This is a genomic window from Streptomyces sp. NPDC048182, from assembly GCF_043202555.1.
GTDB lineage: Bacteria > Actinomycetota > Actinomycetes > Streptomycetales > Streptomycetaceae > Streptomyces.
Window position 1 is genome coordinate 1 of record NZ_JBIDAQ010000007.1, and the last position, 53753, is coordinate 53753.

General features: G+C 75.2%; 57 protein-coding genes and 1 riboswitch (1 of these 58 running past the window's edge). Of the genes, 35 read left to right on the forward strand and 22 right to left on the reverse strand.

All coding sequences use genetic code 11. The features are described 5' to 3' along the window. The first annotated feature begins 212 nt into the window (after nt 1-212). From ACGFZL_RS15465 to ACGFZL_RS15475, 3 genes are all read left to right on the forward strand, one after another. Nucleotides 213-1004 carry a GNAT family N-acetyltransferase gene (locus ACGFZL_RS15465; RefSeq protein WP_393691924.1) on the forward strand — a complete coding sequence of 264 codons (792 nt, stop codon included), beginning with the start codon at nt 213-215 and terminating at the stop codon, nt 1002-1004. Further along, on the forward strand, nt 1001-1810 hold the full coding sequence (locus ACGFZL_RS15470; RefSeq protein WP_393691926.1) for a lysophospholipid acyltransferase family protein: 810 nt from the start codon (nt 1001-1003) through the stop codon (nt 1808-1810). The genes ACGFZL_RS15465 and ACGFZL_RS15470 overlap by 4 nt, the downstream gene beginning before the upstream one ends. An 81-nt stretch (nt 1811-1891) precedes the next feature. Next, the gene (locus ACGFZL_RS15475) at nt 1892-2830 is read left to right on the forward strand and encodes a PRC and DUF2382 domain-containing protein (RefSeq protein ID WP_355173223.1); all 939 of its coding nucleotides are present in this window, start codon (nt 1892-1894) and stop codon (nt 2828-2830) included. A gap of 37 nt (nt 2831-2867) precedes the next feature. Here the strand turns inward: ACGFZL_RS15475 and ACGFZL_RS15480 are convergent, their stop codons facing one another. Both ACGFZL_RS15480 and ACGFZL_RS15485 read right to left on the reverse strand, forming a co-directional pair. Next, nucleotides 2868-5213 carry an ATP-binding cassette domain-containing protein gene (locus ACGFZL_RS15480; RefSeq protein WP_393691928.1) on the reverse strand — a complete coding sequence of 782 codons (2346 nt, stop codon included), beginning with the start codon at nt 5211-5213 and terminating at the stop codon, nt 2868-2870. A gap of 86 nt (nt 5214-5299) precedes the next feature. After that, nucleotides 5300-6319, reverse strand: coding sequence for an LLM class flavin-dependent oxidoreductase (locus ACGFZL_RS15485; RefSeq protein ID WP_393691930.1), 1020 nt, complete (start codon nt 6317-6319; stop codon nt 5300-5302). Nucleotides 6320-6370: 51 nt separating this feature from the next. Between ACGFZL_RS15485 and ACGFZL_RS15490 the strand changes: the two genes are divergently transcribed. Further along, nucleotides 6371-6865 (forward strand): hypothetical protein, encoded by a 495-nt coding sequence (locus ACGFZL_RS15490; RefSeq protein ID WP_393691932.1) that lies wholly within the window; start codon nt 6371-6373, stop codon nt 6863-6865. Between the two features lie 21 nt (nt 6866-6886). On the opposite strand, the gene ACGFZL_RS15495 is transcribed toward ACGFZL_RS15490, so the two are convergent. Beyond that, nucleotides 6887-7102: a dodecin gene (locus tag ACGFZL_RS15495; protein WP_355173231.1), complete on the reverse strand. Its 216-nt coding sequence runs from the start codon at nt 7100-7102 to the stop codon at nt 6887-6889. Nucleotides 7103-7317: 215 nt separating this feature from the next. Between ACGFZL_RS15495 and ACGFZL_RS15500 the strand changes: the two genes are divergently transcribed. Further along, a complete protein-coding gene (locus ACGFZL_RS15500) occupies nt 7318-8580 on the forward strand; it encodes an extracellular solute-binding protein (RefSeq protein ID WP_393691934.1) in 1263 nt (420 codons plus the stop codon). 49 nt (nt 8581-8629) lie between these two features. On the opposite strand, the gene egtD is transcribed toward ACGFZL_RS15500, so the two are convergent. The 5 genes from egtD to ACGFZL_RS15525 form a co-directional block, all read right to left on the reverse strand. After that, the gene (gene egtD / locus ACGFZL_RS15505; protein ID WP_393691936.1) at nt 8630-9592 is read right to left on the reverse strand and encodes an L-histidine N(alpha)-methyltransferase; all 963 of its coding nucleotides are present in this window, start codon (nt 9590-9592) and stop codon (nt 8630-8632) included. After that, entirely contained in the window at nt 9589-10401 is an 813-nt protein-coding gene (egtC, locus tag ACGFZL_RS15510) for an ergothioneine biosynthesis protein EgtC (protein WP_393691938.1), read from the reverse strand. The genes egtD and egtC overlap by 4 nt, the downstream gene beginning before the upstream one ends. Beyond that, the gene (gene egtB / locus ACGFZL_RS15515; protein ID WP_393691940.1) at nt 10401-11738 is read right to left on the reverse strand and encodes an ergothioneine biosynthesis protein EgtB; all 1338 of its coding nucleotides are present in this window, start codon (nt 11736-11738) and stop codon (nt 10401-10403) included. The genes egtC and egtB overlap by 1 nt, the downstream gene beginning before the upstream one ends. Further along, a complete protein-coding gene (egtA, locus tag ACGFZL_RS15520; RefSeq protein ID WP_393691942.1) occupies nt 11735-13039 on the reverse strand; it encodes an ergothioneine biosynthesis glutamate--cysteine ligase EgtA in 1305 nt (434 codons plus the stop codon). Before egtA ends, egtB begins: the two co-directional genes overlap by 4 nt. A gap of 332 nt (nt 13040-13371) precedes the next feature. Beyond that, complete coding sequence (locus ACGFZL_RS15525) at nt 13372-13827, reverse strand: type II toxin-antitoxin system PemK/MazF family toxin (protein WP_355173243.1); 456 nt, start codon at nt 13825-13827, stop codon at nt 13372-13374. Between the two features lie 93 nt (nt 13828-13920). Between ACGFZL_RS15525 and ACGFZL_RS15530 the strand changes: the two genes are divergently transcribed. Together ACGFZL_RS15530 and ACGFZL_RS15535 are read left to right on the forward strand one after the other, a co-directional pair. Then, a complete protein-coding gene (locus ACGFZL_RS15530) occupies nt 13921-14817 on the forward strand; it encodes an NAD(P)-dependent oxidoreductase (protein WP_393691944.1) in 897 nt (298 codons plus the stop codon). A gap of 109 nt (nt 14818-14926) precedes the next feature. Next, entirely contained in the window at nt 14927-15352 is a 426-nt protein-coding gene (locus ACGFZL_RS15535; RefSeq protein ID WP_355173247.1) for a PPOX class F420-dependent oxidoreductase, read from the forward strand. A gap of 12 nt (nt 15353-15364) precedes the next feature. On the opposite strand, the gene ACGFZL_RS15540 is transcribed toward ACGFZL_RS15535, so the two are convergent. Together ACGFZL_RS15540 and ACGFZL_RS15545 are read right to left on the reverse strand one after the other, a co-directional pair. Then, nucleotides 15365-16558 (reverse strand): CaiB/BaiF CoA transferase family protein, encoded by a 1194-nt coding sequence (locus tag ACGFZL_RS15540; RefSeq protein WP_393692528.1) that lies wholly within the window; start codon nt 16556-16558, stop codon nt 15365-15367. A 117-nt stretch (nt 16559-16675) separates the two neighbouring features. Continuing rightward, on the reverse strand, nt 16676-17239 hold the full coding sequence (locus ACGFZL_RS15545) for an NADPH-dependent FMN reductase (RefSeq protein ID WP_393691946.1): 564 nt from the start codon (nt 17237-17239) through the stop codon (nt 16676-16678). Between the two features lie 150 nt (nt 17240-17389). On the opposite strand from ACGFZL_RS15545, the gene ACGFZL_RS15550 reads away from it, so the two are divergent. Together ACGFZL_RS15550 and ACGFZL_RS15555 are read left to right on the forward strand one after the other, a co-directional pair. Then, complete coding sequence (locus tag ACGFZL_RS15550) at nt 17390-18067, forward strand: helix-turn-helix domain-containing protein (RefSeq protein ID WP_355173251.1); 678 nt, start codon at nt 17390-17392, stop codon at nt 18065-18067. Nucleotides 18068-18159: 92 nt separating this feature from the next. Continuing rightward, entirely contained in the window at nt 18160-19194 is a 1035-nt protein-coding gene (locus ACGFZL_RS15555; RefSeq protein ID WP_393691948.1) for a LacI family DNA-binding transcriptional regulator, read from the forward strand. A 23-nt stretch (nt 19195-19217) separates the two neighbouring features. Here ACGFZL_RS15555 and trxA read toward each other — a convergent pair whose 3' ends face one another. After that, complete coding sequence (gene trxA, locus ACGFZL_RS15560; protein ID WP_355173255.1) at nt 19218-19598, reverse strand: thioredoxin; 381 nt, start codon at nt 19596-19598, stop codon at nt 19218-19220. A gap of 166 nt (nt 19599-19764) precedes the next feature. Here trxA and ACGFZL_RS15565 point away from each other — a divergent pair, with 166 nt between their 5' ends. After that, nucleotides 19765-21198: a dihydrolipoyl dehydrogenase family protein gene (locus ACGFZL_RS15565; RefSeq protein ID WP_393691950.1), complete on the forward strand. Its 1434-nt coding sequence runs from the start codon at nt 19765-19767 to the stop codon at nt 21196-21198. Between the two features lie 35 nt (nt 21199-21233). Here ACGFZL_RS15565 and ACGFZL_RS15570 read toward each other — a convergent pair whose 3' ends face one another. Further along, entirely contained in the window at nt 21234-21878 is a 645-nt protein-coding gene (locus ACGFZL_RS15570) for a peptide deformylase (protein WP_393691952.1), read from the reverse strand. Nucleotides 21879-21956: 78 nt separating this feature from the next. Here ACGFZL_RS15570 and ACGFZL_RS15575 point away from each other — a divergent pair, with 78 nt between their 5' ends. Then, complete coding sequence (locus tag ACGFZL_RS15575) at nt 21957-22922, forward strand: pirin family protein (RefSeq protein WP_355173261.1); 966 nt, start codon at nt 21957-21959, stop codon at nt 22920-22922. Between the two features lie 3 nt (nt 22923-22925). On the opposite strand, the gene ACGFZL_RS15580 is transcribed toward ACGFZL_RS15575, so the two are convergent. Then, nucleotides 22926-23627, reverse strand: a complete 702-nt coding sequence (locus ACGFZL_RS15580; protein ID WP_393691954.1) for a FadR/GntR family transcriptional regulator — start codon at nt 23625-23627, stop codon at nt 22926-22928. 95 nt (nt 23628-23722) lie between these two features. Here ACGFZL_RS15580 and ACGFZL_RS15585 point away from each other — a divergent pair, with 95 nt between their 5' ends. The 3 genes from ACGFZL_RS15585 to ACGFZL_RS15595 are packed head-to-tail and all read left to right on the forward strand — an operon-like array spanning nt 23723 to nt 27115. Then, the gene (locus tag ACGFZL_RS15585; RefSeq protein ID WP_393691956.1) at nt 23723-24571 is read left to right on the forward strand and encodes a fumarylacetoacetate hydrolase family protein; all 849 of its coding nucleotides are present in this window, start codon (nt 23723-23725) and stop codon (nt 24569-24571) included. Nucleotides 24572-24588: 17 nt separating this feature from the next. Continuing rightward, entirely contained in the window at nt 24589-25515 is a 927-nt protein-coding gene (locus ACGFZL_RS15590) for a VOC family protein (RefSeq protein WP_393691958.1), read from the forward strand. Nucleotides 25516-25522: 7 nt separating this feature from the next. Continuing rightward, the gene (locus ACGFZL_RS15595; RefSeq protein ID WP_393691960.1) at nt 25523-27115 is read left to right on the forward strand and encodes a bifunctional 3-(3-hydroxy-phenyl)propionate/3-hydroxycinnamic acid hydroxylase; all 1593 of its coding nucleotides are present in this window, start codon (nt 25523-25525) and stop codon (nt 27113-27115) included. 8 nt (nt 27116-27123) lie between these two features. Here ACGFZL_RS15595 and ACGFZL_RS15600 read toward each other — a convergent pair whose 3' ends face one another. Next, on the reverse strand, nt 27124-27504 hold the full coding sequence (locus tag ACGFZL_RS15600) for a hypothetical protein (RefSeq protein ID WP_393691962.1): 381 nt from the start codon (nt 27502-27504) through the stop codon (nt 27124-27126). A gap of 294 nt (nt 27505-27798) precedes the next feature. Between ACGFZL_RS15600 and ACGFZL_RS15605 the strand changes: the two genes are divergently transcribed. From ACGFZL_RS15605 to ACGFZL_RS15615, 3 genes are all read left to right on the forward strand, one after another. Continuing rightward, nucleotides 27799-28488, forward strand: coding sequence for a GAF and ANTAR domain-containing protein (locus ACGFZL_RS15605; protein WP_393692530.1), 690 nt, complete (start codon nt 27799-27801; stop codon nt 28486-28488). Nucleotides 28489-28581: 93 nt separating this feature from the next. Continuing rightward, nucleotides 28582-28656: riboswitch (cobalamin riboswitch) on the forward strand. Nucleotides 28657-28719: 63 nt separating this feature from the next. Next, nucleotides 28720-28941, forward strand: coding sequence for a CbtB-domain containing protein (locus ACGFZL_RS15610; RefSeq protein ID WP_355173273.1), 222 nt, complete (start codon nt 28720-28722; stop codon nt 28939-28941). A 21-nt stretch (nt 28942-28962) separates the two neighbouring features. Beyond that, entirely contained in the window at nt 28963-29730 is a 768-nt protein-coding gene (locus ACGFZL_RS15615) for a CbtA family protein (RefSeq protein ID WP_393691964.1), read from the forward strand. A gap of 70 nt (nt 29731-29800) precedes the next feature. On the opposite strand, the gene ACGFZL_RS15620 is transcribed toward ACGFZL_RS15615, so the two are convergent. Next, complete coding sequence (locus ACGFZL_RS15620) at nt 29801-30388, reverse strand: histidine phosphatase family protein (protein WP_393691966.1); 588 nt, start codon at nt 30386-30388, stop codon at nt 29801-29803. A 66-nt stretch (nt 30389-30454) separates the two neighbouring features. Between ACGFZL_RS15620 and ACGFZL_RS15625 the strand changes: the two genes are divergently transcribed. The 6 genes from ACGFZL_RS15625 to ACGFZL_RS15650 all read left to right on the forward strand — a co-directional run bounded on the left by ACGFZL_RS15625 (nt 30455) and on the right by ACGFZL_RS15650 (nt 35037). Beyond that, complete coding sequence (locus ACGFZL_RS15625; protein ID WP_393691968.1) at nt 30455-31036, forward strand: sugar O-acetyltransferase; 582 nt, start codon at nt 30455-30457, stop codon at nt 31034-31036. Between the two features lie 240 nt (nt 31037-31276). Next, nucleotides 31277-32491 (forward strand): phosphatidylserine/phosphatidylglycerophosphate/cardiolipin synthase family protein, encoded by a 1215-nt coding sequence (locus ACGFZL_RS15630; RefSeq protein WP_393691970.1) that lies wholly within the window; start codon nt 31277-31279, stop codon nt 32489-32491. 162 nt (nt 32492-32653) lie between these two features. Next, entirely contained in the window at nt 32654-33901 is a 1248-nt protein-coding gene (locus ACGFZL_RS15635) for an NAD(P)/FAD-dependent oxidoreductase (RefSeq protein WP_393691972.1), read from the forward strand. 85 nt (nt 33902-33986) lie between these two features. Then, a complete protein-coding gene (locus ACGFZL_RS15640) occupies nt 33987-34214 on the forward strand; it encodes a DUF2945 domain-containing protein (protein WP_393691974.1) in 228 nt (75 codons plus the stop codon). Nucleotides 34215-34220: 6 nt separating this feature from the next. Continuing rightward, nucleotides 34221-34553 (forward strand): DUF3140 domain-containing protein, encoded by a 333-nt coding sequence (locus ACGFZL_RS15645; protein WP_355173287.1) that lies wholly within the window; start codon nt 34221-34223, stop codon nt 34551-34553. 31 nt (nt 34554-34584) lie between these two features. Further along, nucleotides 34585-35037 (forward strand): hypothetical protein, encoded by a 453-nt coding sequence (locus ACGFZL_RS15650; protein ID WP_393691976.1) that lies wholly within the window; start codon nt 34585-34587, stop codon nt 35035-35037. Here ACGFZL_RS15650 and ACGFZL_RS15655 read toward each other — a convergent pair. After that, complete coding sequence (locus ACGFZL_RS15655) at nt 35012-36388, reverse strand: cryptochrome/photolyase family protein (RefSeq protein WP_393691978.1); 1377 nt, start codon at nt 36386-36388, stop codon at nt 35012-35014. The genes ACGFZL_RS15650 and ACGFZL_RS15655 overlap by 26 nt on opposite strands. Nucleotides 36389-36469: 81 nt before the next feature. Continuing rightward, nucleotides 36470-37993, reverse strand: a complete 1524-nt coding sequence (locus tag ACGFZL_RS15660; RefSeq protein WP_393691980.1) for an SDR family oxidoreductase — start codon at nt 37991-37993, stop codon at nt 36470-36472. A gap of 107 nt (nt 37994-38100) precedes the next feature. On the opposite strand from ACGFZL_RS15660, the gene ACGFZL_RS15665 reads away from it, so the two are divergent. After that, nucleotides 38101-38601, forward strand: coding sequence for a MarR family winged helix-turn-helix transcriptional regulator (locus tag ACGFZL_RS15665; RefSeq protein WP_393691982.1), 501 nt, complete (start codon nt 38101-38103; stop codon nt 38599-38601). Between the two features lie 90 nt (nt 38602-38691). Continuing rightward, complete coding sequence (locus ACGFZL_RS15670) at nt 38692-40806, forward strand: MMPL family transporter (RefSeq protein WP_393691984.1); 2115 nt, start codon at nt 38692-38694, stop codon at nt 40804-40806. On the opposite strand, the gene ACGFZL_RS15675 is transcribed toward ACGFZL_RS15670, so the two are convergent. Both ACGFZL_RS15675 and ACGFZL_RS15680 read right to left on the reverse strand, forming a co-directional pair. Then, nucleotides 40754-41101, reverse strand: a complete 348-nt coding sequence (locus ACGFZL_RS15675) for a pyridoxamine 5'-phosphate oxidase family protein (RefSeq protein ID WP_393692532.1) — start codon at nt 41099-41101, stop codon at nt 40754-40756. The genes ACGFZL_RS15670 and ACGFZL_RS15675 overlap by 53 nt on opposite strands. A 98-nt stretch (nt 41102-41199) precedes the next feature. Beyond that, nucleotides 41200-42267 (reverse strand): MerR family transcriptional regulator, encoded by a 1068-nt coding sequence (locus tag ACGFZL_RS15680; RefSeq protein ID WP_393691986.1) that lies wholly within the window; start codon nt 42265-42267, stop codon nt 41200-41202. Nucleotides 42268-42447: 180 nt separating this feature from the next. On the opposite strand from ACGFZL_RS15680, the gene ACGFZL_RS15685 reads away from it, so the two are divergent. Both ACGFZL_RS15685 and ACGFZL_RS15690 read left to right on the forward strand, forming a co-directional pair. Continuing rightward, nucleotides 42448-43014 carry a DUF2243 domain-containing protein gene (locus tag ACGFZL_RS15685; protein ID WP_393691988.1) on the forward strand — a complete coding sequence of 189 codons (567 nt, stop codon included), beginning with the start codon at nt 42448-42450 and terminating at the stop codon, nt 43012-43014. Continuing rightward, nucleotides 43014-43898 carry a cytochrome c oxidase assembly protein gene (locus ACGFZL_RS15690; protein ID WP_393691990.1) on the forward strand — a complete coding sequence of 295 codons (885 nt, stop codon included), beginning with the start codon at nt 43014-43016 and terminating at the stop codon, nt 43896-43898. Before ACGFZL_RS15685 ends, ACGFZL_RS15690 begins: the two co-directional genes overlap by 1 nt. On the opposite strand, the gene ACGFZL_RS15695 is transcribed toward ACGFZL_RS15690, so the two are convergent. Next, nucleotides 43875-44102, reverse strand: coding sequence for a hypothetical protein (locus ACGFZL_RS15695; RefSeq protein WP_393691992.1), 228 nt, complete (start codon nt 44100-44102; stop codon nt 43875-43877). The two genes, ACGFZL_RS15690 and ACGFZL_RS15695, sit on opposite strands and share 24 nt — an antisense overlap. A gap of 234 nt (nt 44103-44336) precedes the next feature. On the opposite strand from ACGFZL_RS15695, the gene ACGFZL_RS15700 reads away from it, so the two are divergent. The 7 genes from ACGFZL_RS15700 (at nt 44337) to ACGFZL_RS15730 (ending at nt 50169) form a co-directional block, all read left to right on the forward strand. Beyond that, nucleotides 44337-45362, forward strand: coding sequence for a mechanosensitive ion channel family protein (locus ACGFZL_RS15700; protein WP_393691994.1), 1026 nt, complete (start codon nt 44337-44339; stop codon nt 45360-45362). Nucleotides 45363-45507: 145 nt separating this feature from the next. Then, nucleotides 45508-46143 (forward strand): methyltransferase domain-containing protein, encoded by a 636-nt coding sequence (locus tag ACGFZL_RS15705; protein WP_355173311.1) that lies wholly within the window; start codon nt 45508-45510, stop codon nt 46141-46143. Between the two features lie 126 nt (nt 46144-46269). Then, complete coding sequence (locus ACGFZL_RS15710) at nt 46270-46458, forward strand: hypothetical protein (RefSeq protein WP_393691996.1); 189 nt, start codon at nt 46270-46272, stop codon at nt 46456-46458. Between the two features lie 21 nt (nt 46459-46479). Continuing rightward, a complete protein-coding gene (locus ACGFZL_RS15715) occupies nt 46480-47172 on the forward strand; it encodes a hypothetical protein (protein WP_393691998.1) in 693 nt (230 codons plus the stop codon). After that, on the forward strand, nt 47169-48179 hold the full coding sequence (locus ACGFZL_RS15720; RefSeq protein ID WP_393692000.1) for a DUF6895 family protein: 1011 nt from the start codon (nt 47169-47171) through the stop codon (nt 48177-48179). Before ACGFZL_RS15715 ends, ACGFZL_RS15720 begins: the two co-directional genes overlap by 4 nt. Beyond that, nucleotides 48176-49096, forward strand: coding sequence for a DUF6895 family protein (locus ACGFZL_RS15725; RefSeq protein WP_393692002.1), 921 nt, complete (start codon nt 48176-48178; stop codon nt 49094-49096). The genes ACGFZL_RS15720 and ACGFZL_RS15725 overlap by 4 nt, the downstream gene beginning before the upstream one ends. Beyond that, a complete protein-coding gene (locus tag ACGFZL_RS15730; RefSeq protein WP_393692004.1) occupies nt 49093-50169 on the forward strand; it encodes a serine hydrolase domain-containing protein in 1077 nt (358 codons plus the stop codon). The genes ACGFZL_RS15725 and ACGFZL_RS15730 overlap by 4 nt, the downstream gene beginning before the upstream one ends. Before the next feature lie 7 nt (nt 50170-50176). Here the strand turns inward: ACGFZL_RS15730 and ACGFZL_RS15735 are convergent, their stop codons facing one another. Both ACGFZL_RS15735 and ACGFZL_RS15740 read right to left on the reverse strand, forming a co-directional pair. Next, nucleotides 50177-51556: a trypsin-like serine protease gene (locus tag ACGFZL_RS15735; protein ID WP_393692006.1), complete on the reverse strand. Its 1380-nt coding sequence runs from the start codon at nt 51554-51556 to the stop codon at nt 50177-50179. A 196-nt stretch (nt 51557-51752) separates the two neighbouring features. Beyond that, complete coding sequence (locus ACGFZL_RS15740; protein ID WP_393692008.1) at nt 51753-53417, reverse strand: alkaline phosphatase D family protein; 1665 nt, start codon at nt 53415-53417, stop codon at nt 51753-51755. Between the two features lie 164 nt (nt 53418-53581). Between ACGFZL_RS15740 and ACGFZL_RS15745 the strand changes: the two genes are divergently transcribed. Further along, on the forward strand, nt 53582-53753 hold the 5' portion of the coding sequence (locus ACGFZL_RS15745; protein WP_393692010.1) for a hypothetical protein. The gene runs 131 nt beyond the window's last position; the window shows 172 of its 303 coding nt (coding positions 1-172); the start codon lies at nt 53582-53584; the stop codon falls past the right edge of the window.

Consider the following 53753-nt stretch of genomic DNA (forward strand, 5'->3'; position numbering starts at 1 on the left):
CCGCGGCGACCGACCCGGACGCGGACGCGGTGAACGCCCCCGCCCCCGCCCCCGCCCCGGCCCCCCCCCCCCCCCCCCCCCCCCCCCCCGCCCCCCCCCCCCCCCCCCCCCCCCCCCCCCCCCCCCCCCCCCCGCCCCCCCCCCCGGCGGGGGGGGCCCCCCCCCCCCCCCCCCCCCCCCCCCCGCCTCCGGCCCGTGGACAGGAGACCCGCATGACCGGCGTACTGACCGCTCCCCGCCCCCCGCAGCCCCCGGCGCCCACCCGCTACACCGTCTCCCTCGCCCGCGACGAGGACGACGTGCGCGCCGCCCAGCGACTGCGGCACGACGTCTTCGCGGGGGAGATGGGCGCCCTGCTGACCACCCCGCAGCCCGGGTACGACATCGACCCCTTCGACGCCCACTGCGACCACCTGCTGGTCCGCGAGGAGAGAACCGGAGAGGTCGTCGGCACCTACCGCCTGCTGCCCCCGGAGCGCGCGGCGGTCGCCGGACGCCTGTACGCGCAGGCGGAGTTCGACCTCGCGCCGCTGGACCCGATCCGCCCCGGCCTGGTGGAGGTCGGCCGCTCCTGCGTGCACCCCGCCCACCGCGACGGCGCGGTCATCGGGCTCATCTGGGCCGGCACAGCCCGCTACATGGCCGAACGGGGACACGCCTGGCTGGCCGGCTGCTGCTCGATCCCGCTCGCCGACGGCGGCGCCCTGGCCGCCGCCACCTGGCAGCACGTGCGGGCGCGGCACCTGGCGCCCGAGGAGTACCGGGTGCGGCCCCTGCTGCCCTGGGTCCCGCCCGCCGCCGCGTCCGCCCCCGCCGACGGGCCCGCGGGCCGGGCCGGACTGCCGGCCCTGCTGCGCGGCTACCTGCGGCTGGGCGCCTGGATCTGCGGGGAGCCCGCGCACGACGCCGACTTCGGCGTCGCCGACCTGTACGTGCTGCTGCCGATGGACCGGATCGCCCCGCGCTACCTGCGGCACTTCCGCTCCCTCCTGCCGGCCCGGTGAGCGGCTGGCTGCCCACCGCGCCCTGCACCCCGGCGGGTTGCGTGGGCCCGGCCCGGACGGCCGCGGCGCCGTTCGCCGTGCTGCGGCTCGCGGCCGTCGCCGCGCTGGTCCTCGCCGGGGCGGCGGTCGTGCTGTCGCCGCTGTCCGGCCGGGTGCCCGCCGCCGTGGTGCGGCGCTGGTGCCGGTGGATCGTGCGGGCCGCCGGGGTGCGGGTGCGCATCACCGGGGCGGCGGCGCCGGCCGGCGGGCTGCTCCTCGTCGCCCGGCACGTCTCCTGGCTGGACGTGCCGCTGCTCGCCGCGGTGCGCCCGGCCAGGATGCTCGCCAAGAGCGAGGTGCGGCGCTGGCCGGTCGCCGGGCCGCTGGCCGCCCGCGGGGGCGCGCTGTTCATAGAGCGCGACCGGCCGCGGGCCCTGCCGGACACCGTCGCCCGCGTCGCACGCGCGCTCGGCGGGGGCGCCGCGGTCGCCGTCTTCCCCGAGGGCAGCACCTGGTGCGGACGCGCCCACGGCACCTTCCGCCGGGCCGTCTTCCAGGCCGCCCTGGACGCCGGGGTCCCGGTCCAGCCGGTCCGGCTGCGCTACCGGAGCGCATGGGACGGCCGCGCGGTGAGCACCGTACCGGCGTTCGTCGGGGAGGACACCCTGCTCGCCTCGGTGTGGCGGGTGGCCTCGGCGCGCGGCCTGGTGGCCGAGGTGGAGGTGTGCCCCGCCATCCCGCCCGGCCGGCACTCCGACCGCCGCTCGCTGGCCCGGGCCGCCCAGCCGGACGGTGACGAGGGGAGAGCGCTGCCCAAAAGTTTGTGAACTTTGTCGGCTTTGCTCCGTTTTCAGTCTGTCGATCAGGACATCCGGAAGGCAGGCACTCCGGAAGGAGGGTGATGCCAGATGATCACCCGTGAAGAGATCGCCAACGTCCTGGACCACCCGGTCTACGACGGGGACGGCAACAAGATCGGCGACGCCAAGCACGTCTTCTTCGACGACATGACCGGCCACCCCGAGTGGGTGAGCGTCAAGACGGGTCTGTTCGGCTCCAACGAGTCCTTCGTGCCCATCCGCGACGCCAGCCTGGTGGAGGACCACCTGGAGGTCCCCTACCGCAAGGACGAGGTCAAGGGCGCGCCCAATGTCGACGTCGACGCGGGCGGGCATCTGTCGGAGAGCGAGGAGCACCGGCTCTACGACTACTACGGCATCAACTGGGACAGCGTCCTGTCCGAGGCCGAGCGCACCGACGACGGCCGCTGGGCCGCCGGCCCCGGCACGGCGGCGGGCACGGCCGGGACGGCCGGCATGTCGGGCATGAGCGACGCCGAGGCCGGCACCGGCTACGCGGACACCACCGGCAGCACGGGGTACGCCGACGCCACCGGCACGGCCGGGTACGCGGACACCGCCGGCCGCACCGGCATGCGGGGCGACGACGCCATGACCCGCTCCGAGGAGGAGATGCACGTCGGCGTCGAGCGCCGCGAGACCGGCCGGGCCCGGCTGCGCAAGTACGTGGTGACGGAGGAGGTCCAGCAGACCATCCCGGTCAGCCACGAGGAGGTCCGCGTCGAGCGCGAGCCGATCACCGACGCCAACCGGGGCGACGCGCTCTCCGGCTCGGACATCAGCGAGGACGAGGTCGAGGTCACGCTGCACGAGGAGCGTCCCGTGGTGGAGACCGAGGCGGTGCCGGTCGAACGCGTCCGGCTGACCACCGAGGAGCACGTCGAGGACGAGACCGTGCGGGGCCAGGTCCGCAAGGAGCGGATCGAGACCGAGGGCGTCGAAGAGGGCGTCGAGGACGACACCCGGCGGGGCCGCGACTGGGAATGACCCCCGCACCACGAGGCCGTGCGCCGGTGACACCCGTTCACCGGCGCACCGCACCGTCCAGGGCCCGGGCCAGGTAGGGAGCGGTCGCGCTGTCCGCCGCCCGGGCCACCTCGGCGGGCGGCCCCGCCGCGACGATCCGGCCGCCCGCCTCACCGCCCCCCGGGCCCAGGTCGATCACGTGGTCGGCCTGCGCCACCACGGCCATGTCGTGCTCGACCACGATCACCGTGTGCCCGGCGTCGGCGAGCCCGTGCACCTGCCGCATCAGCACCGCCACGTCGGCCGGGTGCAGCCCGGTCGTCGGCTCGTCCAGGAGGTACACGGTCGCGCCGCGCCGGGCCCGCTGCAACTCGCTCGCCAGCTTGATGCGCTGGGCCTCGCCGCCGGACAACTCGGTGGCGGGCTGCCCGAGGCGCAGATAGCCGAGCCCCACGTCGAGCAGCGCCGCCAGGCTGCGCGCCGCCGCCGGCGTGTCCGCGAAGAACCCGGCTGCCTCCTCCACCGTCAGGTCGAGCACCTCGGCGATGCTCCGCCCCCGGTACGCCACTTCCAGCGTCTCGGGGTTGTAGCGGGCACCGCCGCAGTCCGGGCACGGCGCGTAGGTGGTCGGCAGGAACAGCAGCTCCACGCTGACGAACCCCTCGCCCTGGCAGGTCTCGCAGCGACCGCCGGGCACGTTGAAGGAGAACCGGCCGACCCCGTACCCGCGTTCGCGCGCCGCGCCGGTCGCCGCGAACACCTTGCGCACCACGTCGAACAGGCCGGTGTAGGTGGCCAGGTTGGAGCGCGGGGTGCGACCGATCGGCTTCTGGTCGACGGCGACGAGGCGGCCCACCCCCGGCACCTCCTCGGTGATCGCGCCGATCAGCGTCGACTTCCCCGAACCGGACACGCCCGTCACGGCGGTGAGCACGCCGAGCGGGAACCCGGCCGTCACGCCCCGCAGGTTGTGCCGGGTGACAGGACCGACGGTCAGGGTGCCCCGGGGCGTGCGGGGGGCGCGGGCGGGCGCGGGGGAGCGGTCGAAGAGGTAACGGGCCGTCGCGGAGTCCGGCACCTCGGCCAGGCCGGGCACCGGCCCGCTGTACAGCACCCGTCCGCCGTGCTCGCCGGCCAGCGGGCCGACGTCCACGATCCAGTCGGCGCCGCCCATCACGGCCAGGTCGTGCTCCACCGCGAACACCGAGTTGCCGGCCGCCTTCAGCCGCTCCAGGACGGTCAGCAGCGCCTCGGTGTCCGCCGGGTGCAACCCCGCGGAGGGCTCGTCCAGCACGTACACCACGCCGAACAGGCCCGAGCGCAACTGCGTCGCCAGGCGCAGCCGTTGCAGCTCGCCCGCCGACAGCGACGGCGCCGAGCGGTCCAGGCTCAGATAGCCGAGGCCCAGCTCCACGACCGGGGTGATCCGGGAGGTGAGGTCGCCGGTGAGCACCCGGGCCGGCTCGTCGTCGGTGGGCAGCAGCCCGACGAGGCCGGTCAGCGGCAGCCCGGCCAGCTCGGCGATGGTCCGCCCGCCCACGGTCACCGCGAGTGCCTCCGGGCGCAGCCGGCCGCCACCGCAGGCCGGGCAGGGCGCGCTGGTCAGGAAGTGCTCGGCCTTCGCCCGCAGGGTGGCGCTCTTGGAGTCCGCGAAGGTCTTCATCACGTACCGCCGGGCGCTCATGTACGTGCCCTCGTACGGCCGCTGGATCCGGCCGGCCTCCCGCACCGGGTGCACGGTGACCACCGGCTGCTCGTCGGTGAACAGGATCCACTCCCGGTCGGCGGGGGGCAGTTCGCGCCAGGGCCGGTCGACGTCGTGGCCCAGCGCGTCGAGCACGTCGCGCAGGTTCTTGCCCTGCCAGGCGCCCGGCCAGGCGGCGATCGCGCCCTCGCGGACGGACAGCGAGGGGTCGGGGACCAGCAGCTTCTCGCTCGTGCGGTGCACCCGGCCCAGGCCGTGGCACTCGGGGCAGGCCCCGGCCGCCGTGTTGGGCGAGAAGGCGTCGGAGTCCAGGCGCGCGGCGCCCGGCGGATAGTGGCCCACGCGGGAGAACAGCATCCGCAGCGAGTTGGACAGACCGGTCACCGTGCCGACCGAGGACCGGGCGGTCGGCGCCGCCCGCCGCTGCTGGAGCGAGACCGCCGGCGGCAGCCCGGTGATCTCCCCGACCTTCGGCGCGCCCACCTGGTGGATCAGCCGCCGGGCGTAGGGGGCGACGGACTCCAGGTAGCGCCGCTGGGCCTCCGCGTAGAGGGTGCCGAAGGCCAGCGAGGACTTGCCCGATCCCGACACCCCGGTGAAGACCGCGACCACGTCCCGGGGGATGTCGACGTCCACGCCCCGCAGGTTGTGCTCGCGGGCGCCGCGCACCCGGACGTACGGATCGTGGGGGTTGGTCATCGCGGGGACTCCTGGGCGCCGGGTCGTGCGGGGTCGGGTCGTGTCGTGCGGGCTCGGGTCGGGGGAGTGGGGCAAACCCCCCGATCCTATGCCGGACCGTCCGCCTGCCTCGTGCCCACCACCCGGGCGAGCCGCCGGTAGGAGTCGAGCAGTGCCTCGCGGTCGTGGGTGCTGGTGGTGACCAGCACCTCCTGGGCGCCGGTCTCCTTAAGGAGCGACTCCAGCGCGTCGGCGACCTGCTCCTCCGTCCCGGCGAGCTGCCCGTCCAGGCCGGCCTCGTAGAAGCCGCGCTCCTTGGCGGTCATCGCGCGGGCCTCGATCTCCCCGGCCGGCTCCAGCGGCGGGAAGGAGCCCCGGGTGCGGGCCTGGGCCATCGCCCACGCCTCCGGGACCAGCAGGCGCCGGGCCGCCTCGGGGGTGCCGGCCACGGCGACGGTCCCGGAGACCACGACGTACGGCTCCGGGCTCCACACCGAGGGCCGGAAGCCGGCGCGGTAGCGGTCGATGCCGCGCAGCATCCGCTCGCGGTCGCGCAGGTCGCCGATCACCATCGGCAGCCCCGCGCGGGCGGCGACGTCCGCGCCCTCGCCCATGGCCAGGACGAACGGCGGCACGGTCAGCCCCTCGGCCGGCCGGGCGTGCACCCCGGTGGCGGAGGTGCCCCGGAAGAAGCCGAGCAGCTCGGCGAGCTGGTCCGCGAACTCCTCGGCGTCGTCCTTGTCCCGGCCGAGCGCCCGGCGCACCCCGTCGGTGAAGCCCACCGAGCGGCCGAGTCCCATGTCGACGCGGCCGGGGAAGAGCGACTCGAGGACGCCGAACTGCTCGGCGACCACCAGCGGCCGGTGGTTGGGCAGCATCACGCCCCCGGTACCGACCCGGATGCCGGAGGTCGCGGCCGCCACGGCGGCGGCCAGCACGGTCGGCGCCGAGCCGGCCACGCCGGGCACGCCGTGGTGCTCGGCGACCCAGAACCGGTGGAACCCCAGCCGCTCCGCCTCCCGCGCCAGCCGCACGGTGTCGCGCAGCGCCTGCGCGCCGGTGCCGCCCGCCCGGATGCGGGAGCGGTCGAGGACGGAGAAGCGGGCCGACGCGATCGAAGAACTCACACCAGGTGCAACGCCTCGGCGGCGCGGGGATTCCCGGCCTACCCTGACGTGGTGAGTGCCGACCGCAAGCCCGAGCTGGCCGTGTTCGACCTGGACAACACCCTCGCCGACACCGCGCACCGCCAGCGCTTCCTGGAGCGGCGCCCGCGCGACTGGGACGCCTTCTTCGCCGCCGCGCCGCACGACGCGCCGCTCGCCGAGGGCGTCGCGCTGGCGCACGAGCGGGCCGCCGACTGCGAGGTGGTCTATCTGACGGGTCGCCCGGAGCGCTGCCGGCGCGACACGCTCGACTGGCTGGCGGCGCACGGGCTGCCCGAGGGGCGGGTGTACCTGCGCGGCGACCACGACCGCAGGCCCGCCCGGCGCACGAAGCTGGAGATCCTGCGCCGGCTGGCCCGGACCAGGACGGTCCGCGTCCTGGTGGACGACGACGAGCTGGTCTGCGGCGACGCCGAGCGCGCCGGGTTCACGGTGGTCCGGGCGCGCTGGGCGACGGCCCGCACGGCGGAGCTGCGGGACGCCCAGGAGCGTGAGGGACGCACCTGACGCCGTCGAGGCATGCGGCTGTCAGTCGGCGTCCTCCAGGCGGAAGCCCAGCTTGAGGCCGACCTGCCAGTGCGCGACGCCGCCCTCCTCGATCTGGCCGCGTACCTGGGTCACCTCGAACCAGTCCAGGTTGCGCAGCGTCTGCGAGGCGCGCTCGATGCCGTTGCGCACCGCCTGCTCGACGCCGTCGGGCGAGGTGCCGACGATCTCGGTGACCCGGTAGGTGTGGTTGGACATGCGGGTGCTCCCTTCGGTCCCTGCGGGGCAGGCGTACGTCACTCCCCGGTGCCCCGGCGGCTCCTTGACCAAACGACCCCTTGACCCGCTCATTGGTACATACCAAAATGCAGGGCACCCGTACGAGCCCCCGGTTCGTTCCCCCCATGTCGGGTCTCCCCACGCGCGCAGGACACCCCTGTCCGCCGCCTGTCCGTCAGACAGAAGGACCCCTCGTGAGACGTCGCCTCCTCGCCCTGGCCTGCGTGTCCGCCTCCCTGCTCAGCGGCTGCGGCCTCGTGCCGGGGGAGGGCGGCTCCGAGCGGAGCACGGTGACCGTGTGGCTGATGAAGGACAGCGCCTCGCAGGACTTCCTCAAGCGCTTCACCGCCGACTTCGAGCGGGACCACCCCAAGTACGACCTCGACATCCGGATCCAGGAGTGGACCGGCATCGGCGAGAAGGTGCAGGCCGCGCTCAAGGGCGACGGCGACGACGGGCCGGACGCGATCGAGGTCGGCAACACGCAGGTCGCCACCTACGCGCAGGACGGCCGGCTGCAGGACCTCACCCTGGAGTCGATGCGCGACTGGGGCATCGAGGACTGGCTGCCCGGCCTCTCCCAGCCCGGGCAGTACCTCTCCCAGCAGTTCGGCGTCCCCTGGTACGCCGCCAACCGCGTCGTCATCTACCGCAAGGACCTCTTCGAGCAGGCCGGCGTCACCAAGCCGCCGCGCACCCGCGCGGAGTGGCTGGACGTCACCCGGCGGCTGGACGAGGGCGACGACCAGGGCATCTACCTCGCGGGACAGGACTGGTACACCCTCTCCGGCTTCATCTGGGACGAGGGCGGCGACCTGGCCCGGGAGAGCGGCGGCAGCTGGCGCGGCACCCTGGACAGCGCGGCCGCCCTGCGCGGCATGGCCTTCTACCGCGAACTGCACGCCCTCGGCGAGGGGCCCGCGAACGCCGACGAGGAACACCCGCCCCAGGCCGGCGTGTTCGCCGAGGGGCGGGTCGCCCAGATCGTCGCCGTCCCCGGGCTCGCCCAGGCCATCGTGCGGCAGAACCCGGAACTCAAGGGCAAGATCGGCTTCTTCCCGGTGCCCGGCAAGACCGCCGCCAAGCCCGGCGCGGTGTTCACCGGCGGCTCCGACCTCGTCGTCCCGAAGAACACCGACGAGAAGGACGGCGCCCTCGCCGTCGTCTCGGCCCTCGCGGGCGCGGAATGGAACACCCAGCTCGCCCGCACCATGAACTACGTGCCGAACAAGGAGAGCCTCGCCTCCGCCGTGGCCGGCGAGGAGGGCGTCGCGGCCATGGCGGCCGGCGCCGCCGAGGGCCGGGCGACGCCCGCCACGCCCCAGTGGAGCGCGGTCGAGGCGGACAACCCGATCAAGGCGTACATGACCAAGGTGCTGACCGGCGGCGACGCGAAGACCGAGGCCCACAAGGCCGCCGGCCGCCTCACCGAGCTGCTCGACCCCGAGGGGCGCTGAACCCCGGCGGGAGCCGGCCGCCCAGCGCCCCGGGCTCAGCGCGCCATGCTCAGCGCGCCTTGCTCAGGGACAGGGCGAAGCGGTCCTCCGCGTCCGTCCACCAGTGGGTCAGCTCCAGTTCCGCCGCGGCGAGTTCGTCCCGCACGCCCTCGCGGCGGAACTTCGCCGACACCTCGGTGCGCAGCTCCTCGCCCGCGGCGAAGTCCACCGCCAGGTCGAGCGCCTGGATCTTGACCGTCTGCGCGGTGCGCGAGCGCAGCCGCATCTCGATCCACTCCCGCTCGGCGTCCCACACCGCGAGATGGTCGAAGGCGTCGAGCGCGAAGTCGGCGCCCAGTTCGCGGTTGACCACGGCCAGCACGTTCTTGTCGAACGCGGCCGTGACGCCCGCCGCGTCGTCGTAGGCGCGCACCAGCACCCCCTCGTCCTTGACGAGGTCCGTGCCGAGCAGCAGCGCGTCGCCGGGGGAGAGCAGCGCCCGTACCGAGGAGAGGAACGCGGCGCGCTCGGCGGGCAGCAGGTTGCCGAGCGTGCCGCCGAGGAACGCCACCAGGCGCGCACCCGGCGTCTCGGGCAGCGCCATCCGCGCGGTGAAGTCGGCGATCAGCGCGTGCACCTCGAGTTCCGGCCGCTCGGCGGTGATCGCCCGCCCGGCCTGGTCGAGGGCGCTCCCGCTGACGTCGACGGGGACGTACGCCTCCAGCTCCGTCAGCGCGTCCAGCAGGTGGCGGGTCTTCTCCGAGGAGCCCGAGCCCAGTTCGACCAGGGTGCGGGCGCCGGTGGCCGCCGCGATCTCGCCGGCCCGCTCGATGAGGATCTCCCGCTCGGCGCGGGTGGGGTAGTACTCGGGCAGCGCGGTGATCTCCTCGAACAGCTCGCTGCCGCGGGCGTCGTAGAACCACTTGGGCGGAAGCCACTTGGGGGTGCTGGTCAGACCGGCCAGGACGTCGGCGCGCAGGGCGGCGCCGGTGGTGTCCTCGGGAAGGGTGCGGGTGAGACGGTACGGGCTCACGTGCGGGGCTCCTCGGTGGATGCGGTCGCGGGTGCGAGGGCGTCGTCGGCCGGGTCGTCGTCGAGCGGGGTGAGCGCGGTGAGCCGCACCTCGGTGCGGCTCGCGCGGAGCAGGGTGCGGTCGGGCACCTCGTGCCAGCGCGGGTCGTCGTCGTAGGGCTCGGAGGCCACGACCGTGCCGCCGCCGGACAGGGAGCGGTACCACAGGGTGTCGCCCCAGGTGGTGGCGGTGATGGTGTCGCCGCCGGTCAGCAGCAGGTTGAGCCGGGAGCCGGGCGCCGCCGCGGCCACCTCCCGCACCGTCTCGCCAAGCGCCCGGCCCTCCTCCTGCCCGGTGCGCAGCCGGCGCAGCACCAGCGCCCACACCAGCGCCGAGTCGTTGCGCGCCTCCAGGGACAGCAGGTCCTCGGGGTGCAGGGCGCGGGCCGGCTCCGCCAGGGTGCCGGGCCAGCCAGTGACGGCGCCGTTGTGGCTGAACAGCCAGGCGCCGGCGGCGAACGGCGCCGCCGCGGCCTCGGCGTCGGCGCCGGCCAGCGTCGCGTCCCGCACGGCGGCGAGCAGCGCGCCGGCGCGCACCACCCGGGCCAGGTCGGCGAAGGACTGGTCGGCCCAGATCGGCCCGGCCCTGCGGTACCTGGCCGGCACCGGGTCGCCCTCGGCGTACCAGCCGACGCCGAAGCCGTCGGCGTTGACCGTGCCGTACCGCTGGTGCCGGGGCGCCCAGGACTGGCGGTACAGGCCGTGCTCGGGCGCCACCAGGAGCCGCCCGAGCGCCTCTGGCGGCCCCACGTAGGCGAGGTGACGGCACATCAGGCGCCGCCCTCCGAGCGGGCGGTGCGGAACCCGGAGAAGATCTGCCGCCGGATCGGGTAGTCCCAGTTGCGGAAGGTGCCCCGGCAGGCGACGGTCCCGACGGCGAACGAACCGCCGCGCAGCACCTTGTACTCGGGGCCGAAGAAGACCTCCGAGTACTCCTTGTACGGGAAGGCCCGGAAGCCGGGGTACGGCGTGAAGTCGCTGGACGTCCACTCCCACACGTCGCCTATCAGCTGCCGCACCCCGAGCGGCGACTCGCCGGCCGGGTAGCTGCCCGCCGGTGCCGGGCGCAGGTGCCGCTGGCCGAGGTTGGCGTGCTCGGGGCCCGGGTCGGCGTCGCCCCACGGGTAGCGCATGGTGCGCTCACCGGCCGGGTCCCAGCGGGCGGCCTTCTCCCACTCGGTCTCGGTGGGCAGCCGCCGCCCGGCCCAGCGGGCGTAGGCGTCGGCCTCGTACCAGCACACGTGCAGCACCGGCTCCTCGCGCGGCACCGCCTCCGTGACGCCGAAGCGGCGGCGCAGCCACTGGCCGCCGTCGCGGCGCCAGAACAGCGGGGCGCGCAAGCCCTGCCGGCGGACGTGCTCCCAGCCCTCCGGGGTCCACCAGCGCGGGTCGTCGTAGCCGCCGTCGTCGATGAACGCCAGGTAGGCGCCGTTGGTGACCGGCGTGGTGTCGAGCCAGAACGGCGCCACCTCCCGCCGGTGCGCCGGTCGTTCGTTGTCCAGCGCCCACGGTTCGTCGGAGGTGCCCATGGTGAACGGGCCGCCGGGCACCAGGACCTCGGCGGGGCCGGTGAACAGCTCCACCGGCTCCGGATCCGGCGCGGTGAGGGCCTGCGGGCCCTTGCGCAGCTGGTGCGTGATCAGCATGGTCTCGTCATGCTGCTGCTCGTGCTGGGCGATCATGCCGAAGGCGAAGCCGGCCTCGGTGAGCCGGGTGCCCTGGAAGGCGGCGGCCTCCAGCACGCCGAGGGCCCGGCCGCGCACGTCGGCCGCGTACCGCCGGGCCTCCTCGGGTGACAGCAGCGGCAGGGTGGGCCGGGCGCTGCGCGGGTGCTCGAAGGCGTCGTACAGGCTGTCTATCTCCGGGCGTATCGCCTCCTGGCCGCCGACGGCGCGCAGCAGCCACTGCTCCTCCTGGTTGCCGATGTGCGCCAGGTCCCACACCAGCGGGGACATCAGCGGCGAGACCTGCCCGGTCAGGTCGGGGCCCTCCACGCAGCTGGTGAGCAGCGTGGTGCGGTCGCGGGCGGTGACCAGGTGGGTCAGGGCCCGCTCGCGCAGGCTCTCGGGGTCCAGGGTCCCGTGATCGGTCGGGGCGGTGTCGGTCATGAGCGGGTGTCCCTCCCGTGCGGGCCGCGGCGCGCGCCGCCCGGCCCCTTGTCGAGCAGGTCGTCGGCCGGGCAGCGGCCCCGGGCGACATAGCGGTCCCGGAAGGCGGCGACGGCGTCCGTCACCGCGGCTCCGGCCCCCAGCCGGGGCAGCGCGGCGAGCGCCGCGTCGAAGCAGGTGCCGGCCGCCTCCCGCAGCTCCGGGTCGGTCAGGGCGTCGCGGGCCGCGGCCCGGTACAGCGGGTTGTGCGGCGCGGGCTGTCCCAGCGTGCGCTCGGCGAGCGGCTTGACCGCCCGGTAGGCCGTCTCGGTGGCCTCCGGGTCGTCGAAGAGCGCCGCCGCCACGGCCAGCGGCACGATCCAGCCGTCGTCGCCTGGCTGCGCGTCGATCATGCGCAGCTCCAGGTGGCCGCGGGGCCTGACCGGCGGGAACAGGGTGGTGAGGTGGTAGTCCAGGTCCTCACGGGTGGCCGGCCGCGGTCCCCCGGTCCTGAGCCATTCGCGGAAGGTGAGGCCCTCGGGGACCTGCCAGGGCCCCTCGTCGCCGCGGACGCACATCACCGGGGCGTCCAGGACGTGCCGGGTCCAGGTGGCGCGCGGGTCGGTGTCCAGCGGCGGGCCGCCGGCCCGGCCGGTGCCGATCTGGGTCCAGCGCAGCTGCCGGGTGGAGCGCCAGCCGGTGGGCCGGCCGCCGGCCAGCGGCGAGTTGGCGAACGCGGCCACCAGGACCGCGCCCAGCTGGTGGGCCAGCCACCAGCGGCGGACGAAGCCGAGCGGACCCGGCTCCTCGTGCCCGGCGTCCAGGCACACCTGCACCGAGGCGGAGGCCCGCATCATGGCCCGGCCGGCCGGGCCGCACCGGTCGAGGCAGGTCTCCATGGCGTCGTAGCGGGGCTGACGCAGATAGCGGCCGGGGTCGCGCCAGGGGTCCTGGCCGAAGCCGGCCAGTGCGAGTCCGTGCTCGCGGAGCACCGCGCGGACGGCGGCGAGATCGGCGGAGACGGCCCCGACGCACTCCGTCAGGGAGTCGGCGGGGAGCGAACTCAGCTCCAGCTGGCCGCCGGGCTCGACGGTCAGCGGTGAGGTCAGGGATACGGGGCGCAGCGCGTCGTAGACGGCATCGAGCCGCTCGGGCGCCAGCGGGAGCCACGGCGCGCGCGGCTCATGGACCAGCCATTCCACCTCGACGCCCAGGCGCCGGGGCGGCCCGGTCTTGAAGCAGATGCCGTGGACCAGCGCCTCGACCTCGGCCTCCGTGAGAGCGGTGCGTGGCCGGATACAGCCACTTACCGAATCTGACATGTCGGGATCCTCCTGAGATTCCACCATGCCCTCGACCCGGACCCGGCCGGGCCCGAGCGGCACACTCGTCCCACCCAAGACCCTCGTGCCGCCCGGCACAAGGGTGCATATCAGGACTTACCGGCTCGATCCTCTCGGTGCCCCGTCGTCGGGGCGGGCATTCCTGAGAGTTCCCGGACCGGGATATTCCATTGCACCGCTTCCCCAGCATCGCCGAGGATCTCCTCACGGGCACGACGGGGGAGACCGCGCGACGTCCGGCCGATGGCGCGCACGGGGGTGGCGCCATCGGCCGGACGGCCGCGCGGTGCCGTCCGGCGCGGGCGAGGCCGTCAGGTCCAGCCATAGCGCTCCGCCAGCCGCCGCCGCACCAGGCCGAACCGCATCCGGTCCAGCGCGCACGCCTCCCGGCGCATGCCTTCGTCGTGCAGGCGCAGCACCCGGTCCAGGTCCACCCAGGACTCCCGCCCCGACCGGTCCCACGGCCCGCTGCCGATGGCCACCCACTCCCGGTCGCCGTCGTGCCGCTTGCTGGACAGCCGCACGGCCAGCAGCGTGCCGGCCGCCTCGCGGGCGACGACGAGCACCGGGCGGTCCTTGCCCCGCCCGTCGTTCTCCTCGTAGGGCACCCAGGTCCAGACGATCTCGCCCGGGTCGGGATCGCCGTCGTGCGCGGGGGAGTACTCGGTGCGCACCCGGCCCACCTCCCGCGGGTCGGCCTCGGTGGTCGCGTGGGGCCCGTAACGGCCGGGGACCTGGTCGTCGTTGCTCTCGGTGAAGGCGCTCACGCTTCGTACCGTACGGAGCCCGCAGGGCGGTCCCCGAGCCGGGGTGGCAGTCTGGATCACCGGCCGAACTTCACGAGAAGGGGAACGCGCACCATGACCGACCAGCCGAGCGTGACCGTCCTGGGCACCGGCATCATGGGGGCCGCGATGGCCCGCAACCTCGCCCGCGCCGGGCTCACCGTGCGGGCCTGGAACCGCAGCCGCGACAAGGCCGAGCCGCTCGCCGCCGACGGCGTGCGGATCGCCGACGGCCCCGAGGAGGCGGTCCGGGACGCCGACGTCGTCCTCACCATGCTCTACGACGGCCCGGCCGCCCTCGACGTCATGCGCCGGGCCGCCCCCGGCCTGCGCCCCGGCACGGTCTGGGTGCAGTCCAGCACGGCAGGCGCCGCCGCGGCCGGCGAGCTGGGCGCCTTCGCCGACGAGCACGGCCTCGCCTTCTTCGACGCCCCGGTGCTCGGCACCCGCGGGCCCGCGGAGGCGGGCGAACTGGTGGTCCTGGCCGCCGGGCCGGCCGCCGCGCGGGAGACGGTCACGCCCGTCTTCGACGCCGTCGGCTCCCGCACCGTGTGGACCGGCGACGACGGTGCGGCCGGCAGCGCCAGCCGGCTCAAACTGGTCGTCAACAGCTGGATCATCGCCGCCACCAACGCGGTCGGCGAGGCCCTCGCGCTCGCCGAGGCGCTGGACGTCGACGCGGACGGCTTCCTGGACGCCGTGTCCGGCGGCCCGCTCGACATGGGCTACCTGCACGCCAAGGCCGGGCTGATCCGCGACGGCGCCCTGACGCCGCCCCAGTTCGCCGTCGCCACCGCCGCCAAGGACGCCCGGCTGGTGGTGGAGGCCGCCGAGGCGAACGGGGTGCGCCTGGACGTGGCCGCCGCCGGCGCCGGGCGGCTGGCCCGCGCCGAGGCGCTCGGGCACGGCGGTGAGGACATGGCGGCGGCCTACTTCGCCAGCTTCGCGGACGGGTCCGGGCAGCCGGGCTGAGGGCTGTCGTCCGGGGTACTGGAATCCGCGGCAGGAAGCCGCGCGTCCGCGAAGCATCCGTGCGGCGTCCGTCGAGCGAAGTGAAGCAGAGCCGAGCGAAGGAGCCCCCGTGTCCAAGCCCCCGCTGCCGCCCGAGGCCGTCGAACTGCTGCGCCGCCCCAACCCCTGCGTCATGGCCACCGTGCGGGCCGACGGCGCGCCCGTCTCGACGCCCACCTGGTACCTGTGGGAGGACGACGGCCGGGTGCTGATCAACTTCGACGAGGGGCGGGTGCGCCTGAACCACGTGCGCAAGGACCCCCGGGTCACGCTCACGGTGCTCGACGCCGACAACTGGTACACCCACGTCACGCTGATCGGCCGCGTCACCGACATCCGCGACGACGGCGACCTCACCGACATCGACCGCCTCTCCACGCACTACGGCGGACAGCCCTACCCCAACCGGGAGCGCGGCCGGGTCAGCGCCCGGATCGAGGTCGAGCGCTGGCACGGCTGGGGCGACCTGAAGGACAACGACCAGGCGGCCGGCTGACGCCTCCCGGCGTCACACCACCGCGTCCGCGCGCAGCGCGGCGATGTCGGCGGGGGAGTGGCCCAGCTCGGTGAGGATCGCCTCGGTGTGCTCGCCCACCGCGGGCACCGGGTCCATCCGGACGGGCACCCCGGCGAGGTCGGCCGGCGGGCGCAGCGCCCGTACCCGCGTGCCGCCGGGCAGGGACACCTCGCCCCAGCGGTCCCGGGCGGCCAGCACCGGGTGGCCGAGGAACGCGTCGACGTCGTTGACGCCGGCGCAGGCCACGCCGGTCTCCCGCAGCAGCGCCAGCACGTCGGCGCTGTCGGAGCGGGCGACCCGCCCGGCCACGACCGCGTCCAGCTCGGCCCGGTGGGCGACCCGGTCGGCGCCGGTGGCGAAGCGCGGGTCGGCGGTCAGGTCGGGCCGGCCGAGGAAGTCCGCGCACAGGGCGGCCCACTCGCGCTCGTTCTGCACGGAGAGCAGCACCTCGCGGCCGTCGGCGGCCCGGTAGGCGCCGTAGGGCGCGATGGTGGCGTGCCGGGTGCCCAGGCGCGGGGGCTGGGTGCCGCCGTACTCGGTGTAGTAGGCGGGCTGGCCCATCCACTCGGCCAGCGCCTCGAAGAGGGACACCTCCACCGGGTGCACCTCACCGGTGACGGCCCGGGTGTACAGGGCGGTCAGGACACCGCTGTACGCGTACATCCCGGCGGCGATGTCGGCGACGGAGACGCCGGTCCGGGCGGTCTCCTCGGGGGTGCCGGTGAGCGAGACCAGACCGGTCTGGCACTGCACCAGCAGGTCGTACGCCTTGCGGTCGGCCCAGGGCCCGCTGGTGCCGTAGCCCGAGATGGTGCAGGGGACCAGCCGCGGGAAGCGGCCGGCGAGGGCGGCGGGGTCCAGGCCGAGGCGGCCGGCGGCGCCGGGCGCGAGGTTCTGCACCAGCACGTCGGCGCCGTCGAGAAGCCGGTCCAGGACGGCCCGGCCCCGGGGCTCCTTCAGATCGAGGGTGAGGGACTCCTTGGAGCGGTTGAGCCAGACGAAGTAGCTCGAAAGGCCGTGCACCGCCGTGTCGTAGCGGCGGGCGAAGTCGCCCTCGCCCGGGCGCTCGACCTTGATCACCCTGGCCCCGAGGTCGGCGAGCTGCCGGGTGGCGTAGGGCGCGGCGACGGCCTGCTCCAGGCTGACCACGGTGACGCCGGACAGGGGAAGCCGCTGCACGCCGATGTCTCCCGCCGCCGGACTGGCGCCCGTCGGCGGGGCGTCCGCGCGGCAGGCCGTGTGCGCCGATTTCTACGGCGCCCGGCCCGCCGCTGTCAACGCGGCTCCCGGTGTCGCGGCCGGTCAGGCGGCCAGCGTCTCGCCGGCGTGCTCCCGGAGGCGGGCCAGGACCTCGGTCAGCTGGGCGGCCACCTCGGTGTCGTCCGAGGGGTGCAGCTCGGCGAAGCGGGTCACCGAACCGGGGATGGACAGCTTGAGGTCCTCGATCACCTTGCCGCCGGCCAGGCCGATGGACTTGCGGGCGTCGTCGTGCGCCCACACGCCGCCGTACTGGCCGAACGCGGTGCCGACCACGGCGACCGGCTTGCCGGCGAAGGCGCCGGCGCCGTACGGGCGGGACAGCCAGTCGATGGAGTTCTTCAGCACGGCCGGCATGGTGCCGTTGTACTCCGGGGTGAAGAAGAGGAAGGCATCGGAGGACTGGGCGGCCTCACGCAGCGCGACGGCGGGGGCCGGGGCGCCGTCCGCCACGTCGATGTCCTCGTTGTAGAACGGGATCTCCGCGAGACCCTCGAAGAGCTGCACCTCGACGCCCTCCGGGGCGAGCTTGACGGCCGCCTCGGCGAGCTGGCGGTTGTGCGAGCCGGCGCGGAGGCTGCCGACGAGGGCGAGGATGCGGACAGACATGAGAACTCCCAAAGGCTACGGAAACGGCGGTACGGGCGCGGCAGTCGCACCCGGTATCGCGTGGGGCGATCCGGACCGAGGTCCGGTTACTGTCTAGCATCCCAAACGGACCACGGTCCAGTTCTGTTCCCGATGCTTTACGCTGGCGACATGTCCGCCGCCCCGCCCCCCTTCACCACGCCCCCGGAGCGCCAGGAGAGCCACGGCCGCCACGAGCTGATCAGCCTCGGCACCGGGTCCGAGGAGGACCCCTGCCTGCGGGCCGACGCCGCCCGCAACCGGGCCCGGCTCCTGGAGGCCGCCGCCCGGCTGATCGCCGAACAGGGCGTGGCCGCCCTGACGATGGAGGCGGTGGCCGCCGCCGCCTCGGTGGGCAAGGGCACCGTCTTCCGGCGCTTCGGCGACCGCACCGGCCTGCTCATGGCCCTGCTCGACCACTCCGAGCGGCGGTTCCAGGCGGCGCTGCTGAGCGGCCCGCCGCCGCTCGGCCCCGGGGCGCCCCCGGCGGAGCGGCTGCGCGCCTTCGGCACCGCGCTGCTGCACCGCACCATCGCGGAGCTGGACCTCCAACTCGCCGCCGAGCCGGGCCCCGAGCGCCGCTACACCTCCCCGCCGCGTCGCTTCCTGCGGGGCCATGTCGCCCTGCTGCTGCGCCAGGCCGCGCCGGACGCCGACAGCGAGGTCCTCTCGCACACACTGCTCGGCTATCTGGACCCGGCCCTGGTCCACCACCTGACCCAGCAGTGCGGGGTGCCGCCCGCCCGGCTGGAGCGGGGCTGGCTGGACCTGGTGGCCCGGATGACCGGAGAGCGCGCCCCGGCGAGCTGAGCCGCGCCACCCCGCGCTCGCAGGCGTACCCACGTCCGCCGGCGTCCCCGCCCGCCGAGCGCCCGGGCGCTTCTGCCAGGATGCGGTACGTGATGGCGCAGATACCGAACACACCCGCGCCGGCGTCCCCGGCGCCGCGCCCCGTCCCCACGAGCGCCGACGTGGCCCGCCTCGCGGGCGTCTCGCGCGCCACCGTCTCCTACGTCCTCAACGAGAACGGCACCGTCCGGATCAGCGAGCCCACCCGCCGCCGGGTCCGCGAGGCCGCGCGGGAACTCGGCTACGTCCCGCACGCCGCCGCCCGCGCCCTGCGCGCCGGACACAGCCGGATGGTGCTGATGCCGGCGCCGTCCTTCCCCGTCGGCCCCCTGTACAGCCGCTTCCTCGGCGATCTCCAGGCGGCGCTCGGGCGGCTCGACTACACCGTGGTGCAGCACGGCACCGTCCCCCAGCACGGCGACGAGGCCGCCCGCGCCTGGGCCGAACTGCGGCCCGTGGCCGTCCTGGTGCCGGGCTCCGGCCTCGGGCCGCGAGGCGTGGACGTCCTCAAGCGCTCCGGCGCCCGCGCGGTCATCACCTTCGGACCCGACCTCGTCGAGGGCGCCCACGCCCTCCTCACCGACCAGGAGGCCGTGGGCCGCTGCGCGGGCCGCCACCTCCTGGACCGGGGCCGCGACCGGATCGGCGTGCTCGTGCCCGAGGAACCGGGACTCGAGGCCTTCTCGGCACCGCGCCTGGCCGGCGTGCGCCGCGCCGCGCGGGGCACCGCCGCCACCGTCGTCCCGCTGCCCCTCGCCTACACGGAACAGGCCGCCGCACGCCTCGCCGCCCGCTGGCGCGAGCTGCGCCTGGACGGCGTGTTCGCCTACAACGACGAGTACGCGATGCTGCTGATGCGCGCCCTGGCCGACGAGGGCGTCGCCGTGCCGGACGAGACGGCCCTGATCGGCGCCGACGACCTCATGCTCGGCCGGCTGCTGCGCCCCCGGCTCAGCACCGTCCACCTGGAACTGCCCTCGGGCCGCGACCTGGCCGCGCTGGTCGACCGCCTGGTCCACGACCCCGGCGCCGCGACCGAGCGGCACAAGGTGCTGGGCACCGCGGTGGTGCACCGCGAGTCGAGCTGACCCGCGGCGCACCTCCGCGCGCCTCAGGCGCCGCCCTCCTGGGCCTGCTGCGCGGCGACCTCCTTGCGGACCTGGTCCATGTCCAGCTCGCGGGCCTGCCCGATGACGTCGGTCAGGGCGGACTCCGGCAGCGCGCCGGGCTGCGCGAACACCGCGACCTGGTCCCGGACGATCATCAGCGTCGGGATCGACTGGATGTCGAAGGCCGCCGCCAGCTCCGGCTGCGCCTCCGTGTCCACCTTGCCGAACACCAGGTCCGGGTTCTCCTCGGCCGCCTTCTCGTAGACCGGGGCGAACTGGCGGCACGGACCGCACCAGGACGCCCAGAAGTCGATCAGCACGAATCCGTTCTCCGTGACCGTCTGGTCGAAGTTCTCCTTGGTCAGCTCCACGGTGCTGCTCATGGCGCGGTCCCTCTTCCTGCGATCGGGGGTGTGGCGCTTTCCTCAACACGGCCGACCTGGCCGTTGTTCCGCGGCGCCTGCCGCGTGCGTACCCCGGTGGCCACGCCGCACACCCTCCCCGCAGACCGGTGTGGCCACGCGGCACACCACCCACCAGACTGACCCCATGACGCAAACGGAACCCATCGCGTACGACGTCGTGGTGATCGGCGCGGGCCCCGTCGGGGAGAACGTCGCCGACCGCACCCGCGCGGCCGGACTGTCCACCGCGATCGTCGAGAGCGAGCTCGTCGGCGGCGAGTGCTCCTACTGGGCGTGCATGCCCAGCAAGGCGCTGCTGCGCCCGGTCATCGCCCGGGCCGACGCCCGCCGGCTGCCGGGCCTGGCCGAGACGGTGCGCGGCCCCCTGGAGACCGAGCGGGTCCTCGCCCGCCGGGACGAGTTCACCTCGCACTGGAAGGACGACGGCCAGGTCGAGTGGATCGACGGCACCGGCACCGACCTGTACCGCGGACAGGGCCGGCTCGCCGGACCCCGCACCGTGGAGGTCACCGGACCCGACGGCGAGCGCCGCACCCTGACCGCCCGGCACGCCGTGGCCGTCTGCACCGGCACCGGGGCCGCCCTGCCCGACCTGCCCGGGATCGACGACGTCCGCCCCTGGACCAGCCGGGAGGCCACCAGCGCCAAGAGCGCCCCGGGCCGGCTGATCGTGGTCGGCGGCGGAGTCGTCGCCGTCGAGATGGCCACCGCCTGGCAGGCCCTCGGCTCCCAGGTGACCCTGCTGGTGCGCGGCACCGGCGGGCTGCTCGCCCGGATGGAGCCGTTCGCCGGGGAACTGGTCGCCGAGGCGCTCGCCGAGGCCGGCGTCGACATCCGCACCGGCGTCTCCGTCACCTCGGTCACCCGGGAGGACGGCACCGTCGTCGCCGAGACCGACGGCGGTGACCGGCTGGAGGCCGACGAGATCCTCTTCGCGACCGGCCGGGTGCCCCGCACCGGCGACATCGGCCTGGAGACCGTCGGACTGGAGCCGGGCTCCTGGCTCCCGGTGGACGACAGCCTGCGCGTGGCGGGCCACGACTGGCTGTACGCCGTCGGGGACGTCAACCACCGGGCCCTCCTCACCCACCAGGGCAAGTACCAGGCCCGGATCGCGGGCGCCGCCATCGCCGCGCGGGCCGGCGGCGGGCCGGTGGACGCCGGGCCGTGGGGCGCGCACGCCGCGACCGCCGACCACGACGCCGTGCCGCAGGTGGTGTTCACGGACCCGGAGGCCGCCTCCGCGGGCCTGACCCTGGCCGAGGCGGAGCAGGCGGGGCACCGCGTCCGCGCCGTCGACGTCGACCTCGCGACGGTGGCCGGGGCGAGCCTGTACGGCGACGGGTACAAGGGCCGCGCCCGGATGGTGGTCGACCTGGAGGAGGAGATCGTCCGCGGGGTCACCTTCGTCGGGCCCGGGGTCGGGGAGCTGATCCACTCCGCGACGATCGCCGTGGCCGGGCAGGTGCCGGTCAGCCGCCTGTGGCACGCGGTGCCGTCCTACCCGACGATCAGCGAGGTGTGGCTGCGGCTCCTGGAGGCCTACCGGGACCAGTGAGCGCGTACGGCGCGGGGGCACCCGCCTCCGCGCCGTCAGGGCAGCTCGAAGCCCAGCTCCGCCGCGGCCCGTTCCGGCGTCGGCTGCGCCCAGCGCTCCGCCATCGCCTGGTTCGACGCGAGCGAGCGCGGCTCCGCCCGGTCCAGGTACAGGGTGCCGTCGAGGTGGTCCGTCTCGTGCTGCACGATCCGGGCCGGCCAGCCCGCGAAGACCTCTTCCACGGCCCGCCCCGCCTCGTCCCACGCGGTCAGGCGCACCTCGGCGTGCCGGGCCACCACGGCCTGCCAGCCGGGCACGCTCAGACAGCCCTCGTAGAAGGCGGCCCGGGCCGGCCCGGCACCCTCGTACGACGGATTGACCAGCACCCGGAACGGCTGCGGCACCCGGCCGCGCGCCAGGCGCACCTCCTCCGGCACCGGCGCCGGGTCCTCGATCACCGCGATCCGCAGCCCCACCCCGACCTGCGGCGCGGCGAGCCCCACCCCGGGCGCGGCGTGCATCGTGCGGCGCAGCGCCGCCACGAAGCGGGTGAGCAGGGCGGGCTCCAGCTGCCCGTCGAACGGCTCGGCCGCCCGCCGCAGCACCGGTTCCCCGGCGGCGACGATAGGCAACGGAACGTCGTCGGCCAGCAGTTCCTCGACCCGTTCGGCAAGCCGCCGGTCCTCGCGCGCAGTTCCCATCCCGCCAGCATCGCACGCCGGGGTGACGGGCCACCGGACCCGTCACACGGCGCCCCCGCCGGGGTTAGGTTGGGCACCATGAGCAATCTCGATCGGCAGGCGGCGCCCGCCGTGTGCGGTGGCCGCGGCTTCGTCGTGGCGGAGCCCGTGCGCGAACTCCTCAGCCCGCGCACCGTCCGGCTGGGGGAGTCCACCGAGGTGCGCAGGCTGCTGCCGAACCTCGGCCGCCGGATGGTCGGGGCGTGGTGCTTCGTCGACCACTACGGCCCCGACGACATCGCCGACGAACCCGGCATGCAGGTGCCGCCGCATCCGCACATGGGCCTGCAGACCGTCAGCTGGCTGCACCAGGGCGAGGTGCTGCACCGCGACTCCACCGGCAGCGTGCAGACCATCGGCCCCCGCCAGCTGGGCCTGATGACCTCAGGGCACGCGATCAGCCACTCCGAGGAGAGCCCCCGCGCGCACGCCCGCCTCCTGCACGGCGCCCAGCTCTGGGTCGCCCTCCCGGACGCCCACCGCCACACCGCCCCGCACTTCGAGTTCCACGCCGAGCTGCCCCGCGTCACGGCCCCCGGCCTGACGGCGACGCTGCTGCTCGGCGCCCTCGACGGCACCCGCTCGCCGGGCACGGCCTACACCCCGCTGGTCGGCGCCGACCTCGCCCTGGCCCGGGGCGCGGAGGTGCGCCTGCCGCTGGAGCGGGACTTCGAGTACGCGGTGCTGTCGATGTCCGGGGAGGCCCACGTGGACGGCGTGCCGCTGCTGCCGGGCTCGATGCTCTACCTCGGCTGCGGCCGTACGGAACTGCCGCTGCGCGCCGAGTCGGAGGCGGGCCTGATGCTCCTGGGCGGCGAGCCGTTCGAGGAGGAGCTGGTCATGTTCTGGAACTGGATCGGACGTTCCCAGGAGGAGATCGAGCAGGCCCGCCGGGACTGGACGGAGGGCTCGCGCTTCGGGCGGGTCGAGGGATACGACGGCGCCCCGCTGCCCGCCCCCGAACTGCCGCCGGTGGCGCTGAAGCCGCGCGGGCGCACGCGCTGACCGTCAGCTCCGGGCGGCGGTCTCCCCGGCGCCCTGGAGGCTGGTGTTGTGCTCGTGGATCAGCCGCAGCGCCTCCTCGCGGTCCCGCCGGTCCAGGGCGTCGACCAGGTCGCGGTGGAGCGCGTGCCGGTGCGCGACGTACTCGCCCAGCGGCTGCTCGCCGGCGGGCAGCACGGTCAGCGTGTGGCTCTCGATCAGGTCGAGCAGGTGGGTGTAGAGCGAGCCGAGCAGCGCGTTCGGGCTGATCGCGGCGATGGCCGCGTGCAGGCGCCAGTTGGCGTGCACGAAGGCGACCGGGTCCGCCGCGGCCACCGCCCCCGCCATGGCGGTGATGTGGTCGCGCAGCCCCGCGATGTCGGCCGGTGAGGCGTGCCACAGCGCGTCCTCGATGAGCAGGGGGTCGAGGGCGTCGCGGATGCGCACGGCCTCGGCGACGTCGTTCGCCCCCGCGTCCAGCGCGAGGACGGAGTTGCCGAGCCGGACCATGGGGGACTGCTCGGCGCTGAAGAGCCCGCCGCCGGGACCGGGCTTCACGGTGACCAGACCCCGCGCCTGGAGCAGGCGCAGCGCCTCGTTGAAGGTGCCCACGGACACCCCGCACAGGGTCCGCAGCTCCTCCTTGGTGCCCAGCCGGGAGCCGGGCGGCACCTCCGCGACCAGCTCCGCGACCTGCTCCGCCGCGCGCTCGGCGCGCCCCGACGTCATATTCATCATTCTCATTTCGCTGGAACGTCTTGACGCCTCAGTCACCGGGGCGCAACATCAGGGTAATCATCATGCTCAATTAGTGGGAGTCCGTCGTGCGCATCGCCAACCTCTCCGGCCGGCTGGCCCTCATTGTCGACGGTCGTGCCGTCGACGTCGAACAGGCCAGCGCCGGCCGCTTCGCCGCCGCACCGCAGGCCGTCTACGAACGGTGGGAGGAGTTCCGCGCCTGGGCCGCGGACGCCGAGCTGCTCGAGGGCCTGGGGTTCGACCCGGCCGAGCTGGGCTCGCCGGCCCCCGCCCCGCGGCAGGTCCTGGCCATCGGCCTGAACTACCGGGACCACGCCGCCGAGTCCGGCTTCGCCGCCCCCGAGGGGCTGCCCCCCGTCTTCACCAAGTTCGCCACCAGCATCAGCGGACCGGTCACCGACGTGACGCTGCCGCCGGACGGCCACACCGACTGGGAGGTCGAGCTGGTGGCCGTGATCGGCCGCCGCGCCGAGCGGGTCGCCGAGGCCGATGCCTGGAGCCACGTCGCCGGTCTGGCGGCGGGACAGGACATCTCCGAGCGGGTGTCGCAACTGGCCGGGCCCGCACCGCAGTTCAGCCTCGGCAAGTCCTTCCCCGGCTTCGCGCCCATCGGGCCCTGGCTGGTCACGCCGGACGAGTTCGCCAACCCCGACGACCTGGAGCTGCGCTGCACGGTCAACGGCGAGGAGGTCCAGAAGGGCCGCACCCGCGACCTGATCCGCTCCGTGCCCGCCCTGATCGCCGCCCTGTCCGCCGTCCTGCCCCTGCTGCCCGGCGACGTCCTGTTCACCGGCACCCCGGCCGGCGTCGGTCTCGGCCGCGACCCGCAGCGCTTCCTCGCGCCCGGCGACGTGCTCGTCAGCACCGTCGAGGGCATCGGCGAGCTGCGCCAGACCTTCGTAGCCCGCGCCTGAGGGCCGAGGAGCACTCCATGGCACTGCACCGTCTGACCTCCCTCACCATCGGGGTCCCCGACGTCGCCGGGACCGCCGCCTACTACACCGAGTTCGGCCTCGCCCCGGACGGCGACGGCTGGTTCACCACCCAGGACGCCGGACGCCAGCTCCGGGTCGTGCACGCGCCCACCCGCCGCCTCGTCGAACTGCGCGTCGGCGCCGACACGCCCGACGACCTGGCGTCGGCCGCCGCCCGGCTGAAGCGGCTCGGCGTGGCGAGCACCGCGGGGGAGGGCACGCTGACCGCGTACGACAAGGCCACCGCCGTGCGCGCCGTCCTCGAGGTCGCCCCCCGCCTCACCCAGGCCCCGGTCCCGGCCCCCGTCCCCAACGGGCCCGGCCGGGCCGACCGCACCGGCCGCCGGGCGCCCGGCATCCTGCGCACCGACCGGGTGCGCCCGCGCAAGCTGGGCCACGCCGTGGTCGGCACCACCGACTTCGAGGCCACCACCGCCTTCTTCCGCGACGGCCTCGGCTTCAAGTCCTCCGACCACATCAAGGGCCACGGCGCGTTCCTGCGCTGCTCCACCGACCACCACAACGTCCTGGTGCTGGCCGCGCCGGTCGCCTTCCTGCACCACTCCTCCTGGCAGGTCGACGACGTCGACGAGGTCGGCCGCGGCGCCGCCGCCATGCTGGCGGACCACCCCGAGCGGCATGTCTGGGGGCTGGGCCGCCACCACGCCGGCTCCAACTTCTTCTGGTACCTCAAGGACCCGGCCGGCAACTTCAGCGAGTACTACTCCGACATGGACTGCATCGTGGACGACCAGCTGTGGACGCCCGAGGTCCTCGAGGGCGCCAAGGGCCTCTTCAGCTGGGGCCCGCCACCCCCGCCCTCCTTCCTCGCCCCCGACGACCTCGCCGCCCTGATGACCGGCGCCCACAGTGAGCCGAGGTAGCGCCCCCGTGAACAGGACCTCCCCGCACGTCCACGACGTCGCGATCGTCGGCTTCGGCGCTGTCGGACAGCTGCTCGCCCTCCTCCTCGGCCGGGCCGGCCACGACGTCGTCGCCCTGGAACGCTGGCCCGAGCCCTACCCGCTGCCCCGGGCCGTCCACTTCGACCACGAGATCGGCCGCGTCCTCCAGGCCGCCGGGGTCGGGGAGGAGGTGCGCGCGGTCACCGACCCGGTGCCCGACCACTACGAGTGGCGCAACGCCGCGGGCCAGGCGCTGGTGCGCATCGACTGGTCGGGCGACGGCCCCTCCGGCTGGCCCACCGCCAGCTTCTTCAGCCAGCCCCGGCTCGAGGCCGTGCTCGCCGCCGCCGCCGAGAGGTCGGCCACGGTCACCGTGCGCCGCGGACAGGAGGTCACCGGCCTGCACCTCGCGGAGGACGTTGTCCGGCTGGTCACACGGGGCGCGGACGGCGGCGGCGAGGTCCGCGCCCGTTACGTCGTCGGCGCCGACGGTGCGGGCAGCTTCGTCCGCTCCGCCATGGCCACCACCGTGACCGACCTCGGCTTCTTCTACGACTGGCTGATCGTGGACACCCTGCCGCACGAGGAGACCGAGTGGTCCCCGATGAACTGGCAGCTGTGCGACCCGGAGCGGCCCACCACCATCGTCTCCGGCGGCCCCGGCCGACGCCGCTGGGAGTTCATGCGCCTGCCCCACGAGAGCGCCGCGGAGCTCAACACACCCGAGACGGCCTGGCGCCTGCTCGCCCCGTGGGGGCGCACGCCGGATAACACCGCGATCGAACGGCACACGGTCTACACCTTCCAGGCCCGCTGGGTGGACCGCTGGCACGAGGGCCGGCTGCTCCTCGCGGGCGACGCCGCCCACCAGATGCCGCCGTTCGCCGGCCAGGGCATGTGCTCCGGCATGCGCGACGCGATCAACCTGGCCTGGAAGCTGGACCTCGTCCTCGACGGCCGGGCCGGACCCGGCCTGCTCGACACGTACACCTCCGAGCGCAGCGAGCACGTCCAGCACGCCATCGGGATGTCCATGGCCCTCGGCCAGGTCATCTGCGTCCTCGACCCCGAGGCCGCCGCCGCCCGCGACGCCCGGATGATCGCCGCCGGCGCCGACCCGCTCCACGCCCTGCCGGCCACCCCGCCGCCCGTGCTCGGCGACGGCGTCCTCCAGCGCGCCCCCGACGGCGGCCGGGCCCCGGACGTCGGCCTGCTGACCCCGCAGTACGAGGTCACCCACCGGGGACGCACCGCCCTCCTCGACGACCTCACCGGCGGCGGCTTCACCCTGCTGACCGACGGCCCCGCCCCGCTCGACGCCCTGGACGCCGCCGACCGCGGCTTCCTCGCCGAACTCGGCGCGGTCCTGGTGCCGCTGTACGCCGACGCCTGCCCGCCCGAGGGCTACCTCGACGCACCCGGCGGCTACCTGGCCCACCTGCGCGGGCACGGGCACGCCGCCGCCCTGGTCCGGCCCGACTTCTACCTGTTCGGCGCCGCCGCCGACGGCGCGGGACTGCGCGAACTGGTCGGCCAACTGCGCGCGCAGCTGCGCCGGCCCGCCGCCGTCGTGCGGTGACGCCCGGCTCAGCGCCGGGCCAGGGCCAGCAGGCTCAGGCCGAACATCAGGACACCGAGGGGAAGGTGGACCGAGGGGACGTGCGCGATGCCGAGCACGACCTGGACCGAGGCGAGCACGAGAAAGCCGGACGCCTGCCAGATCGGCCGCGCCGGGCCGCCGCCCGGCTTCCACGCCACCACCGCCGCGATCACGTACAGCATCGCGGCCCCGTACATCACACGGGCCCCGGCGCTGTGCAGCGTCTCCCCGTAGGGCGCGGTCAGCAGCAGCCCGGCCGAGACGGCCTGGAGAAAGATGGTCAGGGTCTGCAGCGCGATCGCGATCCGCAGGAAGGCCGCCCCGCGCCGCGAGTGCACCGTCGCCCGGACAGCCGTGTCCGTGGTCATGTCACAATCCCCGTTCCCGCCCTCGGGCGTTGATCGACGAGTTCTCACCGGTCCAACGACGCGGACCGGCGAAGGTGAGGAGCGGCCGGCGAGTCACCCGTATCCGGGCATCGGCAGACCGGCGAAGCCATGCCTCCCGGGCGTCCGGCAACCGGGCGAGGCGCTCGGCCGGACCCGTCGCCCTCGCCGGCCGGCCGACGCTTCGGTGGCAGGGTGGGGGAGGGGCAGCAAGCCTCCCGAGCCGGTGGAGGAGGACCGATGGACCGCGTGGACCAGGCGCACGGAGCGGACGGGATGGACTGGGAGGAGTTCGCCCGGCAGATGGCGGACATGGCCCGCGTGCTGCTGGCGCAGGACTCGGTGGACGCCACGCTGGAGCGGATCACCTCCTTCGCCACCCGGTTGGTCGAGGGCTGCGACGCCGCGGGGGTGCTGATCCTGCGCGGCAAGGAGGTGGAGAGCCTCGCCCCTACCGACCAGCTGGTGATCGACAGCGACCGGCTCCAGGGCCGCCTCCAGGAGGGGCCGTGCTTCGACGCCGCCCGGCCCCAGCGCCCGGAGCGGGTGTTCCGCATCGCTGACTTCACCGACGAGCAGCAGCGCTGGCCCGCCTACGCGCCCCCCGCCAGGGAGCTGGGCCTCGGCAGCATGATGGGTTTCCTGCTCTACACCGAGGACGAGGAACTCGGCGCGCTGAACCTCTACTCCCGCCGGCCCGGCGCCTTCACGGACAACAGCGAGACGGCCGGCTGGCTCCTCGCCTCGCACGCGGCGGTCGCCTTCGCCGGCGCCCGCTCGCACGCCCAGATGCTCCAGGCCGTCGACACCCGGCACGTCATCGGCGAGGCCATGGGCATCCTCATGGGCGGCCACCACCTCACCGAGCAGCAGGCGTTCGACGTGCTGCGCCGCTACTCGCAGGACCGCAACATCAAGCTGCGCGACGTCGCCCGCCAGGTCTGTGAGAAGGGCGCCCTCTCCTGACCAGCCGGGCCATGACAAAGATCACCACCGATCACGCGGCCTTGGCCCACGGAGTGCCGCACGGTACCGTCACTCCGATATCGACGACGGAACGGAAGCCGGTGCAACTCCGGCACGGTCGCGCCACTGTGAACGGCACGCCCCCGCGGGGCGGTCCGCGAGTCAGACCCGCACCCGTCGTCCTCTGTGCACCACCGAGACGGGACGCGAACTCCCAGAGGAGGCCATGCCATGGCGCAGCACACCGTGCAGCCCTCAGCCACCACCCCCGCCCTGCCCGCCAAGCTGCCGATCGGCGCGATCGTGCCCTGGGCGGTCTTCTTCGGCATCCTGATGCTCATCGTGCTCTACTTCGTCGGCGCCGAGCAGGGCGCCACCGCCGTCGTCTCGGGCGAGGACGTCCACGAGTGGGTGCACGACGCCCGCCACCTCCTCGGCTTCCCCTGCCACTGAGCGACGGGCCCCGGCACTTCCATGAACTCCGCAACGGTAAGAAACCTGCTCGTCCGAGGCATGCTCGCCGGCCTGGGGGCCGGCGTACTCGCCCTGGTCGTCGCCTACTTCCTCGGTGAACCGCTCGTCGACAAGGCGATCGGCTTCGAAGAGGTCCAGGCGCACGCGCACGGCGGGCACGAGCACGAGGTCGAACTCGTCTCCCGCAGCCTCCAGTCCACCGCCGGCCTCGCCACCGGCGTGCTGCTCTACGGCGTGGCCTTCGGCGGCATCGCCGCCCTCGCCTACTGCTTCGCGCTCGGCCGCGTCGGCCGCTTCACCCCGCGCGCCACCGCGCTGCTGCTGTCCGGCTGCGCCCTGCTCGCCGTCTACGTCGTGCCGTTCCTCAAGTACCCGGCCAACCCGCCGGCCGTGGGCAACGGCGACACCATCGGCAAGCGCACCACGCTGTACGTGCTGATGATGGCGCTCAGCGTCCTCCTCGCGGTGGCCGCCACCCTGCTGGGCAAGCGGCTCGCCCCGGCGCTCGGCACCTGGTACGCCACCGTCGTCGCCGTTGCCGCCTTCGCCCTGGTCATCGGCGTGGCCTTCGCCTTCCTGCCGGTCGTCAACGAGGTGCCCGCGGACTTCCCGGCCACCGTGCTGTGGCGGTTCCGGCTCTCCGCGCTGGCCATGCAGGTCACGCTCTGGGCGGGCTTCGGCCTGCTCTTCGGCGAGCTGGCCGAACGCCTGCTGAACCCAAGGCCCGCCACCGCGGCCGAGAACCGCTCCGCCGCCGTCCCCGGCTGAACCGGGCCGGCACGCCACCGCCCGAGGGCCCCGCGGAACCGACGCGGGGCCCTCGGGCGCATGCCGCCCCCTAACCGGCAGCCGGCCCCCGCAGCGGGATCCCGCTCCGCAGATTCCAGCGACCCGACCGGCCGCTCAGCTCCGTCGCCGTCAGCGGGGGCGCGTCCACGCGCCAGAAGGCCGCCGCCGGCGCCCCCAGGGCGTGCGCCACCGCGGCCCGTACGACGTCCGGTTCCACGACCGCGACCACCCGGCCGTCCTCCCGCGCCAACGCGTCCAGCCACCGCCCCACCCGCAGGCACAGCTCCCGCACCGGTTCGCCGCCGTGCGGCGCGGCGTCGGGGTCCGCCAGCCACTCGGCCACGGCCGCCGGCTCCGCCGCGCCGACCTGATCGAGCGTCAGACCCCGCCAGCGGCCCACCCGCAGCCCGGACAGCGCCGCCTCCTCCCGCGCCTCCGCGAGACCGAGAGCCGTGGCCGTCTCCCGGCAGCGGACACCCGGAGACACGACGGCCCGGGCCGCCGCCGGCAGCGACCCGGCGGCCGCCCGCGCCGCGGTGGCGCCGCCGGCGTCCAGCGGGTTCGTCCCGTCGTCGAACCGGGCCCGGCGCAGTGCGTCGTTCATCGCGGGCGTGACGAGGGTGACGCGGCAGGTCACGAGGGAGCTCCTGGAGTCGTCCCCCGTACCGGGCGCGAGGGTCCCCCGGAGTGTACGGTCGTCCGCATGCCGACCGACCCCCTCCCCGAGGACTCCCGCACCCCACTGGAGCGCATGCTCGCCGGCGACCTCTACGTCGCCGACGACCCCGAGATCGCCCGGCGCCAGAAGGCGGCGATGCGCCTGGCCGCCCGCTACGAGGCCGCCTACCTGGAGGACCCCGCCACCGCCCGGCCCCTCCTCGCCGACCTGCTCGCCGCGGTGGGCGAGGACGTCGACGTACGCCCGCCGCTCCACGTCGACTTCGGCAGCAACCTGAGCATCGGCGCCCGCACCTTCGTCAACTACCGCCTCGTCGCCCTGGACGTCGCCCGCATCACCATCGGCGAGGACTGCCAGATCGGCCCCGGCGTCCAGCTCCTCACGCCGACCCACCCCGTCGAGCCCGGCCCGCGCCGCGACAAGCTGGAGGCCGCTCTGCCGATCACCGTCGGGGACAACGTCTGGCTGGGCGGCGGCGTCATCGTCTGCCCCGGCGTGAGCATCGGCGACAACTCGGTGATCGGCGCCGGCGCCGTCGTCACCCGGGACATCCCGCCGAACGTCGTCGCCGTCGGCAACCCGGCACGTCCCGTCCGCGACCTCTGAACCGGGCGGTCGCGGCCAGGTCGTCGGGGGAGGAGTCCCAGCAGAACAGGTAGTGCCGGCCGCCGGGGCGGTGGCCCCGCGCCCGGCGAAGTCCGGTACGACCGCGCGATCAGGGGCATCGGCTCCCCGGGGAGAGGCGGCTACAGTCTCTCTCCGTCGGGGCGAACGGCTGTACGGGTCGGTGCAGCGCGGTGCCGCCCCGCACGCGCTCGGCTCACAGGAATCGGAACAGGGGCAGGAATGACCAGCACACAGGACGCGCCCGGGGCCGCCGTACGCCCGGCGGAGCAGCGGACACCCGAGGAGCGCGCCCTGCGGATCCGGCGGCGCCTGGAGCGGCTGATCGGCATCGCCGCGACCGAGGGCAACTCGCTGGTCGCCCTGCGCAACGGGGACGAGATCTTCCCCGCCATGCTCGACGCCATCCGCGGTGCCGAGCACACGGTGGACATGATGACCTTCGTCTACTGGAAGGGCGAGATAGCCCGCCGGTTCGCGCACGCGCTGGCGGACCGGGCCAGGGCCGGGGTGCGGGTCCGGCTGCTCCTCGACGGCTTCGGCAGCCGGCTCATCGAGAAGGACCTCCTGGCGGAGATGGACCGGGCGGGTGTGCAGGTCGCCTGGTTCCGCAGACCGATGTACCTGTCGCCGCTGAAGCAGAACCACCGCTGCCACCGCAAGGTGCTCGTCGTGGACGAGCAGACCGCGTTCACCGGCGGGGTGGGCATAGCCGAGGAGTGGTGCGGCGACGCGCGCAACCCGCGCGAGTGGCGCGACACGCACGTCAAGGTCCGCGGCCCGGCGGTGGACGGCGTCGCCGCGGCGTTCGCGCAGAACTGGGCGGAGTGCCACGACCGGCTCTTCGACGCGCACGACCGGTTCGCCGGCCACAAGCCCGAGGGCGATGCGATCGTGCAGGTGGTGCGGGGGTCGGCCAGCTTCGGCTGGCAGGACATGCAGACCCTGATCCGCGTCATGATCGAGTCCGCCGAGGAGCGGTTCCGGCTCGCCACCGCCTACTTCTCCCCGGACGCCGGCTTCATCGAGCTGCTGTGCGCCGCCGCCCGGCGCGGGGTCCAGGTGGAGATCCTGCTGCCGGGCCCGCACACCGACAAGCGGGTGTGCCAGCTGGCCGGGCAGCACTACTACGAGGACCTGCTGGCCTGCGGGGTCCGCATCCACCAGTACCAGCCGACGATGATGCACGCGAAGATCATCACCGTGGACCGCATCGCCGCGCTGGTCGGCTCGACCAACTTCAACCGGCGCTCCCTCGACCACGACGAGGAGGTCATGCTCGCCGTCCTGGACGAGGAGTTCACCGCCGGCCTCGACGCGGACTTCGACGCCGACCTCGCCGCCAGCGAGCTGATCCGGGCGGGCCGCTGGCGGCGCCGCTCCCTGGCGCAGCGGGCCCGCGAGGCGTCCGTGCTGCCGATCCGCCGGTTCCTGTGAGCCGCCGGCCCATGTGAGGCCTCGGTCCGGCGTAGGCCGGGCCGCCGCGGGCACCCGCCCCGGCGGACGCCGCAGGGGGCGCCGGTACCGCCGATGACCCCCGGCGAGTGGTGGTCCGCCACGGGGCGGGCCAGGCTGGGGAAAAGGCCGTGAGGAGCGCGCATGGTGGACAGCCGGTACGGGCGGGAACCGCGCGTCGTCGTGATCGGAGCCGGACTCGCGGGCCTGGCCTGCGCCACCGACCTCGCCCTGGCCGGGCTCCCGGTCGAGCTGCACGAGGCGTCCGACGGGCCCGGCGGGCGGATGCGCACCGACCGGCGCGACGGATTCCTGCTGGACCGCGGCTTCCAGGTCTTCAACACCGCCTATCCGCAGGTCCGCCGGCGCCTCCCGCTGCGCGAGCTGCTGCTGCGGCCCTTCACCCCGGGCGTGCTGGCCCACACGCCCGCGGGCCCGGTGCGGCTGACCGACCCCACCCGGCGCCCGTCCGAGGCCGCCGCGCTGCTGCCGGGCCGCAACCTCGGCCCGCGGGACCTCGCGGCGCTGGCCGCCCTCACCGCCCGGGACGCCCTGGCACCCGCCGCGCTCCTCAGGCGGGGCCGGGACCGGACCACCGCCGAGGCGCTGCGCCGCGCCGGGCTGTCCGAGCGGGCCGTGGACGACCTGCTGCGCCCCTTCCTCGCCGGCGTGTTCCTGGAGCCGGACCTGGAGACCTCCGCCCGCTTCTTCCACCTCGTGTGGCGCAGCATGGCCCGCGGCACGCTCTGCCTGCCCGCCGACGGCATCGGCAGCGTGCCGCGGCTCCTCGCCGAGCGGCTCCCGCAGGGCGTGCTGCACCTCGACTCGCCCGTCCGGGCCGTCACCGACGCCGGGGTGGTGCTGGCCGACGGCACCGAGCGGCCCGCCGACGCGGTGGTCGTCGCCACCGACGCCCACACCGCCGCCGGGCTGCTGCCCGGGCTCGAGGCACCGGAGGGGCGGACTGTCACGACGTACTACCACGCCACCGGAACCACGCCGCTGCCCGAGCCGATCCTCCTGGTCGACAGCACGCTCACGGTGCTCAACACCTGCGTGCTCACCGAGGTCAGCCCGGCCTACGCGCCGCCCGGTACGGCGCTGGTCTCCACCTCCGTGCTCGGCGGCGACGCCCCGGGGCGCGAGGCCGCCGTCCGCAGCCGGGCGGGGGAGCTGTACGGCGCGGACACCTCCGGCTGGCGGCCGGTCGCGACGTACACCATCGAGAACGCGCTGCCGGCGATGCGCCCCCCGTGGCCGCTGAGCCGCGGCACCCGCCACGCGCCCGGCCGCCACGTGTGCGGCGACCACCGGGCCACCGGCTCCGTACAGGGCGCGCTGGCCTCGGGCGCGCGGGCGGCCCGCGAGGTCCTCGCGGACCTGCATCCCTGACCGCACGTATCCCCGAACCCCCTCACTGGACGGACCATCCCGTAACCCCACAACCCCCACCACCCCCACAACGAGGAGCAGCGCGATGGCGAAGGGCAGCGGCAAGGACAAGCACCTGAAGAAGGGCGACAAGGTCGCCTGGAGCAGCCACGGCAGCGAGACCGAGGGCAAGGTCGAGAAGAAGATCACCGACCGGACCGAGGAGGCCGGCCGCACCGTGGACGCGTCGTCCGACGACCCGCAGTACAAGGTCCGCAGCGAGAAGTCCGGCGGCTCCGCCGTGCACAAGCCGTCGTCGCTGAAGAAGAAGTGAGGCGGCGTGGACGGCGGGGAGCGCGAGGAGACCTGGGACGGGTTCCGCGAGCTGGTGAACATGAAGCCGGCCGACCTGGAGAAGTGGCTGGAGTCCGACGAGTCGAAGGACGCCGGCCAGCACCAGGGCGGGGGCGAGTCCACCGGGCACGCCTCCGGGCGCCGGATCGTGACGATCCTGCGCGCCAAGAAGGGCGACCTCTCCGACGACGACTACCGGCACATGCGCAAGGTCGTCGGCTACGTCCGGCGGCACCTCGCGCAGCGGCCCTCCGGTGACGTGCGGGAGAGCACATGGCGGTACTCGCTCATGAACTGGGGACACGATCCCCTGGCGTGACCGGAGCACCGCGAGCGGAAGGCAGGGCCTCATGGCAGAACTGGACCGGCGTCCCGAGGGGATGAGCGACGAGACGGTGGAGGCGCTCGGCTCCCTATCCAAGGCCCTGGAGACCACCGAGCGGGCCCGCGGGCACCTGTTCTCCTTCCACCAGCTCACCGGCACGGCCGACCTCGAACTCGACCGCGCGGTGCGGCTGCTGCGCGAGGCCGGCCACCCGGAGTGGGCCGAGCGCGTCGAGCGGGAGGTCCTCGGCCGGAACGTCATCCCCGGGCACTGGACCTTCCAGATCGTCGAGTCCTACGACGGGACGTACTACCAGCCCTTCAAGGACCTGGAGCGCGCCGCGGTGGAGCGGCTGGCCGGGGGCCGGGACCATGTGTTCGAGGCGGAGCTGAAGCAGGCCCGCCGCACCCACGGGCACCCCGACCACACCGAGGGCCCAGGGGACGGCGACGTCAGTCGCGACCCCGGGCGTGCTTGAAGCGGGCCAGCCCCTCGCCCAGGTCGACGATCGGGTCGGGGTAGGCGTCGTACTTCGCCCGCTCCGCCCCGCGCAGCTTCCACGGCTGGTGCACGGCGGAGCCCTCCAGGCCGGCCAGCTCGGGCACCCAGCGGCGCACGTAGTCGCCGCTCGGGTCGTACCGCTTGGCCTGGATCAGGGGGTTGAGGACCCGGTGCGGGCGGGTGTCCGTCCCCGTCCCGGCCGTCCACTGCCAGTTCATCTGGTTGTTCGCGACGTCGCCGTCCACCAGCCAGTCGAGGAAGTGCCGGGCGCCCGTCCGCCAGTCGACGTACAGCGTCTTGGTGAGGAAGCTGGCGACCAGCAGCCGGCCCCGGTTGTGCATCCAGCCCTCCTCGCGCAGCTGGCGCATCGCCGCGTCCACGATCGGGTAGCCGGTGCGGCCCTCGCGCCACGCCTGCGTGTCGCGCTCCGCCTCCGCGCCGGTGCGCCAGTGGTCGTCCCGGGTGCGGTAGTCGCGCCCGCCTGCCTGCGGCCGGGCGGCCAGCACCTGGCGGTGGAAGTCCCGCCAGGCCAGCTGTCTGACGAACGCCTCGGCCCCCGGGCCGCCGGCGCGGCGCGCCCGGTGCACCAACTCGACCGGTGACACGGCGCCGAAGTGCAGGTACGGGGAGAGCCGCGAGGTCGCGTCCCCGGCCAGGTCGTCGTGGCGGTCGGCGTAGTCGGCGATCCCGGAGCGGAGCCAGGCCGTCACCCGCTTGCGCCCCTCCTTCTCGCCGCCCGCCACCAGGGCGGGGGAGAGATCCGAGAGCTTCCGCCGGTCGGGCGGCTCCTCGGAGCCGACGCCCTCGGGGACCTGGACGCGGCGCGGCGCGGTCAGGACGGTCCGGACGTGCTCCTCCGCCCACCGCCGGTAGTACGGGGTGAAGACCGCGAAGTGGTCGGAGGAGGCCGGGGTGACCGCGCCCGGCGTCAGCACCGTGTTGACGGCGTCGTGCACGTGCAGCCGGCAGCCTCGCCCCTCCAGCGCCTCCCGCAGCCGCTCCTCGCGCCGGTGCGCGTGGGCGCTGACGTCGCCCGCCATGTGCACCTCGTCGGCGTCCGCCTCGCCGACCACCGCGCACACCTCCTCGACCAGGTCGCCCGAGCGGACGACCAGCCGCCCGCCCCGCTCGCGCAGCCCGGCGTCCAGGTCCGCCAGGCAGTCGGCGAGGAAGGCGAGCCGGTTGGGCGCGGCGAACCCGGCGGCGTCCACGGCCCGGTCGCGCACGAACAGCGGCACCACGGCCCGCGAGCCGTCGAGGGCGGCCCGGAGCGGCGGGTGGTCGTGCAGGCGCAGGTCGGAGGTGAACAGGACGACCGATACGGTCATGGCGCTCCTCGGGGGTGCGGAGGCGGGCCGGCGCGCGGCTCAGGAGGGGGCGGGGCGGTCGCGAGACGGGGGTGAAGGGGCTCAGGCGGAACGGGCCTGGCGCGGCGGCGCCTCGGGCTCGGAGGGCTGCCGGGCGGCGGCCTTGGCGATGTTGCGGGCCATGCCGCCGAACACCACGGCGTGGAAGGGGGAGACGGACCACCAGTAGGCGTGGCCCGCGAGTCCGTGCGGGTGGAACAGGGCGCGCTGGCGGTAGCGGGTGCGCCCGGCCTCGTCGGTCTCCGCGTACATCTCCAGCCAGGCCAGGCCCGGCAGCCGCATCTCGGCGCGCAGCCGCAGCAGTCGGCCCGGGACGATCTCCTCCACCCGCCAGAAGTCCAGCACGTCCCCGGACCGCAGCCGGGCCGCGTCACGCCGGCCGCGACGCAGGCCGACACCGCCCACCAGCCGGTCCAGCCAGCCGCGCACCGCCCAGGCCAGCGGGAAGGAGTACCAGCCGTTGTCGCCGCCGATGCCCTCGATGACCCGCCACAGTGCCTCGGGCGGGGCGTCCACGGTCAGCGAGCGGTGGTCGGTGTAGAGGCTGCCGCCCGCCCAGTCCGGGTCGGTGGGCAGCGGGTCGCTGGGCGCGCCGGGCACCGAGGCGGAGGACCAGCGGGTGGCGACCTGCGCGTCGCGGACGCGCTGGAGGGCGAGGCGCACCGCCGCGTCGAAGCCGAGCGGGAAGCCGGGCGGCGGGGGCACGTACCGCTCGATGTCGTTCTCCCGGCACACCACCTCGTGGCGCAGCGACTCGGTCAGCGGGCGCGCGATGGAGGCGGGCACCGGGGTGACCACCCCCACCCAGTGGCTGGACAGGCCCGGTGTGAGCATCGGCACCGGCAGGATCAGCCTCCGGCGCAGCCCGGCCACCGCCGCGTAGCGGACCATCATGTCCTGGTAGGTGAGGATGTCCGGGCCGCCGAGGTCGAAGGCCCGGTCCACGTCGGGCGGCATCCCCGCGCTGCCGACCAGGGCGCGCAGCACGTCCCGCACGGCGGCCGGCTGGATGCGGGTGTGCACCCAGCTCGGCGTGACCATCACCGGCAGCCGCTCGGTGAGGTAGCGCAGCATCTCGAACGAGGCCGAGCCGGAGCCGATGATCACCGCGGCCCGCAGCACCGTCGCCGGCACGGGGGAGTCCAGGAAGATCCGGCCGACCTCGGCGCGGGAGCGCAGGTGCGGCGACAGCTCGCGCTCCGGGACGCCGGCCGGGGTGAGTCCGCCCAGGTAGACGATGCGCCGCACCCCGGCCGCCGCGGCCCGCTCGGCGAAGTTCCGCGCCGCCCGCCGGTCGGTCTCCTCGAAGTCGTCGCCGGTGCCGAGGGCGTGCACCAGGTAGTAGGCGACGTCGACGCCCTCCATGGCCGCCGCGACGGAGTCCGCGTCGGTGACGTCGCCCTTCACCACCTCGGTGTCCCCGGTCCAGGGGTAGTCGCGCAGCTTCTGCGGGGAGCGGGCCAGGCAGCGCACCCGGTGGCCGGCCTCAAGGAGTTCCGGCACCAGCCGGCCGCCGATGTAGCCCGTCGCCCCGGTGACCAGGCAGTGCAGGGGTCCGTCGCTCATGGGATTCCGTCTCTCGCGTGGGACGAGTCGTCGCGGTGATCACTTCCCGGGTACGTGCCGCCATGGATGCGCGGAGCCGGAAGTTGACCCTTCTATACGCTGAGGACGTGGCGACAGCGAACCGGCGCGGACAGGGCGCGCACCTGGGAGAGAGCGGACCGGCGGCGGGCGACCTGCTGCTCCTCGCCACCCAGATGCGGCGGATGAACGGCGAGATCAACCGGCTGGTGCAGGAGTTCGCCGGCACCCACTCCCTGCACGCCACCGACGTCCACGCGCTGGCCGCGATCCTCGACGCGGAGGAGCCCATGACGCCCGGACGGCTACGCGAGCACCTCGGGCTCACCTCCGGCGCGGTGACCGCCTGCGTGGACCGGCTGGAGCGCGCCGGACACGTGCGCCGGGTGCGGGAGAGCACCGACCGCCGGGTGGTCCACCTGCACTACCCGCCCGAGGCGCGGGCGGCGGCCCGCGCCTGGTTCCGGCCGCTGGCCGAGGCGGCGGCGACCGCCCGGGAACGGTTCGACGAGGCGGAGGTGGCGGTCGTGCTGCGCTTCCTGACGGCGATGAACGACGAGCTGCACCTGACCCGCCCGGCGGACGGCTGACCGCGGGTGCATCCGCGTGGCGCGCCCGGGCAGTAGTTCAATCATTGAGATTGTTTGATCACTGCCCGCGCGACCACCCTTGGGAGACCGATGCCCACCCCCACCCGACGAACCCGCTGGCTCGTCCCCGTCGTCCTGCTCCTGGTCTGGCTGGGCATCGGCGCGACGCTCGGCCCGTACGCCGGGAAGCTGGGCGAGGTCGCCACCAACGACCAGGCCGCCTTCCTGCCGCGCAGCGCCGAGTCCACCGCCGTCATCGACGCGCAGAAGGACTTCAAGGAGCAGGAGACGCTGCCGGTGATCGTCCTGTGGACCGCCGCCGACGGCGACGGGCCGGTCGCCGATCGGCGGGCCGCCGCCACCCGGGCGATCGCGGGCGCCGCCTCCGGACCCGGGATCGTCGGACGCCCCTCGCCCGCCGTGCCCTCCCGGGACGGCGAGGCCCTCCAGGCGGTGGTCCAGCTGCGGCCCGACCTCGGCGAGCAGCTGCCCGACGCCCTGGAGCCGATCCGCGCCGCCGCCGAGAAGGTCCCCGGCACCCGGGTCGCCCTCGCCGGGCCCGCCGCCTCCCAGGCCGACCTCTCCGACGCCTTCTCCGGCATCGACGGCCTGCTGCTCGGGGTCGCGCTGATCACCGTGCTGGTGATCCTGCTCCTCGTCTACCGCAGCGTCCTGCTGCCGCTGGTCATCATCCTCGGCGCCGTCTTCGCGCTCGGCCTGGCCTGCGCGGTCGTCTACGCGCTGGCCGACCACGGCGTCGTGCGCGTCGACGGGCAGGTCCAGGGCATCCTCTCCATCCTGGTCATCGGCGCCGCCACCGACTACGCGCTGCTGCTCACCGCCCGCTTCCGCGAGGAGCTGGCCCGGCACGGCCACCGCTTCCCGGCCGCCAGCGCGGCCCTGCGCGCCTCCTGGAGCGCCATCACCGCGAGCGCCGCGACCGTGGCCCTGGGCCTCCTCGCCCTGCTGCTCAGCGACCTGACCAACAACCGGGCCCTCGGACCGGTCGGCGCCATCGGCATCGTCTGCGCGGTGCTCAGCGCCCTCACCTTCCTGCCCGCCGTCCTCGTCCTGCTCGGCCGGGCCGCCTACTGGCCCGCGAAGCCCGCCAGGTCCGGCGACCCCGAGGCCGGGCACCCGGTGTGGCACCGCGTCGCCGCCCTGGTCGACCGGGCTCCGCGCCGCATCTGGGCGATCTGCCTGGCCGCCCTGCTCGCCTGCGCCGCCTTCGCGCCAGGGCTCAGCTCCAAGGGCGTGCCGCTGGACGAGATCTTCGTGAACGACGCCCCCTCGGTCGCCGCCCAGCAGACCCTGGCCCGCCACTACCCCGGCGGCTCCGGCAACCCCACGGTGGTCATCGCCGGCGCCGACGAGCTGGACGGTGTCCTGAAGGCCGCCCGCGACACCGACGGCGTGGCCTCCGCCGACCCGGTGGGCGAAGGCGGGCGCCCCGGCGGGAAGCCCCAGGTGGTCGACGGGCGGGTGCGGATCGACGCGACCCTGGAGGACGCGGCGGACAGCGACGCCGCCAAGGACACCGTCGCCCGGCTGCGCACCGCCGTCCACGCGGTGCCCGGCGCGGACGCCCTGGTCGGCGGCTACACCGCCCAGCAGTACGACACCCAGCGCACCGCCGCGCACGACCGCACCGTCATCGTGCCGGTCGTCCTCGGCATCATCCTGGTCATCCTGATCGCCCTGCTGCGCTCGCTGGCGATGCCGGTGCTCCTGGTGGCGACGGTGGCCCTCAACTATCTGGCCACGCTCGGCGTCGCGGCCCTGGTCTTCCCGCACCTGTTCGGCTTCGGCGGCACCGACGCCTCGGTGCCGCTGTACGGCTTCGTCTTCCTGGTCGCCCTCGGCGTGGACTACAACATCTTCCTGATGTCCCGGGTCCGCCAGGAGTCGCTGCGCCACGGGGTGCGGCAGGGCATGCTGCGCGGCCTGACCGCCACCGGTGGCGTGATCACCTCGGCCGGCGTGGTGCTGGCGGCCACCTTCGCCGCGCTGAGCGTGATCCCGCTGGCCTTCCTGGTGCAGATCGCCTTCATCGTCGCCTTCGGCGTGCTGCTCGACACCCTCGTGGTGCGCTCGCTGCTCGTGCCCGCCCTGACGCGGGACATCGGCGCCCGCGCCTGGTGGCCGGGGCGCCTCAGCCGGCCGGACGCACCGTCCCGAGGTAGCGGCGCACCGCGATCTCGATGACGACGCGGGCCGGGTTCTCCCGGGGCTGCCGGTAGCGCTCGGCGTAGCGGACCTCCGCGTCCCGCACCGCATCCGGCTCGTGCCGCACCGTGGCGACGCCCTCCAGGGTGGACCAGCGCCGGCCGTCGACCTGGCTCACGGCGGCGACCGGCCGCTCGGCGCGCTCGACGTGGCGCGCCTTGGCGGTGTGCCCGCCGGTGATCACGCGGGCGGTGCGGGTGGCGTGGTCGTACGTCACCCCGACCGGCACCAGGTGCGGGGTGCCGTCGGCGCGGGTCGTGGCCAGCAGGCACACGCGGCGCTCCCGCCAGAACCGTAGGAACTCCTCGTCCGCGTCGGCGGCCGGGCCGGTCTCCTCGGGGCTCTCGTCCTCGGGGCTCTCGTCCTTGGTGCTCAACCCGTCTCCTCCGGTCTCCTCGCGGGCGGGGCGGTCGTCCCCGCCCCGGACAGCATCGCCAGCGCGTCGCCCAGACCGTGCGGGCGCAGCAGCCCGGGCAGGCCACGGCGCCCCCAGCCGGGTCCGGCGACGAGCACGGCCGGGCCGTGCCGGGCGCCCTGCACCCCCCACTGGGTCCGGCCCAGCTCCCGGGCGAGCGGGACGCTGGCCGTCGAGCGGGTCTGCGACCACAGCACGACGGCGCTGGGCCCGCTGCGCCGCACCGCCGCCGTCAGCGCCTCCGCCGGGACGGCGCCGCCGAGCATCCGCGTCGCCGCGCCGCGCTCGCGCAGCGCCGCGTCGAGGGCCTCGAGGGGCAGGGTGTGCTGCTCGTCGGGCAGGCAGGCAAGGAGCACCGGCGCCGTCTCGGGCGGCGGCACCGGGCAGGGCCGCAGCAGCGGGGCGCTGCGCAGCGCGGTGGACACGTGCCAGGACAGCAGGTGCTCGACCTCCACGTAGCGGTCGCCGCTGGACTGCCACTTGCGGCCCACCGCGTGCAGCGTCGGCATCATCACGTCCTCCCACGCGGCGAGCACGCCGTGCTCCCGGACGAAGGAGTTCAGCAGGTCCTGCACGGCCGCCGAGTCCAGCCGCACCGAGGCCCGGGCCAGACCGCGCGCCTCGTGCCGCACGTCGCCGAGCGGCAGCCCGCTGCCGACGACGCGGCCGTGGGGGGCCGGGACGGTGTCCGGCGGGTACGCGGGGGTCGGCGGGGGAGCGGCGGCCGGGTCGCCGGCGCCGGGGGCGGTGGGCGTCCCCGGGCGGGTCGGCGCCATCGCGGCGCGCGCGGCCTCGGCCGGCGGGACGCCGGTGGCGGTCAGCCGGCACATCTCCTCGAGGACGGCGATGTCCGCCGCCCGCCAGCGCCGGTGCCGGCCGCCCTCCCGGTGCGCCGGGCCGAGGCCGTAACGACGGTCCCAGGACCGGATCGTGGTCGGTGACACGCCGAGCCGGCGGGCGAGGACGCCGGTGGTCACGCCCGCCTCGGCCGCGTGCGTCCCACCGTCGGTGATCACCCTGTCCACGGCACCACCCTACGACGGCCGGGCGTCGCGGGCGGCTCGCTGCGGGAGGGGCGCCGACCGGCCACGGTGACGGGAGAACGGCGGAAGTTTCCGGCCGGAGGTGACACCGGGCCGCCCGACGGGGAAGGCGTCCGGCGGAAGGTCGGACCACGCACCGCCGACGGACGGAGACGACAGGCGATGGCCACCACGACAGGCGGGGCCCCGGCGACCGGAGTGGACCCGCGCAGCATCCGGCTGCCGGGCATCGTCCTCGGTGTCGGACTCGGCGGTTTCGTCGACGGCATCCTGCTCCACCAGCTCCTCCAGTGGCACCACATGCTCACCAGCACCAACCACGACCGCATCGGCGTGAAGTACTACGACCCCGACACGGTCTCAGGGCTGGAGATGAACACGGTGTGGGACGGCGTCTTCCACACTGTGTGCTGGCTCTCCGTCCTGCTGGGGCTCGCGGTGCTCTACAGCAGGGTCACCGAGAACCGCCGGGCGGTGTGGGGCTCCCGGGTGCTGTGGGGCTGGATCCTGGCAGGCTGGGGCCTGTTCAACCTGGTCGAAGGGGTTCTGGACCACCAGATCCTCGGCATCCACCATGTGCACGGCGGCCCCCACCAGGCATGGTGGGACGCGGCCTTCCTGGTCCTCGGCGCGCTCTTCCTCGTCGCCGGGTACCTCGTCCAGCGCGGCGGCCGTCCCCTCCGCCCCGGCACGCCGGAAGGCGCCGCACCGGCCGGGGGCGTCGCCTGATGCACGGCACGCACCCGGCGCACGACCACCCCCACGGCGACGCGGCCCTCACCGTCCTGCCGTCCGCACTGACCCTGACGGCCCTGCTCGCCGTCGGCGCGGCCTACCTGCTCGCCGCCCGCCGGGCCCGCCGCCGCAACCCCGCCCTGGGCTGGAGCGGCCTGCGCACCGCCGCCTTCCTCACCGGGCTCGCCCTCCTCGGCCTGGCGCTGCTGCCCCCGCTGGGCCCCGCCGCGCACGGCGACGTCCGAGGCCACATGGCCCAGCACATGCTCATCGGCATGTACGCGCCCCTAGCCCTGGTCCTCGCCGCCCCGGTCACCCTGCTGCTGCGCACTCTCCCACCGGCCCGCGCGCGGCGGCTGACCGCGCTGCTGCACCGGGCCCCCGCGCGCCTCCTCGGCCACCCGGCCACGGCGCTGGCGCTGAGCACCGGCACCCTGGGGGCGCTGTACTTCACCCCGCTGTACGACGCCGCCATGGGCACGCCCGCGGGCCACGGGCTGATGAACGCGCACTTCCTGCTCTCCGGCTGCCTCTTCGTCCACGCCGTCGCCGGCCCCGATCCGGCACCCGCCCGGCCCGGCGTCCCGGCCCGCCTCGGCTGCCTGGGCGCCGCGATCGCCGGGCACGCCCTGATCGCCCAGGCGATGTACGGCGGCTTCTTCGTCCGCGTCCACGCGCCCGTCGACCAGGTCCGGCAGGCCGCGGAGATCATGTACTACGCCGGGGACCTCGCCGAGCTGCTGCTCGCCGCGGCCCTGGTCGCCACCTGGCGGCCCGAACGCCGGGACCGACGGCGCCTGCCACCGGCCGGCCCGTCAAGCCTCGCAGATGCGGCAGGCCCCGCCGGCGCGGCGTCAGGCGGCGTCGCGCTCGGCTGACCTGCGCGCGGGACGCTCGCGGTCCGCCGCGCCCGGCGCCGCCGCCTCGTCGCCTCTGCCGCCGGGCAGCAGCCGCAGGTGCCGCTTGCGGGCGTGCCGGGCCGGGCCCGGCCCGGGGGCGGCGAACATCCGGTCCTCCAGGCTGGTCATGGCGTACAGCAGCAGCCCCAGGCCGGGCAGAAGTACGACGGCAACGATGATCACGCCGCTGGTCCCCTCTGGTGTGGACGACTCGTTCCGCTTTCCCGGACGGCTGCCGGTGATGGGCCGGGCGGTCGTGAAGATGCGGCGACCATCGCGTGAAACCCCCGGACGGCAGGCACCCGCGTGGCACTCGACACGGTGTTCCGGCGCAGGCCGGGGGCCATGTTCGGGCCGGCTTCGGGTAGGCGGCCCCGACGGCGGACACGTACCCGAGAGAACGGAGCACCCGAGCAGATGCCGACGCCCATGACCACGCCGACGACGTACACGACCGCAGCCACCGGCGGACCGCCCCCGGACGTGCCGCTGGCGGCCGGGTGGTCGGACTGGGTCGGCGACCACACCGCGTCGCTGATCCAGGTCCCGCTGCGCATCGCGCTGATCGTCGTCGTCCTTCTGATCGTGCGCGCGGTCGCCAAGCGGGCCATCACCCGGGTCGTGCAGCGGGTCCTGGAGCCCTCGGCCGGTGAGCCCGAGCGCAGCCGCCCGCGGCGCTCGGGCCGGGGCGCGGCCGTGCTGCACCGCGACCGCTCCCGGGCCAGGCAGCGCCGCGAGCAGCGCGCCCGCACCATCGGGTCGGTGCTGAGCAGCGCCGTGACCATCGTGCTCTTCATGGTCGGCGTGGCCATGGTGCTCGACCAGGTGGGCATCGCCCTCGGCCCGCTGCTGGCCAGCGCCGGCGTGGTCGGTCTGGCCATCGGCTTCGGCGCCCAGAGCCTGGTCGCCGACTACCTGTCAGGGCTGCTCATCATGATCGAGGACCAGTACGGCGTCGGCGACTCCGTCGACCTCGGCGAGGCCGTCGGCGAGGTCGAGCACGTCGGCCTGCGCCTCACCCACGTGCGCGACCTCAACGGCGGCCTGTGGCACATCCGCAACGGCGAGATCCTGCGCGTGCGCAACGACAGCCAGGAGTGGGCCCGCGCCGTCCTGGACGTCGCCGTGGCCTACGACGCCGACCTGAACGCCGTCTACCGGGTCCTGGAGGAGACCGGCGCCGCCCTGCACCAGGACCCGGACTTCGCGGACCTGCTCCTGGAGGAGCCCGCGGTGTGGGGCGTGCAGTCCCTGGACGCCGACGGCGTCCTGGTGCGCATCGCGGTCAAGACGGTGCCGCTGCAGCAGTGGGGCGTCACCCGCGAGCTGCGCCGCCGGGTCAAGGAGGCCCTGGACACGGCGGGCATCGACATCCCGTTCACCCAACGGACCGTGTGGGTGCGCACCGACTCCGACGCCGACTCGGACGCCCTCGTGCGCTGACCCGCGCCCCGAGGCACCGGCACGTTTTGCCGTTCCCGCAAGTTCCGTTGGCGGGGCGGCACCGGCCGGTGCAGGCTGCCTGCGGGGCGTGCGGCGGCGGACGTCCCGCCGAGACAGCCGACGCCGCCCGCCCCGAGGAGGCACCGTGACCGACACGCCCGCGACCCCCACCGCCGCGGAGTTCTGGGAGACCCGCTACCGCGACCGCGAGCGCGTCTGGAGCGGCCGGCCCAACGAACTGCTGGTCCGCGAGGTGGCAGACCTCGCCCCCGGCACCGCCCTCGACCTGGGCTGCGGCGAGGGCGCCGACGCCGTCTGGCTGGCCGGCCGCGGCTGGCGGGTCACCGGCGCGGACATCTCCGGCACCGCGATCGAGCGCGCCGCCGCACACGCCGCCGAGGCCGGCGTCGCGGACCGCACCGCCTTCGAGCGCCACGAGCTGGGCCGGACCTTCCCGGCCGGCTCCTTCGACCTGGTCAACGCGCAGTACCTGCAGTCCCCGGTCGCCTTCGACCAGCGGGCGGTGCTGCGGGCGGCGGCGGACGCCGTCGCCCCCGGCGGCACCCTGCTCCTCGTCATGCACGCGGGCTGGCCCTCCTGGCAGGACGAGCCGCCCTTCGACGCCGTCTTCCCCACCCTCGACTCGCTGCCGGCCGAACTCGCCCTGCCGGCCGACCGGTGGCACGCGGAGACCCGGGAGACCGTCCGCCGGCCGAGCCGCTCCCCAGAAGGCGCCGAGGGCTTCCGCGACGACAACGTCTGGCGCTTCCGCCGCGCCTGACCGGCGTCCCGTGTTCGGAAATGTTGAAGAAGTTACGGATGGGAATTATGGGATTTGAGGGTTGATGTGTGATGTATCGGACACCTGAGGGGTGAAGGCTTTTGGCTACCAGAGGGAGATGGTGAAATGCCTTCCACCGACAGGATGCTTCAGGACGTGACCCACGCCCAGGACATCGACATCGAAGCAGCCCTGGACCCCGCCGAGCCCGACGGAGTCTTCCGCGACAGCCGCGAGTGCGCCGCGCTCGCCCTCCAGTCCGGAGGCGGCAACCTGCTGCTCTCCCCGCCGACCCCGCGCCCCAAGAAGGGCTGACGGACCGACGGGAGCAGTGAGATGGAGCAGTCGAGCACATCAGCCCTCCTCGAGAGCGCGGTGCTGGACATCGCTTCCGACGTGGTCTCCGCTCTGAGGAGCGGAGACCACGCGCGAGCGGACGGCACCCCGGCCGACGTCGGCGGCGACGGCATCGCACGCGCCGCGGTGCGCGTCCTGGGCGCCGACGCCCTGCTGCCGGCCACCCTCCTCGGCACCCCTCCGACCCCGGCGCGGCTGGCCGTCTTCGCGGACGCCGTGGCGTCCCACCCGCCGCGCCCCGACGCGGCCCCCACCGTCCGCTGGAGCCACTGGGCCATGGCCCGCACGCTGCGGCGCGTCACGGACGACCCGGTCACCGACGACGGCCCGGAGCCCGGCGCCGGCTGGCTGGACGACGCCGGCTGGCAGCAACTGACCCACCAGCTCGCCGTGCTGGCGCCGCTCGCGCTGCCCGGCGAGGAATGCGCGCTCACCCGCGCGGCCCAGCGCCGCCCGGTCGACGTCGCCCGCGGTTTCGTGCGCGCGGTGCGCCGCCGGGACTGGCAGCAGGCAGCCGGCGCCGGCCGCTGGCTCACCCTGCTCGACGGGGTCCCCGACACCCTCGGCCTCGACGCCGGTCTCGACTTCGTCCGCCTGATGGGCGGCGACGACCCCCGGGTGACCCTCCAGTTGGAGGCGGCGCGGCTGATGCCGGCCCGCGTACCGCTGTGAACCACGCCGCCCCGGCCCCCACCCCGTACGCCGAGCCGCCCGAGGCCCGGCGCGTCGCGACGGCGGCCCTGGACTGGGTGGCCGCCCACCGGGACCGGTTCGCGCTCGACGGCGCCGCGCTCGCGGCGGACGGCCAGGTCAACCGCACCTGGAAGCCGCTGGGCGAACTGGCCCAGGTCTGCGCCACCGCGACCGCCGTCCTCCCGCCCGGCGACCCGCTGCACCGCGCCGCCTCCGGGCTCCTGGACTTCGCCTGGCGGCAGACCGGCGAGGGCGAGCTGTTCCCGCGTATGCAGGCCCTGGAGCCCTTCGCCACCTACCCGTTGGAGGTCTACGCGGCCTTCGCCTCGGCCGGCCTCAGACACCCCGGCTACGAGGCCGCCGCCGCCGTGGTGGCCCGCACCCGGGGCTGGCGGCTGACCGAGCAGTACCCCACCCGTCGCCTCGGCGTCCTCGCCGCCGAACGGCGCAGCGGCATCCCCCCGCACGGCGAGGCGGCGGGCACCCTGGGCCGCACCTGGCTGGGCGGGCTGCCCGAGCCGTGGACCTTCGAGCGGGCCTCGGGGTACGCGCTCACCCACGTCGTCTTCCACCTCACCGACTGGGGCCGCGCCGCCACCGGCATGCCGCCCGACCTCGCGGAGTACCTGCTGCACTGGCTGCCGCCCTGGCTCGACACCTGCCTGGAGGCCCGGATGTGGGACCTCGGCTGCGAACTCCTCGCCGTGGCCGCCGGCCTGCCCCGGCCACCCGCACCCGAGGTCCTCGACGACGCCTGGCGCCGCGTCGCGTCCGCGCAGCACGCCCGCGGCGCCGTCCCGGAGGAGGGCGCGATCCAGGACGCCGCCGCCCCGGACGGCGGCGATCCCTACCCCTTCACCGACTGCTACCACTCCACGCTGATGGCGGCGTTCGCCGGGGTGCTCACCACCGCCCGCCGGGACGCCACCGCCGACGGCGGCCCGCCGCACGCGCCGCGGGCCCGGGGACAAGGAGTGCCGGGATGACGGACACCCGCCTGATCCACCGCGTCGGCGCCGAGGCCCTGGAATGGCTGTGGGCCCACCGGGACGGCTTCCGGCTCGAACCGGACACCGACCCGGAGACCGGCTTCCTGGAACGGTTCAAGCCGATCGGCGAACTCGCCCTGATCTGCGGCGTCCTCTTCCGCGAGGGCGTGGCCGGCTCCCGCCAGGCCGAGCTGGCCCGCCGACTCCTCGACCACGCCTGGCGGGACGCCCTGGACGGCGGCCGGATGCTGGTGCGCGGCCAGCGCGTCGAGCCGTTCTCGCCCGTCCCCTTCGAGGTCTACCTGCCGTTCCGGGAACTGGGCTACAGCCAGCCCGAGATCGAACGCGCCGCGCTCCTCAACCACCGCCTCGACAGCTGGGCGCGCTTCCCCGTCACGCCCACCCGGCGCCTCGGCCTGTCCGCCTTCCAGCGCCGCTTCGGCCTGGACGCCCGCCCACCGGAGGCCGCCCTCGCCGGCACCACCTGGCTGGCCGGCACCCCCGAGCCCTGGACGGTGGAGGGCCACACCGCCTACGACATCACGCACACCGTCTTCCACCTGACCGACTGGGGCGAGAACCCCGCCGGACTGCCCCCGGCCGTCGCCGGCTACCTCGACACCTGGCTGCCGGTCTGGCTGGACGACTGGCTGGACCTGGAGCGCTGGGACCTGCTCGGCGAACTCCTCGTCGTGGACGCCTGCCTGCCCCGCCCCACCCTCGACGCCGCCGCCTGGGCGGGCCTGGCCGCCGCCCAGCAGCCCGACGGCGCGATGCCGGCCGTGCGCACCATGCCCGACGGCGACGCCGACGAGGTGTTCGACCAGGTGTACCACCCCACCCTGGTCGCCGCGTTCGCCTCGACGCTGGCCACCTCCCGCGCCCTCACCGCCCTGGCGGGCACCGCCTCATGACGGCCCGACAGGCACCCTGGCCCGGCCGGCCGGCCGAGGAGACGTCGGCCCCCGTGCCCGCGGCGGCCGGCGAGGACGGCCCGCGCGCCCGGCTCGCCGAGGCGGTCGCCGCCGCGGACGCGCCCGACGCGGTGTTCGCCGTCTCCCGGCGCGGCCACCGCACCCTGCTCAGCGGCGGCACCGCGACCCCGCCCGCCGTGCCCCGCGAGGACCTGCGCTACGAGATCGGATCGGCGTCGAAGACCCTGACCGGCCTGCTCCTGGCCCGGCTCGTCGGCGCCGGCGTGCTGACCGGCGGCGAACCGGCCGTCACCTGCCTGGCCCCGGGCCGCCCGGCCGGGCCCCGCCCCATCACCCTTGCCCATCTGATCACCCACACCTCGGGGCTGCCCGCCCTGCCGGCCGGCTTCGTCCGCCGCGGCCTGCCCGCCTGGCACACCAACCCCTACGCCCGCTATCCGGCCGCCCGGGTCGTCGACGCCTTCCTGCGCGCCCGCCCCCGGCACCGCCCCGGCACCCGCTGGCACTACTCCAACTTCGGCGTCTCCGTGCTCGGGCACGCCGTCGCCGCCGCCACCGGCACCGCCTGGGAGGACCTGCTCACCGGCCTCGTCCTGCGCCCGCTCGGCCTGAGCGGCACGGCCCTGCGCGCGGAGAGCCCCCTGACCGACGCCGTCGGCCACCGCAAGGACGGCCGCACCCCCGTGCCGCCCTTCGACGCGGGCGGCTTCCCGGCGGCCGGCGCCGTCCGGTCCACCCCGCACGACCTGCTGGCCTTCCTGGAGGCCCACCTCGACCCGGGCGGCCCGCCGCTCGCCGACGCCCTCGGCGCGGTGCGGGTGCCGGTGCTCCGCCGGGGACTCGGGCACCGGCACGTGCACACCGTGGCCTGGTTCCGGCACCCCACCGAGGGCGGGCCGATGTACTTCCACAGCGGCGCCACCCTCGGCCAGCAGGCGTTCCTCGGCTTCCGGCCCGACACCGGCACGGCACTGGCCGCCGTGTGCACCCGGCGCTTCCGGGCCGGCGACCCGTTCATCGCCACCGCCTACGCGCTGCTGGCCGAGGACTGACGCGAGGTCAGGCCCGCTGCCAGAGAGCCGGCGTGCTCTCCGGCGACCAGGCCCCCTGCGCCTGGTGGTTCTGCAGGCACCGGTACGTCACGCCGGCCCGGGTCACCGTGACTCCGGCCTGGTAGACGCGGCCGGCGACCCAGGCGTCGTCCGCCGTGTCGTCCTCGGTGGCGGGCGCGCCGGCCGTCGCGGACGTGGTCTTCAGGGTGAGGCCGAAGTCGCCGAGCGTCGCGTTGATCGGCTGGTAGAAGGTGGTGCCGCCGCTCGTGCAGTCGCCGGAGCCGCCGGAGGTGGTGCCCTGCGCCTGGCTGCCCGAGACGTAGGGACCGCCGGAGTCGCCGGGCTCGGCGCACACGGTCGTCTCGGTCAGGCCGTCGACGGTGCCCTCCGCGTAGCTGACGCTGGTGTCGTGCTGCTGGACGGTGCCGCAGTGCCAGCCCGTGGTGGAGCCGGAACGGCACACCGACGCCCCGACCAGCGCCTCCACCGACCCGGCGATCTCGACCTTCTGGTTGTTCTCGCCCTTCACGGCGGGCGTGGCGGTCCAGTCGGCGTTCGTCTGGACCCAGGCCATGTCCTTGCCGGGGAAGGAGGACGCCTGGAAGGTGCCCTGGGCGGTCTTCTGGTCGGCGCCGACCGTGGTGGAGCCGGGCTTGCCGCAGTGGCCGGCTGTGGCGAAGCCCTGCTGCTGGTCCTTGGTGACGGAGAAGCCGATGGAGCAGCGGGCCTGGTCGTCGATGTAGTAGGCGTCGCCGCCCACCAGGTCCGCCAGCACCCGCGGCCGGCCCTGCTCGACCCGCACGCCGAGGTCGCCGGCCGGCACGCCCGCGGCCTTCGCGAAGTCCGTCGCGGCGGCCTGGCTCGCCGCGCGCACCACGACCCGGTTGGTCTTCACGTCCACGTACCAGACCGGTGTCCGGGCGGTGTCCGTGCGGGCCGCGGCGGCGTCCAGGCGGCGCTGCACCTCGGACAGTTCGCCCAGGTTCCGCCGCACGACCGCCGCGCGGGCGCCCTGCGCCTCGATGGCGGCCTTGTCCGCGGCGTCGGTGGTGGCGACGGTCAGTTCCTCGGCACCGGGCCCGCTCACCCAGGCGCCGCCGAAGCGCTCACCCAGGGTGTTGCGCAGCAGACCCGCGCGGGTGCCCGCCTCCGCCTCGTTGGCCAGCCGGTCGGCCGCCTGCTCCGGCGTCAGCCGCAGGTCCCGCACCAGCGCCGCGAGCACCTGGGCCGACGGCCGGTCGGCGCCCAGGGTCTGCGTGGCGGTGGGCAGCGGGCCCGGCGCGGGCGGCGGGGCGGCCGACGCGGCCCCGGGGAGCGCGGTCAGGACCAGGGCGCCGAGCGCGGTGAGGGCGGCGCGGCGGCTGCGCGCGGCGTTTCTGCCGACCATGCGATGTGCCTCCTTCGGGGGCTGTGCGGACACAGCGGGGTGGGGGAGCGGGACGCGGGGCGCACCGCGGCGGAGCGAAGCCCTAGACCTTGCCGGGAAGCCCGGCGGGGATGCCGGGCGCGGGCGGCATTCCCGCGATGGGGGTCGCCGGTGGGTGCCAAGTGCAGTACGCGGCACCCGGCCCGGACCGCCGGCCTCAGGCCGGTTCGAGCCCGGGGCTGCCCGCCTCGGTCACGAAGGAGGCGCTCGTCGTGACGGCGGCGCCGGGCGTGCTGATCGCGGGGACGGTGCGGAAGTCCAGCCTGGTCTGCTGCCGGTCGAGGGTGGCGCGGACGTAGCCGCGCCTGGCGTCGTAGAACTTCATGTGCGGGTTGGCCTTCATGTACGTGTCCCAGTTGTCGGGCTTGGCCACGCCGTCCCGGCCGCTGGCGACCGAGGTGCAGGTGACCTCCGTGCCGACGGTGGCGGAGGCCGGGTCGTCGAAGTTCTCCTTGACGTCGAGGGCGTAGGCCACGTGCACGTCGCCGGTGAGGATCAGCCAGTTGTCGACGCCGGCCGCCTTCGCGCCGGCGACGACCCGGTTGCGGGAGGCGCGGTAGCCGTCCCAGGCGTCCATCGAGAGGGCCGCGTCGGCGGTGGTGTCGAACTTGCGCTGGGAGAAGCAGACCTGTTGCGGCATCACGTTCCACAGCGCGGTCGAGGCGCGCCAGCCGTCGAGCAGCCACTGCTCCTGCGCGGCGCCGGTGATGGTGCGCGCCGGGTCGTCGGACTCGGCCCCGGGGGCGTGCGGCCGGTCGTCGTACGCCTGGTCGGAGCGGTACTGGCGGGTGTCGAGGATGTCGAACTGGGCGAGGGTGCCCCAGTTCAGCCGGCGGTAGTGCTGGGCGTCGGGGCCCTGCGGCAGCTGGGCGGCGCGCAGCGGCTGGTTCTCCCAGTACGCCCGGTAGGCGGCGGCCCGGCGCACCAGGAACTCGGCGGGCGGAACGTCGTTCTCGGGCACCGCGCCGGCGTAGTTGTTCTCCACCTCGTGGTCGTCCCAGGTGACGACGAAGGGGTGGGCGGCGTGGGCGGCCTGGAGGTCCTTGTCGCTCTTGTAGAGCGAGTAGCGCAGCCGGTAGTCCGCGAGGGTCATCGTCTCCCGGTTGAAGACGTCGGGCAGCACGACGTCGGTGTAGCGGCGCTCCCCGCCGGCCGAGTTGACGGCGTACTCGTACAGGTAGTCGCCGAGATGGAAGACGAGGTCGACGTCGTCCTCGGCGACGTGGCGGAGGACCGTGTAGTAGCCGTCCTGGTACGCCTGGCAGGCCACGGCGGCCAGCTTGAGGGAGGCGGCGTCGCTGCCCGCGGCCGGCGCGGTGCGGGTGCGGCCCGCCGGGCTGAGCCAGGCGCCGGCGCGGAAGCGGTAGTAGTACACCGTGCCCGCCGTCAGGCCCCGCACGTCGACGTGCACGCTGTGCGCGTACTCGGGGTAGGCCAGCGCGGTGCCCCGGCTGACCACGGCGCCGAAGTACTCGTCCAGGGCCACCTCCCAGTCGACCGAGACGCGCTGCGTGCCGAGGCCGCCGTCCTCCTGGAAGGGCTCCGGCGCCAGCCGCGTCCACAGCACCACCGAGTCCGGCAGCGGGTCCCCCGAGGCGACGCCGAGGGTGAACGGATCCGAGGTGATCCGGCGGGCGTCCAGCTCGGGGGCCGTCGTCGCGCCGCGGGCCGGCAGGTTGGTGGAGAAGGCTAGCGCGGCGGTGGCCGCGGCCACGGTGAGGAACCGCCGGCGGCCCAGGTGCCGGGCGGCGGCGCCCAGCACGGCGTCGTGCGGGGAGAAGGCGTGCTCGGACAGTGCGCGGGGACGGCCCGTCGGCGCCATCTGGTGTCCTCTCGTACGGGGCGGTGATCGCCCCCGCACACTAAGTGGACGTACCACCCGAAACCGTCAGGACGTGCGGGGCGATCACACAGGAGGGGGTACGCGTGTGGCCCGCCCCGCGCCGGGGCACCCGGGGAGGCCGAGGAAGGCGGTGGACGGAGTCGATGGCGAGAGCACGGCGGTACGAGACGGCGGCCTCCAGCCGCTGGTGGGACGCGGAGGACGGCCGCCGGCTGCCGGGCGGCGAGGCGCACGCCTGGGAGCAGGGCACCGACCAGACCGCCTGCGGCCTGTCCCTGTACCGCTCCCGGCTGACCCGCTTCCCCGCGGTCCCGT

What these genes read in the sequence shown, in the direction of transcription:
- ACGFZL_RS15465 (WP_393691924.1), top strand. Translation starts at nt 213, where the DNA reads ATGACCGGCGTACTGACCGCTCCCCGCCCCCCGCAGCCCCCGGCGCCC.
- ACGFZL_RS15475 (WP_355173223.1), top strand. Translation starts at nt 1,892, where the DNA reads ATGATCACCCGTGAAGAGATCGCCAACGTCCTGGACCACCCGGTCTAC.
- ACGFZL_RS15480 (WP_393691928.1), bottom strand. Translation starts at nt 5,213, where the DNA reads ATGACCAACCCCCACGATCCGTACGTCCGGGTGCGCGGCGCCCGCGAG.
- ACGFZL_RS15495 (WP_355173231.1), bottom strand. Translation starts at nt 7,102, where the DNA reads ATGTCCAACCACACCTACCGGGTCACCGAGATCGTCGGCACCTCGCCC.
- egtC (WP_393691938.1), bottom strand. Translation starts at nt 10,401, where the DNA reads ATGTGCCGTCACCTCGCCTACGTGGGGCCGCCAGAGGCGCTCGGGCGG.
- egtB (WP_393691940.1), bottom strand. Translation starts at nt 11,738, where the DNA reads ATGACCGACACCGCCCCGACCGATCACGGGACCCTGGACCCCGAGAGC.
- egtA (WP_393691942.1), bottom strand. Translation starts at nt 13,039, where the DNA reads ATGTCAGATTCGGTAAGTGGCTGTATCCGGCCACGCACCGCTCTCACG.
- ACGFZL_RS15530 (WP_393691944.1), top strand. Translation starts at nt 13,921, where the DNA reads ATGACCGACCAGCCGAGCGTGACCGTCCTGGGCACCGGCATCATGGGG.
- ACGFZL_RS15545 (WP_393691946.1), bottom strand. Translation starts at nt 17,239, where the DNA reads ATGTCTGTCCGCATCCTCGCCCTCGTCGGCAGCCTCCGCGCCGGCTCG.
- ACGFZL_RS15550 (WP_355173251.1), top strand. Translation starts at nt 17,390, where the DNA reads ATGTCCGCCGCCCCGCCCCCCTTCACCACGCCCCCGGAGCGCCAGGAG.
- ACGFZL_RS15555 (WP_393691948.1), top strand. Translation starts at nt 18,160, where the DNA reads ATGGCGCAGATACCGAACACACCCGCGCCGGCGTCCCCGGCGCCGCGC.
- trxA (WP_355173255.1), bottom strand. Translation starts at nt 19,598, where the DNA reads ATGAGCAGCACCGTGGAGCTGACCAAGGAGAACTTCGACCAGACGGTC.
- ACGFZL_RS15565 (WP_393691950.1), top strand. Translation starts at nt 19,765, where the DNA reads ATGACGCAAACGGAACCCATCGCGTACGACGTCGTGGTGATCGGCGCG.
- ACGFZL_RS15570 (WP_393691952.1), bottom strand. Translation starts at nt 21,878, where the DNA reads ATGGGAACTGCGCGCGAGGACCGGCGGCTTGCCGAACGGGTCGAGGAA.
- ACGFZL_RS15575 (WP_355173261.1), top strand. Translation starts at nt 21,957, where the DNA reads ATGAGCAATCTCGATCGGCAGGCGGCGCCCGCCGTGTGCGGTGGCCGC.
- ACGFZL_RS15580 (WP_393691954.1), bottom strand. Translation starts at nt 23,627, where the DNA reads ATGACGTCGGGGCGCGCCGAGCGCGCGGCGGAGCAGGTCGCGGAGCTG.
- ACGFZL_RS15590 (WP_393691958.1), top strand. Translation starts at nt 24,589, where the DNA reads ATGGCACTGCACCGTCTGACCTCCCTCACCATCGGGGTCCCCGACGTC.
- ACGFZL_RS15600 (WP_393691962.1), bottom strand. Translation starts at nt 27,504, where the DNA reads ATGACCACGGACACGGCTGTCCGGGCGACGGTGCACTCGCGGCGCGGG.
- ACGFZL_RS15605 (WP_393692530.1), top strand. Translation starts at nt 27,799, where the DNA reads ATGGACTGGGAGGAGTTCGCCCGGCAGATGGCGGACATGGCCCGCGTG.
- ACGFZL_RS15610 (WP_355173273.1), top strand. Translation starts at nt 28,720, where the DNA reads ATGGCGCAGCACACCGTGCAGCCCTCAGCCACCACCCCCGCCCTGCCC.
- ACGFZL_RS15615 (WP_393691964.1), top strand. Translation starts at nt 28,963, where the DNA reads ATGAACTCCGCAACGGTAAGAAACCTGCTCGTCCGAGGCATGCTCGCC.
- ACGFZL_RS15625 (WP_393691968.1), top strand. Translation starts at nt 30,455, where the DNA reads ATGCCGACCGACCCCCTCCCCGAGGACTCCCGCACCCCACTGGAGCGC.
- ACGFZL_RS15630 (WP_393691970.1), top strand. Translation starts at nt 31,277, where the DNA reads ATGACCAGCACACAGGACGCGCCCGGGGCCGCCGTACGCCCGGCGGAG.
- ACGFZL_RS15635 (WP_393691972.1), top strand. Translation starts at nt 32,654, where the DNA reads ATGGTGGACAGCCGGTACGGGCGGGAACCGCGCGTCGTCGTGATCGGA.
- ACGFZL_RS15640 (WP_393691974.1), top strand. Translation starts at nt 33,987, where the DNA reads ATGGCGAAGGGCAGCGGCAAGGACAAGCACCTGAAGAAGGGCGACAAG.
- ACGFZL_RS15650 (WP_393691976.1), top strand. Translation starts at nt 34,585, where the DNA reads ATGGCAGAACTGGACCGGCGTCCCGAGGGGATGAGCGACGAGACGGTG.
- ACGFZL_RS15655 (WP_393691978.1), bottom strand. Translation starts at nt 36,388, where the DNA reads ATGACCGTATCGGTCGTCCTGTTCACCTCCGACCTGCGCCTGCACGAC.
- ACGFZL_RS15660 (WP_393691980.1), bottom strand. Translation starts at nt 37,993, where the DNA reads ATGAGCGACGGACCCCTGCACTGCCTGGTCACCGGGGCGACGGGCTAC.
- ACGFZL_RS15670 (WP_393691984.1), top strand. Translation starts at nt 38,692, where the DNA reads ATGCCCACCCCCACCCGACGAACCCGCTGGCTCGTCCCCGTCGTCCTG.
- ACGFZL_RS15685 (WP_393691988.1), top strand. Translation starts at nt 42,448, where the DNA reads ATGGCCACCACGACAGGCGGGGCCCCGGCGACCGGAGTGGACCCGCGC.
- ACGFZL_RS15690 (WP_393691990.1), top strand. Translation starts at nt 43,014, where the DNA reads ATGCACGGCACGCACCCGGCGCACGACCACCCCCACGGCGACGCGGCC.
- ACGFZL_RS15700 (WP_393691994.1), top strand. Translation starts at nt 44,337, where the DNA reads ATGCCGACGCCCATGACCACGCCGACGACGTACACGACCGCAGCCACC.
- ACGFZL_RS15710 (WP_393691996.1), top strand. Translation starts at nt 46,270, where the DNA reads ATGCCTTCCACCGACAGGATGCTTCAGGACGTGACCCACGCCCAGGAC.
- ACGFZL_RS15715 (WP_393691998.1), top strand. Translation starts at nt 46,480, where the DNA reads ATGGAGCAGTCGAGCACATCAGCCCTCCTCGAGAGCGCGGTGCTGGAC.
- ACGFZL_RS15725 (WP_393692002.1), top strand. Translation starts at nt 48,176, where the DNA reads ATGACGGACACCCGCCTGATCCACCGCGTCGGCGCCGAGGCCCTGGAA.
- ACGFZL_RS15730 (WP_393692004.1), top strand. Translation starts at nt 49,093, where the DNA reads ATGACGGCCCGACAGGCACCCTGGCCCGGCCGGCCGGCCGAGGAGACG.
- ACGFZL_RS15735 (WP_393692006.1), bottom strand. Translation starts at nt 51,556, where the DNA reads ATGGTCGGCAGAAACGCCGCGCGCAGCCGCCGCGCCGCCCTCACCGCG.
- ACGFZL_RS15740 (WP_393692008.1), bottom strand. Translation starts at nt 53,417, where the DNA reads ATGGCGCCGACGGGCCGTCCCCGCGCACTGTCCGAGCACGCCTTCTCC.